This is a genomic window from Micromonospora sp. CPCC 205546, from assembly GCF_036902715.1.
Lineage (GTDB): Bacteria > Actinomycetota > Actinomycetes > Mycobacteriales > Micromonosporaceae > Micromonospora.
In genome coordinates, this window is the sequence record NZ_JBAKHL010000053.1 from 1 (window position 1) to 45088 (window position 45088).

Consider the following 45088-nt stretch of genomic DNA (forward strand, 5'->3'; position numbering starts at 1 on the left):
GCGGGCACTACATCAGCGTCGTCGGCTACCGCGACAACGGCCACACCGTCACCATCGCCGACTCCGCCGACCCCACCCAGGCCACCTACCGGATGAGCGTGGACAACCTCGCCGACTGGATCGCCACCCGCGGCTACACCTCCTGACCGGCGACAACACCCCGAACCACCAGACGAAAGGGCCGGCCCCGACAAGGGGTCGGCCCTTCGCCATGACGGGGCGGAGGGCTCAGCCGCCCGAGTCGGCCAGTTCCGCGCCCTCGGGGACGGTGTCGTCGTCGCGGCTGGCCAGCCAGCCGTCCGGCAGGAAGACCTTGCCGGGCGAGTTGGTGCGACCCCGCGGCTGGCCCAGCGTGGCGACGGGGAAGGGCTCGGCCGGGTCCAGCTTGCCGAGCAGGTCGTCGAGCTGGGCCAGGCTCTCGATCATGGCCAGCTCGCGGCGCAGCTCGCTGCCGACCGGAAAGCCCTTGAGGTACCAGGCGACGTGCTTGCGGAAGTCGGTGCAGCCGTCCCGCTCGCCCCGGGCGGGGGTGCGGGATCCCGCGGTGAACTGGTCGACCAGCAGCTCGGCGTGCCGGCGCATGGTCCGCGCCACCTCGCCGAGGGTGGGCAGGCGCCGCTCCGGGCGGCCGTCGAAGGCGGCCTCCAGATCGGCGAAGAGCCACGGGCGGCCCAGGCAGCCCCGGCCGATGACCACCCCGTCGACGCCCGTGTGCGCCACCATCCGCAGCGCGTCGTCGGCCTCCCAGATGTCGCCGTTGCCGAGCACCGGCACGTCGAGGGCCTGCTTGAGCGTGGCGATGGCGTCCCAGTCCGCCGTGCCGGAGTAACGCTGCGCGGCCGTACGCCCGTGCAGGGCGACCGCCGCCACACCGGCGTCCTGGGCGGCGAGGCCCGCCTCGACGTACGTCAGGTGGTCGTCGTCGATGCCCTTGCGCATCTTGACCGTGACCGGCACCCCAGCGGGCGAGGCGGCGTCCACCGCGGCCCTGACCAGCCGCGCGAAGAGCCGGCGCCGCCACGGCAGCGCCGAGCCGCCGCCCTTGCGGGTGACCTTGGGCACCGGGCAGCCGAAGTTGAGGTCGATGTGGTCGGCGAGGTCCTTCTCCACCACGATCCGCACGGCGGCGGCGGTGATCTCGGGATCGGTGCCGTAGAGCTGGAGGCTGCGGGGCCGCTCGTCGTCGCCGAAGGCGATCATGCGCAGCGTCTTCGGGTTCCGCTCGACCAGCGCGACGGTGGTGATCATCTCGCAGACGTAGATGCCGCCGCCCTGCTCCCGGCAGAGCCGCCGGAAGCCGACGTTGGTGATGCCAGCCATGGGCGCGAGCACCACCGGCGGCCACACCTCGTGCCGCCCGATGGTCAGCGGGCGCAGTGCGGGAACGGTCGGCGCGGTCACCGGACAAGTGTACGGGGCACCGACCGGCGCGACTTCCGCGCCGGTCGGGGCCCCGTCGCAGCTCAGCAGCCGGGGAGGCGCTCGATCAGGTAGCGCTCGACCTGGTCCAGCGCGATGCGCTCCTGGGCCATGGTGTCCCGGTTCCGGACGGTCACCGCGTCGTCGTCCAGGGTGTCGAAGTCGACCGTCACGCAGAACGGGGTGCCGATCTCGTCCTGGCGGCGGTAGCGGCGGCCGATCGCCTGCGAGTCGTCGAACTCCACCACCCAGCGCTTGCGCAGGTCGGCGGCGAGGCCCTTCGCCTTCGGCGAGAGCGCCTCGTTGCGGGACAGCGGCAGCACCGCCACCTTGACCGGGGCCAGCCGCGGGTCGAAGCGCATCACCGTGCGCTTGTCCACGCCGCCCTTGGTGTTCGGCGCCTCGTCCTCGTCGTACGCCTCCAGCAGGAACGCCAGCACCGCGCGGGTCAGGCCGGCGGCCGGCTCGATGACGTACGGCATCCAGCGCTCGCTCTTGGCCTGGTCGAAGTAGGACAGGTCGACGCCGGAGTGCTTGCTGTGCGTGGTCAGGTCGAAGTCGGTGCGGTTGGCGATGCCCTCCAGCTCCGCGAACTCGGTGCCGCCGAACTGGAAGCGGTACTCGATGTCGACCGTGCGCTTCGAGTAGTGGGAGAGCTTCTCCTTCGGGTGCTCGTAGAAGCGCAGGTTGCTCTCCGACAGGCCCAGGTCGAGGTACCAGTTCCAGCGCTCGGAGAGCCAGTACTCGTGCCACTGCTCGTCCGAGCCCGGCTCGACGAAGAACTCCATCTCCATCTGCTCGAACTCGCGGGTGCGGAAGATGAAGTTGCCCGGGGTGATCTCGTTGCGGAACGACTTGCCGGTCTGGGCGATGCCGAACGGCGGCTTCTTGCGGGCGACCGTCTCGACGTTCTTGTAGTTGACGAAGATGCCCTGCGCGGTCTCGGGCCGCAGGTAGTGCATGCCCTCCTCGCTCTCGACCGGGCCGAGGAAGGTCTTCATCAGGCCGTTGAACATCTTCGGCTCGGTGAAGGTGCCCTTGTTGCCGCAGTTCGGGCAGTTCAGCTCGGTCAGCGAGGCCGGCGGCTTGCCGTGCTTGGCCTCGTACGCCTCCTCGAGGTGGTCGGCCCGGAACCGCTTGTGGCACGACTGGCACTCGGTCAGCGGGTCGACGAAGGCGTCCAGGTGGCCGGAGGCGGCCCACACGTCGCGGGCCAGGATCACGGCGGAGTCGAGGCCGACCACGTCGTCGCGCTGCTGGACCATCGTCTTCCACCACTGCCGGCGGACGTTCTCCTTCAGCTCCACGCCGAGCGGACCGTAGTCCCACGCCGATCGGGTGCCTCCGTAGATCTCGCTGGAGGGGAAGACGAAGCCTCGGCGCTTGGCGAGGCTGACGACGGCGTCGATACGGTCGGCTGGCATGTTTCCTCCTACGCCGACTGGCGGTCGGCGGGGACGCGGCAAAGGACGGAACGAACAGTTCGGGACAACGGTACGACCCGTGCCGTCCCGGGCCCAGCAGAATACCGGGGGCGGGTCAGCTCACCCCGCACACCTCCATGCCGCCGGTCTGCTGGTCCTGGCCGAGGGTGACCTCCTGCCGGTCCTGCCGGCCGCCGGTGTAGGTCACGTCGACCGGCACGGTGAGGGAGACGGCGTCCACGTCGCCCACCCGGAAGGTCGCGATCTGCGGCTCGGCGGCCGCCCGGCGCTCGAACTCCCGGCGTGACTCGCGCCGCTGCGCGTCGTCGCAGAGCTGGTCGTACGCCGCGCCGTACTTGCGCTCGACGAGCGCCTGGTAGTAGTCCGTGGAGACCGTGCGCCCCTGCTCGCGTACGGCCTGCACCCCGGTCACGGCCAGGCCCACCACGGCCGCGCCGCCACCGCCGCAGCAGAGCAGCACGGCGAGCGCCCCGGCACCCAACCCGAGCCAGAGCCGGGTGTTGCGCCCCTCCGTGGGCGGTGCCGCGAACGGCGGGGCCACCCCCGGTCCGGCCGGTGGGGCGGGCACACCCGGCTCCGCCGGCGGACCGGGCACGGCGGGCGGCTGCGCCTCCTGCTGGCCGGGCGGCGGAGGGTACGGCGGCGGGGTCGCCGGTCCGGGAGCGGTCATGCAAGCAATGTAGTGCCCGCGGGCTCAGCGGTAAGGACCAGCGGCCCGATCGCTGGCGGTCGCGACGACGTCCCCGCCCGGCGCGGCGCTGGCCAGCGCCTCGTACGCCGACGGCTCGTCGAGCGACTCGGCGAGCAGCGGCACGGCGGTGATCTTCACGTCGAAGCCGCCCAGGGCGCGCCGGTAGGTGCCGACCGACTCCCACTCGGTGACCAGGCACCAGTGCCGCGGGTCGTCCAGCGCCCGGACGAGCTGGCCGCGCAGGTAACCGGGGCGGGCCGCGAGCGCGGCGAGGGCGGCGTGCGCCCGCTCGGTGAACTCGTCGGCGACATCGACGTCCACCACGAACCGGTTCGTCACCAGCACGGGGTTCCTCCTCGTAGAGTCTGTGGGATGCAGCGTACGCAGAGCCCCCTGCCGGCCCGGCTGGCCCGGGCGAACCCGACGACGGTGTTCCTGGTCACCCTGGTGCTGGTGCTGGTCGCGTTCTTCACCCCCGGCGTGGTGGGCGGGCTGTTCACCCTGCTGCTCGCCGCGGCGGTGGCCGCGCTGCTGGTGACCACCTGGTCGGTGCAGACGGCGCCGACCCGGGTGATCCGGCTGGTGGCGCTCACCCTGCTGGTCACTGCGGGCCTGGTGAAGCTGCTCTGACATGCAAGCATGCGTTTTTGACAATCATTATCGTTGTCGCGGACAGTTCATGGCATGAACATCCGCTCCGCCCCGCGCACCCTGGCCGTCGCCACCACCGCCCTGCTCGCCCTGGGTGGTGTCGCGGCCTGCTCCGACGACGGCACGGCCGGCGCCGACCCGCAGCGGGTCGACGTGGTGGCCGCCTTCTACCCGCTGCAGTTCCTCGCCGAGCGCGTCGGCGGCGACGCGGTGACGGTGAGCAACCTGGTCAAGCCCGGGGCCGAGCCGCACGACCTGGAGCTGAACCCGGGCCAGGTCGGCCAGGTCGTCGAGGCGGAGCTGGTCGTCCTGCTCAAGGGCTTCCAGCCGGCGCTGGACGAGGCCGTCGAGCAGAACGCCAAGGACCGCGCGTTCGACGTGTCCACCGTGCAGCCGCTGATGGACGCCGCCGCGGGTGGCCACGACCATGACCACGGGGGCGAGGACCACGCCCACCCCGAGGAGTCGGGCAAGGCCGAGAAGCCCGGCCACGAGGAGAACGGCGCCAAGGACCCGCACCTGTGGCTGGACCCGACCCGCCTGGCCACCGTCGGCGACAAGCTGGCCGAGCGGCTCGGCCAGGCCGACCCGGACCGCGCCGCCGACTACACCGCCCGCGCCAAGGCGCTGCGCGTCGAGTTGGAGAAGCTGGACGCCGAGTTCACGACCGGGCTGAAGACCTGCCAGCGGCGGGAGATCGTGGTCAGCCACACCGCCTTCGGCTACCTGACCGAGCGCTACAAGCTGGAGCAGATCGGCATCTCCGGGCTCAGCCCGGAGAACGAGCCCGCCCCGCAGCGCCTCGCCGAGGTCATCGAGGAGGCCCGGGAACACAAGGCCACCACGATCTTCTTCGAGACCCTCGTCAGCCCGAAGGTGGCCGAGACCATCGCCAAGGAGGTCGGCGCGAAGACCGCGGTGCTGGACCCCCTGGAGGGGCTGACGCCCGGCGGCGGCGACTACCTTTCGGTGATGCGTACCAACCTTGCGACCCTGAGGACGGCGTTGAGCTGCTCGTGACATCCCCAGTCATCACCGTCGCGCACGGGGTGGTCGGCTACGACGGCCGCCCCGTGCTTCGTGACGTCTCGCTGACCGTGACCGCCGGGGAGGTGGTCGCGGTGCTCGGCGCCAACGGCTCCGGCAAGTCCACGCTGATCCGCGCCGCGCTGGGCCTGGTGCCGCTCAGCTCCGGGTCGGTCACCCTCTTCGACCGTCCGCTGCGCCGCTTCCGGCAGTGGCACCGCATCGGGTACGTCCCGCAGCGCCTCGGCGCCGGCAGCGGCGTGCCGGCCACCGTCCGCGAGGTGGTGGCCTCCGGCCGGCTCGCCCGGCGCGGCGTACTGCGCCCGCCCGGCGCGGCGGACCGGGCCGCGGTGACCGCCGCGCTGGAGGCGGTCGGGCTCGCCGACCGGGCCCGCGACCCCGTCGCCACCCTCTCCGGCGGGCAGCAGCAGCGCACCCTGATCGCCCGGGCGCTGGCCGGCCAGCCGGAGCTGCTGGTCCTCGACGAGCCGACCGCCGGGGTCGACGCCGCCAGCCAGGAGGCGTTCGCCGGGGCGCTGCACACCTTCGTCGCCGGGGGCGGCACGGTGCTGCTGGTGGCCCACGAACTCGGGCCGCTGCGTCCGCTGATCACCCGGGCGGTCGTCGTACACCAGGGTGGGATCTGCCACGACGGCGCGGTGCCCGAGCCCGCCGGCCACCACGCGGAGCCCGGCCACGACCACGTGCACCCGCACGGTCCCGACGAGCCCGCCGGGCTGTGGAGCAGCTGAGATGGAACTCTTCCAGTACCCCTACATGCAGCGCGCCCTGATCGGGGCGCTGATCATCGGCCTGGCCGCCCCGGCGCTCGGCATCTACCTGGTGCAGCGGCGACTCGCCCTGATCGGCGACGGGGTGGGGCACGTGGCGCTCACCGGCGTCGGCGCGGGCCTGCTGCTCAACCGCTCCCCCGTCCTCGTCGCCGTGCTCGTGGCGACCGCCGGCGCGATCACCATCGAGCTGGTCCGCGCCCGTGGGCGCACCTCCGGCGACCTGGCGCTGGCCCTGCTCTTCTACGGCGGCATCGCCGGCGGCGTGACGCTGGTCGGGCTCTCCGACAGCACCAGCGCCAGCCTGAACGCCTACCTGTTCGGGTCGCTGAGCACCATCACGCCGGCGGACCTGACCACGATCGCGGTGCTCGGCGCGGCGATCGGGGTGGCCATGCTGGCGCTGCGCCCGGCCCTGTTCGCGGTCTGTCACGACGAGGAGTACGCCCGCGTCTCCGGCCTGCCGGTGCGCACCCTCAACCTGCTGCTCGCCGTGGCCACGGCCGTCACCGTGACGATCGCCATGCGGGCCGTCGGGGTGCTGCTGATCAGCGCCCTTATGGTGGTGCCGGTGGCCACCGCCCAGCAGGTGACACGGGGGTTCCGCAGCACGATGACGGCGGCGATGGCGCTCGGGTTCTTCGCCGCCGGCTCCGGGGTCTGGGTGGCGGCGAACGCCGACACCGCCCCCGGCGCCTCGGTGGTGCTGATGGCGATCGCCTCGTTCGGGGTGGTCGCGGTCCTCGGCGCGGCGTGGCGGGTGCTGCACCGACGACGCGCCCCGGAGGCCGCGCCCGCGCCCGAGCCGCACGAGGTGGTGCTCCACTGATCCTGGTCAGCGGCGTGTCGGTGGGATTGGTTACCGTTACGGGGTGACCGACGGATCAGGCTACGACGCCTTCGAGGGCGCGAGCGAGCTGTTGCGTGCCCTCTCGGCGCCGATCCGGTTGGCCATCGTCAGTGAGCTCGCCGAGGGCGAGCGTTGCGTGCACGAGCTGGTCGACAAGCTCGGCGCCGCGCAGCCGCTGGTCTCCCAGCACCTGCGGGTGCTGCGGGGCGCCGGCGTGGTGCGCGGCTCCCGGCGGGGTCGCGAGATCGCGTACGCGCTGGTCGACGAGCACGTCGCACACATCGTGGCCGACGCGGTGAGCCACGCCGGGGAGGGATCATGATCATGACGGGTGCCACGGTCCGCAACACCCGGCAGCGCTCGGCGGTGAGCGCGCTGCTCGGCGAGCTGGAGGGCTTCCACAGCGCGCAGGAGCTGCACGCGATGCTGCGCGAACGCGGCGAGCGGGTCGGGTTGACCACCGTCTACCGCACGCTGCAGGGCCTCGCCGACACGGGCGAGATCGACGTCATGCGCCCGCCGGGCGGCGAGCACCTCTACCGCCGGTGCAGCGAGGGCCACCACCACCACCTGGTCTGCCGGTCCTGCGGCCGCACGGTGGAGGTGGCGGGCCCGACCGTGGAGAACTGGGCCGAGCGGGTGGCCGCGAAGCACGGCTACGCCGACGTCAGCCACACGCTGGAGATCTTCGGCACCTGCCCGGCCTGCGCGGGCTGATCGACCCGGGGCGCTCGACGGCGTTCGCGGCACGGGCTGAGTCGTCCCGGGGCACGGCGGCGTTCGCGGCGCGTGCCGGGCGACGCCGGGCGTGGCACGCTGTCCGGCGTGAAGATCTACGCCGATCGTTTGCCGACCGCCGTCCGACAGTTGATCACCGACCTGCTCGTCGTCGCCTGGGTGTACGGCGCGATCCGTGGCGCGCTGTGGCTGCACGACCTGGTCCAGCAACTCGCCGTACCCGGGCAGAAGCTGGAGGGGGCCGGCAGCGGCCTCGCCGACAACCTGGCCGAGGCGGGCGGCAAGGTCGACCGGGTGCCGCTGGTCGGCGACGAGCTGACCGCGCCGTTCGAGCGGGCCGCCACCGCCGCCCGTTCACTGGCCGAGGCGGGCCGCGACCAGCAGGAGCTGGTCGGTCAGCTCGCCCTCGCGCTGTCCGTCGCCGCGCTGGTCTTCCCGCTCGGCCTGGTGTTCTTCGGTTGGCTGCCGCTGCGGGTGCGCTGGATGCGCCGGGCCGGCTCGGCGGCGAAGCTGGCCGCCGTCCCGGCCGGCCGGGACCTGCTGGCGCTACGCGCGCTGGCCACCCAGCCGCTGGGCCGGCTGACCAGCATCGCGCCCGACGTGGCAGAGGCGTGGCGGGCCGGCGACGACGCCACCATCGACGCACTGGCCACCCTGGAACTACGCCACCTGGGCCTACGCCCCACCCACTGACCCCCCGCCCCCAACCCCGGCGATCATGCAGTTGTAGTGCCCGGAGCACCCGCATTCGCCCCTTTCGCGGGGCACCACCACTGCATGATCGACTCTGGGTCGGGGGGCAGGGTCAGGAGGACGGGGTGGGTGGGATGTGGCGGCGGACGTCGTCGGTGGTGGACGGGCCGGCCGACCAGGGGGCGACCCAGGGCAGGTCGTCGGCGGGGGTGATCACGCCGTCCTCCAGTGCGGCGTAGCGCCCGGCGAGGATCCGCTTCGCGGCCACGGTGTCGACGGAGTCGGTGTTGTCCCACAGGGCGGTGAAGAGGGCGTCGACGCGGACCCGCGCCTGCCGGCAGAACAGGTCGGCCAACTCCACGTTCTCGGGCCGGGCCTCGCGCTCGGCGTGGGCGCGTACGCAGACCGCGGACATCGCGAACAACTCCGCGCCGATGTCCACCACCCGGCCGAGGAACGCCTGCTTGCGCTCCATCTTCCCCTGCCAGCGGGACATCGCGTAGAACGTCGAGCGGGCCAGCTTGCGCGAGGCGCGCTCCACCTGCCGCAGGTGGCCGGCGAGCGGGCCGAACTCGGCGTACGCCGACGGGCGCTGCCCCCGGCCGACGGCGAGGGTGGGCAGCCACCTCGCGTAGAAGGCGCCGGCCCGCGCCCCGGCCCGCGCCTTGCGGCCGAGCCCGGCGTCCGGGTCGATGATGTCGCCGGCGACCGACAGGTGCGCGTCGACCGCCTCGCGGGCGATGAGCAGGTGCATGATCTCGGTGGAGCCCTCGAAGATGCGGTTGATCCGCAGGTCGCGCAGCATCTGCTCGACGGCGGCGGGTCGCTCGCCGCGCGCGGCGAGCGAGTCGGCCGTCTCGTAGCCGCGGCCGCCCCGGATCTGCACCAGCTCGTCGGCGATCTTCCAGGCCATCTCGCTGGCGTAGAGCTTGACCAGGGCCGCCTCGATCCGGATGTCGTTGCGGTCGTCGTCGGCGAGCAGGCAGCAGAGGTCCAGCATGGTCTCCATGCCGTACGTCGTGGCGGCGATGAAGGAGAGCTTCTGGGCCACCGCCTCGTGCTCGCCCACGGGCCGCCCCCACTGCACCCGGTCGGCGGCCCACTCCCGGGCCACGTTCAACGCCCACTTGCCGGCGCCGACGCACATGGCCGGCAGCGACAGCCGTCCGGTGTTCAGGGTGGTCAGCGCGATCTTCAGGCCCTTGCCCTCGCCGCCGATGACGTTCTCCTTCGGCACGAAGACGTCGTGGAAGCGGGTCAGGCTGTTCTCCAGGCCGCGCAGTCCGATGAAGGCGTTGCGCCGTTCGACCGTGATGCCCTCGGTGTCGCCCTCGACGACGAAGGCGGTGATCCCGCCGCGCCGCCCCTCGGCGGCGGGCACCCGGGCCATCACCACGAGCAGGCTGGCGACGCTGCCGTTGGTGGCCCACAGCTTCACGCCGTTGAGCCGGTAGCCGGTGCCGTCGGGCGTGGGCTCGGCGGTGGTGCCCAGCCGAGCCGGGTCGGAGCCGACGTCCGGCTCGGTGAGCAGGAACGCGGAGACCTCACCGGCGGCGAGCCGGGGCAGGAAGCGCTGCTTCTGCTCGGCGGTGCCGAACATCTTCAGCGGCTGCGGCACCCCGATCGACTGGTGCGCCGAGAGCAGCGCGCCGATCGCCGGGCTGATCGAGCCGGCCAGCATGAGCGCCCGGCAGTAGTGCAGGTTGCTGAGCCCGAGCCCGCCGTACGACCGGTCGATCTTCATCCCGAAGGCGCCGAGCCGGGCCAGCCCCTGGAACACCTCGTCCGGGATGGACGCGTCCCGCTCGATCGCGGCACCGTCCACCTCGGTGGCCAGGAACTCGCGGAGGCGGCCGAGGAACTCGTCGGCGCGGGCTACGTCCGCCGGGTCGGAGCGCGGCCAGGGGTCGATCAGGTCGAGCCGGAACCGGCCGAGGAAGAGTTCCTTGCCGAAGCTGGGACGGTCCCAGGAGGACTCCCTGGCCGCCTCGGCGACCTGGCGGGCCTCCTTCTCGGAGACCTGACCGGCCTCCGTCGGCAGCGGTCCGGTCGCACCGGCCGTCGGCCGGTCGGCGGCGGCGGTCGTCGCCGGTGGGTCGGCGGCGGTGGCCGGCGTCGACCGGTCGGAGCCCGATCCGTCGGGCGCGGGTCGGCTGTTCTGTGTCGTGGTCACGGCGGCCCCCTCGAACCTCGGTCCGGTTTGCGTCTGCGTGCTCGACGAACAGCACGCTACCCCCGGGTGTTACCCAGGGGTAGCGTTTCGTAAATATTGAGCTGCGTCGAAGCCGGTCAGTCGCTGAGGGACCGCGGGTCGCCGTCCTCGTCGTCGTCGTCCTCGCCCCAGTTGCGCCGGGAGAACGGCAGGAACACCCAGAAGGTGAGGAACCAGAGCCCGGTGAGGCCGCTGAGCACCAGGGAGATGCTGCGGTCCAGCACGAAGTCGGTGATCAGCAGCACCGCGCTGACCATCGCGATCAGCATGAAGGCGAGGCCGCCGCTGGCCATCCGGTGGGCGAAGCGGACCAGCTCCGGCTTGCGGCCCTGCCGGAACAGCGCACGGTGGAACGCCACCGGCGAAATGATCATCGCGGTGGCGGCGGCCGCCGCCAGCAACGCGACGATGTAGACGTCCTTCTGGAAGCCGCTGGTACGGGTGAAGCCGTTGCTGAACGGGAGGGTGAGCAGGAAGGCGAAGAGGATCTGCACGCCGGTCTGGGCGACCCGAAGCTCCTGGAGCAGGTCGGCGAAGTTGCGCTGCCAGCGCTGCTTCTCGGTTTCCTTGGACACGCGCTACCTCCGGTCAGACGGTACTGCCGGCGGGGGCGGCCGGCGGCAGCATCGCTGATGCCCCACCCGTCGACGCGCGAAACCGACTCACGTCGCTGTCCGGGCGCGCCGTTTGCGTGGCGTCAGGAGCCGCGCCGGATCCGGCCTGCGTACCGGGCCTCCAGGGCGTTGTTGTGCTCGTCGCCGCCGGCGATGTTGGCCGACAGGTAGACCGGGGGACGATCCCCCGCCGCCAGCAGCCGGGCCACCGTCTCGACCGTGATCTGCTGGGCCAGCAGCGCCGCGGTGATCGACGAGACCGCGCCGACCGCGCCGCCGCCGGGCAGCGGCAGCGTCGCGTCGCCGTACGGGGCGCCGTTGTCGAGCACCACGTCGGCGAAGTCGGCGAGCTTGCGCCCCGACGGGTGGCGCGAGGTCATCTGCCCCGAGTGCTGTGCCGAGGTGATGGCGACCAGCCCGTGGCCCTTCTCCTTCACCAGCGACGCGAACTCCACCATCGCGCCGTTCACGCCCGAGTTGGAGGCGAGCACGAAGACATCCCGGGGGCTGACCGGGGCCAGCTCGTAGAGGCGGTGCGCCACCGACGGGTCGCGCTCCAGCAGCGGCCCGAGCACGTCGGCGGGGGCGCCGCCGAGGAGCACCAGGTCCCGCAGGGCGATCCGGTTGGTCGGCACCAGCCCGCCGGCCCGACCGGCGATCTCCATGGCCAGCGCCTCGGAGTGACCCGTGCCGAACGCGTGGACCACGCCGTCGGCGCGTACCGCGTCGGCGATCATGTCGGCGGCCCGCCCCACCGCCTCGCGCTGGCTCTCGGCCACCCGGTTCATCGTGTCGGTCACCACGGCCAGGAAGTCCCCGGCCGTCACCGTCGTGTCCACTCGGTCCATGTCGTACCTCCGTCAGGGGTGGGCCGGCGTCCGTCGACGCCGGCGTCGCGGGAAGGTCAGACCGGGTCGTGCACCCGGGCGAGGATCGCCTCGGCCAGCGGGGCGGGCGCCTCGTCGGGGATCCAGTGGCTCGCCCGGGGCAGCTCGACGAAGCGGTAGTCCCCGGTCACGTGCTCGGCGCACGCCTCGGCGGCGGTCCGGCCGATCGCGATGTCGCGACCGCTCCACACGAAGGTGGTCGGCACCGCCACCGGCCCGGTGGCGGCCAGGTCCCGGCGGGACATCGCGCGGTACCAGTTCAGGGCGGCGGTCAGCGCGCCCGGCTCGCGCATCGGGTCCGCGTACGCGGCCACCCGCGCGTCGTTGCCGACCCCGTGCAGCATCCGGCGCAGCCCGGTCGCGCCCAGCAGCAGCAGCGCCTTCTCCGCCTTGCCCGGCTTGCGGAACAGCGCCATGTACGCCGAGCGCGCCTTCTGCCCCGCGTCCTCGGCCAGCGCCCACGCCATGGCGCCGGGGTGCGGTACGGAGACCGCGGTCAGCGTGCGCACCCGGTCGGGGTGGTGGGCCGCGACGGCCCAGGCCACGATCGCGCCCCAGTCGTGCCCCACCAGGTGCGCCGCGTCGACGCCCAGCGCGTCGAGCAGGCCCACCGCGTCGGCGACCAGCTCCGGCAGCCGGTACGCCTCGACCGCCTCGGGCCGCGCGCCCGGCGAGTAGCCGCGCTGGTCCGGCGCGTACGTGCGCAGGCCGGCGGCGTGCAGCGCGGGCACCACGTCGTCGAACTCCCCGCCGTGCTGGGGGAAGCCGTGCAGCAGCAGGACGGGCGTGCCGCCCTCCGGTCCGCCGACGCGGACGTCGAACGTGAACCCCCGGGCCTCGATCCGCATGATCGTGAGCCTACCCAGCGTCGCACCTGTCCGCCGGGGACCCGCCCGCCCACGTCGACGGGTCCCGCCCGGACCGGCCTCGTGAGTGGCCGCGGGTCACTCGTACTGCTGCCGGGGCACGGGCACCTGCCGCCAGGACTCCACGTCCAGGTAGGGGATCTCGGCGTCGTTGACCGGGTCCCGGGCGATGCGGTCGCTGTAGCGGCCGGTCACCTCGACCCAGGTGTCGTCGGCGAGCCCGTCGGGGGCCGCGCCGGTCAGCCCCAGCTTGACCGGCCGCCCGTCGGCGGCGCAGCAGGAGAGCACCATCCGGGCCAGCAGCGGCCGGCCGTCCGGGCCGGTGGTGACGAAGCCGGTCAGCTGGACGCGGCGGTCGCCGATCGAGGTGCCCCGGTCGAACAGCGCCCGGGAGGCGTAGTCGAGCACCGCGACCCGCACCGGGTCGCCCTCGGGCAGCGGCGGGTAGTCGGACGGCTGCTGCCGCGTGGTGACGGCGGTGCCGGCCTGCCCGGCCGCGTACGAGCCCAGGGCCGGCGGGGCGACCAGCAGCAGCCCCAGCACGGGCAGGATCAGCAGCCAGCCGACCCGCGGCTCGTGGTGCCCGTGGCCGTCGTGCCCATCGTCGCCGTCGTGGCCGTCGTGGCCGTCCTGGGCCTCGTCGCCGGCGGGCGTGCGCCGCAGGAGCGGGCGCAGCTCGTAGTAGAGGGTCATGACCGCGGCGGCCACCAGCAGCAGGCCGGCGGCGACCAGGAAGGGCCGCAGCCCCTCCTTGACGTAGCGCAGGTGCAGGTCGGTGAGGCTGGCCCGGACCACCGCGCCCCCGAGCAGCAGCAGGACGACCGCCTGCGCCTGCCGGTTCACAGCAGCACCGCCCCGGTCCCGACGGCCACCGCGACGGCCACCGCGAAGGTGGTCGGGGCGAACCGCAGCGCGAAGCGCCGGCCGAAGACGCCGGCCTGCATCGAGATGAGCTTCAGGTCGACCATCGGCCCCACCACCAGGAATACCAGTCGGGAGGTCAGCGAGAACTGCGACAGCGAGGCGGCGACGAAGGCGTCCGCCTCGGAGCAGAGGGAGAGCAGCACCGCGAGCGCGGCCAGCGCGAGCACCGAGAGCACCGGCTCGTCGGCGAGGGTCTGCAACCAGCGCTCGGGCACCACGACGTTGATCGTGGCGGCGGCCGCCGCGCCGATCACCAGGAAGCCGCCGGCGTGCGTGACGTCGTGCCGGACGGCCCCCCAGAACGCCCGCCCGCGCGAGCCGTCCTCCAGCTCCGGCCGGCGCGGCAGGCGAATCCAGTCGGCCCGCCCGAGGCGCAGCCACAGCCAGCCCATGACCATCGCGACGACCAGGCTCGCGACGGCCCGGCCGAGGACCATCGCCGGGTCGTCGGGGAAGGCCACCGCGGTGGCGGTGAGCACGATCGGGTTGATCGCCGGGGCGGCGAGCAGGAACGCCAACGCGGCGGCCGGGGTGACCCCGCGCCGGATCAGCGACCCGGCGATCGGCACCGCCCCGCACTCGCAGCCGGGCAGCACCACGCCGGCCGCGCTGGCCACCGGCACCGCGAGCGCGGGATGACGCGGCAGCGCCCTGGCCCAGAACGACCGGGGCACGAAGACGGCGATGACCGCGGAGAGCAGCACCCCGAAGACCAGGAACGGCACCGCCTGCACCATGACCGAGACGAAGACGGTGGTCCAGGTCTGCAACCGGGGCGCGGCGAGGGCGCGGGCGAGCGGCTCGCGGAAGACGACCAGCAGGATCAGCAGGCCGGCGAGGACCTCCACGGACCCGACCCGCCGCTCCGGGTCGCGAGGGGCCGCCGGCTTCTCCCCGCGTACGCCGGGAGCGGCCACGCCCACCCCGCCCGGGTGCGGCCCGTCCGGCGCGCGGCGCTCAGCCTCGGATGTCACGTCCGTGTCCCTCTGCCGGATTCCCAGTGGCCGCCCGAGGGTACCGGGCCGGGATCGGGGCGTCGATCGAACGCGGGGGTGAGCTGCGCAAAGATCACTTTGCCCGATGATCTTCAAAGGTGTTAGCGTCGGGCCACAACTTCACATCCGACAGGGGAGCGCACAGCGCTGAGAGTGCGGGCACCGCCCGCAGACCCTCGAACCTGATCTGGGTAATGCCAGCGCAGGGAGTTCGGTCGACCTCCAGCCGCGTCGACGTCCGGCACATCCGGGCGCGGCGTGCGTCTTCTCCTGGTTCTCGTTCGGGACTGGGAGCAATCATGCGAGACAACAACACCGCCACCCGGTGGCGTACGGTCGACGTCGTCGTCGCCGCGGTGATCGCGGTGGCCTTCGGCGTCATCTTCTGGGCGTGGGGCCTGCTGTGGCGGGCCGTCGACCCGGCGTTCGCGTTCTTCCCCGCCGGCCAGGCGATCATGTACGGCGTGTGGCTGGTCCCGGCCGTCCTCGGCGGCCTGGTGATCCGCAAGCCCGGGGCGGCCCTCTTCTGCGAGGCGGTGGCGGCGACGGTCTCCGCGCTGCTCGGCTCGGAGTGGGGCGGCGTCACCATCGTGCAGGGCCTGATCCAGGGGCTCGGCGCCGAACTGGCCTTCGCCGCGTTCCGGTACCGCTCCTTCCGGCTGCCCACCGCGCTGATCGCCGGCGCGCTGACCGGCCTCGGCGCGGCGCTGTTCGACTTCTTCGTCTGGAACAGCGAGTACGCGCTGGGCAGCTACCGGATCCCCTACGCCCTGCTCACCGTCGTCAGCGCCACCGTGGTCGCCGGCGCCGGCGGCTGGGCCCTGACCCGTGCCCTGGCCACCACGGGCGCCCTGGACCGCTTCCCCGCCGCCCGCGACCGCACCCCCGTCTGACCCCCGCTCCCCCACCCCACCACCGAGATCGAGGTTGATCATGAGGTTGACGGCGATGTCGATCTCCGTGGCTGCCGCCAACCTCATGATCGACGCTCGCGGGCGGGCCGGGAGGGAGGGGTTGCGGTGGGGGCGGTGACGCTGCGGGGGTTCGGGTGGCGGCACGCCGGGCGGCGGGCGTGGGCCGTACGCGGGGTCGACCTGCGCGTCGACGACGGCGAGCGGGTGCTGCTGCTGGGGCCCTCCGGGGCCGGCAAGAGCACGCTGCTGGCCGCGCTGGCCGGCCTGCTGCCCGAGGACTCGGGCGATCAGGAGGGCACCGTCGAGATCGACGGGCTCGACCCCCGCAAGGGCCGGGAGCGGGTGGGCATCGTCTTCCAGGACCCGCAGACCCAGCTGGTGATGGCCCGCAGCGGCGACGACGTGGCGTTCGGGCTGGAGAACCGCGGCACTCCCGCCGGGGAGATCTGGCCCCGCGTCGACGAGGCGCTGATGCGGGTCGGCTTCCCGTACCCCCGGGACCGCCCCACCGCCGCCCTCTCCGGCGGGGAACAACAGCGGCTCGCCCTGGCCGGGGTGCTGGCCCTGCGCCCCGGGTTGCTGCTGCTCGACGAGCCCACCGCCAACCTCGACCCGACCGGCGCGGCACTGATCCGGACGGCCGTGGCCGGCGCGCTGGACGCCGACACCACGCTGGTCCTGGTGGAGCACCGGGTCGCCGAGGCGCTGCCCCTGGTCGACCGGGTGGTCGTGCTCGAAGCCGGCGGCGGCGTCCGTGCCGACGGCACGCCCGAGGCCGTCTTCGGCACGCACGGCGACGCGCTCGCCGACGAGGGCGTCTGGGTGCCCGGCCGGACCGTACCGCCCCGCCACGCGACCACGCCGCCCGGTGACGTGCTGCTCACCGCCGACCGGCTCGGCCTGCCGCCCCGGCTGGCCCCCGTCGACCTGGCCGTACGCGCCGGCGAGGCGCTGGCCGTCCTCGGGCCCAACGGGGCCGGCAAGTCGACCCTCGCCCTGCTGCTCGGTGGTCTGCTCAGGCCCGGGGCCGGCCGGGTCACGGCGACGCCGGAACTGGCCGGCGGCGACTCGCGTACTCCCCCGCACCGCTGGCGCGCTCCGGCGCTGGCCCGCCGGATCGGCTCGGTCTTCCAGGACCCGGAGCACCAGTTCGTCACGAACACCGTCTTCGACGAGCTGGCCCTCGGCCCGCGCCGCACCGGCCAGCCCGAGGCGGCGGTACGGTCCACCGTCGACGACCTGCTGTCCCGGCTGCGGTTGACGAAGCTCGCGGCAGCCAACCCGTACACCCTCTCCGGCGGGGAGGCGCGGCGGCTGAGCGTGGCGACCGCCCTGGCCACCGCGCCCCGACTGCTCGTCTGCGACGAACCGACCTTCGGCCAGGACCGGCGCACCTGGCTCGAGCTGGTGGACCTCTTCGCCGAGCTGCGCGACGCGGGGCACGGCCTGGTCGCCGTCACCCACGACCCGGAGTTCGTCGCCGCCCTGGCAGATCGTCGCGTCACCCTGGAGCGCCCGTGACCAGCCCGGACCGCGACACCGCCCGGTGGTGGGCGTGATCAGCTTCGAGGCCGTCGCCGCGCCGGAGGCGCCGCTGGCCCGGCGCAACCCGGTGGCGAAGCTCGTCGCGGCGTTGGTGTTCTCGTTCATTCTCATCGCCACCCTGGACCCGGTGGCCCCGGCCATCGCGATCGCCGTCGAACTCGCCGTGCTGCCGCTGTTCGGGGTACGCCCGCAGGTGTTGGCGCGGCGGGCCTGGCCGCTGCTCGTCGGCGCGGTCGGCGTGGTGGTGACGCTGGTGCTGTTCGCGGCCGAGCGCTCCGGCCGAATGCTGGTCGAGGCCGGCCCCGTGGTGGTCACGTCCGGGGTGCTGCTCACCGCGCTCGGCCTGGTGCTGCGCATGTTCGCGGTGGCGCTGCCCGGCGTGATCGTCTTCGCCACCACCGACCCGACCGACCTGGCGGACGCGCTCATCCAGAACGCGAAGGCGCCGGCCCGCTTCGCGATCGGGGCGCTGGCCGCGTTCCGGCTCGTGCCACTGCTCGGACAGGAGTGGCAGATGATCTCCATGGCCCGCCGCGCGCGGGGGGTCGAGGCGGGTCGCAACCCGCTGGCCAAGCTGCGGCTGTTCGTGTCGACGGCCTTCGCGCTGCTGGTCGGGGCGATCCGCCGGGGCACCCGGCTGGCCGTGGCGATGGACGCCCGGGGCTTCGACGCCGGGGTCCCGCGCACCGTCGCCCGGCGACAGCGCTTCGTCGCGGCCGACACTCTGCTGATCGTCGGCGCGGCGGTCCTCGCCGGGGCGGCGCTGACCGTCAGCGTGCTGCTCGGCACCTTCCGCCCGTTGATCGGCTGAGCCGCCCCTGACGTCGCAGGGCCCGAGGTGCCACGCCCGCCGCTCCGCCCGAGTTGACGGCCGGGCGACTGCGGTCTGCCTGCCTCGTAAGCCGTGACCGGCTGCGCCGGAGCTCGACGACGGCCCGGTCGGCGGCGGCGTCCCCGGCCGGGCGCACCGGTGTGGTCCGCTCGCCCGATACCACACAGGTATTTTTATGCCGCGCAGGTATCACCGTTCCGGCGGCGTTGTTCGTCGGCTTCACGCGCCTCCCAGGTCTTCCGCCCTGCCCGAACACCGCCGGAACGCCCTACGGCGGACGGGCCGGGTGGAGCCACTGGTCACGGCGGCTCCACCCGGCCGGCACCGTCAGCTGCGCCGGAAGGCGTACCGGCGGGCCTGCCCGGCCTTCTGGCCGCGCAGCGTGCCGGCACGGCCGGCGCCGGAGACCGGCGGACCTGCCTTCGGCGCGGCCGGCCGGGCGTCCGGCAGCGCCGGCACGATCGGCGCGACCGCCACCTCGTCGAGGTTGACGGGCGTCAGGTCCACGGCGGACGGCGTGGGAACGGTGGTACGGGACTTCTTCGGGTTGCGACTGGCGGGCATCCGGTGCCTCCTCGGTCTGCGGGCTCCTGCGCGCCGGAACGACGTCCGGTCAACGGGGCCCGCCTCGTTCGGTGACCGTCGCGCGACGGTCGGGCGGGATCGGGACTGCTGCCCGGGATCGACCACCAGGAACACCACCGCCTCGGCGGCAGGTGCGGAATGCGGACGCCCGGGAGCACGCGGACCCACGGCAGCAGCGGCGGGTCGGCTCGGAGGTGGGGCGTCAGTTGCGCATGCCCACACGCTAGCCGCTCGGCCGGTCGCGCGCAGCCGAATTACCGGCACGATCGGCGGTGGCGGAACGGCCGACCCGCCTCCGGACGGTCGCGCCCGGCGATACGGTCGCAGCGGCGGGGTGTTCGACGGCGGAGGGCGGGCGGATGACCGGGCGGGCGACGGCGCGGATCGGCGTGACGGGGCTGGCGGTGATGGGCCGGAACCTGGCCCGCAACCTGGCCCGCAACGGCTTCGCGGTGGCGGTGCACAACCGCTCGCCGGAGCGCACCCGCAGCCTGGTGGCGGAGCACGGGGACGAGGGGACGTTCCTGCCCGCCGAGTCGATGGCCGACTTCGTCGCGTCGCTGGAGCGGCCCCGGGCGGTCATCGTGATGGTCAAGGCGGGCGGGCCCACCGACGCCGTGCTCGACGAGCTGGTCGCGCTGCTCGACGCCGGCGACATCGTCGTGGACTGCGGCAACGCGCACTTCGCCGACACCCGCCGCCGCGAGGAGGCGCTGCGGGCGCACGGCCTGCACTTCGTCGGCACCGGCGTCTCCGGCGGCGAGGAGGGCGCCCTGCGCGGCCCGAGCATCATGCCGGGCGGATCCGCGGAGTCGTACCGCACGCTCGGGCCGATCTTCGAGCGGATCGCCGCCCAGGTGGACGGGGTGCCGTGCTGCCGGCACATCGGGCCGGACGGCGCCGGGCACTTCGTCAAGATGGTGCACAACGGCATCGAGTACGCCGACATGCAGCTCATCGCCGAGGCGTACGACCTGCTGCGGGCCGGCCTGGGCGCGCAGCCGGCGCAGATCGCGGAGATCTTCCGGGGCTGGAACGCCGGGGAGCTGGAGTCCTTCCTGATCGAGATCACCGCCGACGTGCTCGCGCACACCGACGCCGCCACCGGGCGGCCGTTCGTGGACGTCGTGCTGGACCGCGCCGAGCAGAAGGGCACCGGCCGCTGGACGGTGCAGAGCGCGCTCGACCTGGGCATCCCCATCACCGGCATCGCCGAGGCGACCTTCGCCCGGTCGCTGTCCGGGCACGCCGACCAGCGCGAGGCGGCCCGCCGGGCGTTCCCGGACGCGGGCACCACCTGGCGGGTCGAGGACCCCGACGCCTTCGTCGAGGACGTCCGCCGCGCGCTGCTCGCCTCGAAGATCGTGGCGTACGCGCAGGGTTTCGACCACATCCGCGCCGGCTCCCAGGAGTACGACTGGGGCATCGACCTCGGTGGCACAGCGACGATCTGGCGGGGCGGCTGCATCATCCGGGCCCGCTTCCTCGACCGCATCCGCCAGGCGTACGACGAGCGGCCGGACCTGCCGACGCTGCTGGTGGCGCCGTGGTTCGCGGACACCGTGAACGACGGCGTGCCGAGCTGGCGGCGGGTGGTGGCCGAGGCCGCCCGGGCCGGGGCGCCCGTCCCCGCGTTCGCCTCGTCGCTGGCGTACTTCGACGCGCTGCGCGCCCAGCGGCTGCCGGCCGCCCTGATCCAGGCGCTGCGGGACAACTTCGGGGCGCACACCTACCAGCGCGTGGACCGCGAGGGCACCTTCCACACCCGCTGGCCCACCGACCGCACCGAGATCGAGGCCTGACCCCGCAGACCCCCGACCCACGAGCCGATCATGCACTTTCGGTGGGCGAAACGCCCCGGTGCGGGGCTTTCGCGGGGCACCACGACTGCATGATCGGGCGAGCGGGTCGGAGGTTCGCGGGTCAGGCCTCGATGGGCGGGTGGTCAGAAGAAGCGGCGGCGCTTGGCCTTCTGCGGGCGGAGCATGTCGGCGCCCTTGGTGAGCAGGCGGCTCACCCCGGTCGGGCCGCGGCGGGCCTCCAGGGTGTGGCTGAGCCGGCGCGCGCCCGCCGCCGCCAACGGCACGGCGACGGCCATCATCGCCCACTGGGCAATACGCTTCTGGATCATGTGGGTTCACCTCCGTCGGTGGCTGCTGAGAACCGTGGTACCCCGTACGACCGGGCGGTAAGCCTCAGGCGGGCGGCGGGGCGACCGGGTTGGGCAGCGCGCCGCCGAAGCGCCGGTCCCGCTGCGCGTAGAGCTCGCAGGCGTACCAGAGGTGGCGGCGGTCGAAGTCGGGCCAGAGCGTGTCCAGGAAGATCAGCTCGGCGTACGCGGTCTGCCAGAGCAGGAAGTTCGAGATCCGCTCCTCGCCGGAGGGCCGCAGGAACAGGTCCACCTCGGGGATCTCCGGGTGGTAGAGGTACTTCGCGACGGTCTTCTCGTTGACCTTCTCCGGGTCCAGCCGGCCCGCCGCCACGTCGCGGGCGATCGCGGCGGCGGCGTCGGCGATCTCGGCCTGACCGCCGTAGTTGACGCAGAACTGGAGGGTCAGCGTCGAGTTGCCCCGGGACATCTCCTCGGCCGTCTGCAACTCGGAGATGACGCTCTTCCAGAGCCGGCCGGCGCGACCGGACCAGACCACCCGCACCCCCAGGTCGACCAGCTGGTCGCGGCGGCGGCGGATCACGTCGCGGTTGAAGCCCATCAGGAACCGGACCTCGTCCGGCGAGCGCCGCCAGTTCTCGGTGGAGAAGGCGTACGCCGACAGGTAGGGGATGCCCAGCTCGATGGCCCCCTCGACCGTGTCGAAGAGGGAGAACTCGCCCGCCTCGTGGCCCTTGGTGCGGGGCAGTCCGCGCTCCTTGGCCCACCGGCCGTTGCCGTCCATCACCACGGCGACGTGCTTCGGCACCGCGTCGGCGGGCAGCGCCGGCGGTCGGGCGCCCGACGGGTGCGGTGTCGGCGGCACCGGCTCACGACGCCCGGCCCTCAACGATCGGATCACTCGGTCTTCCCCCTGTTCACGCCGTCCGCACCGGAGCCGACGCCGGGCGGCGGCGGGACCGGGCCGGCCGCCGGGGCGCCCCGGTCGACCAGCGGCAGCGAGCGTAGCGCGCGCTCCAGGTGCCACTGCAGGTGCGCCGCGACCAGGCCGCTGCACTCCCGGCGTACGCCGCTCTCGGCGGCGTCGGCGACCCGCCAGTCACCGGTGGTGAGCGCGGACATCAGGTCGACGGTGGCCGGGGCGGGATGGGCCGCGCCGGGCGGCCGGCAGTCCGGGCAGACCGCTCCCCCGGCCGGTACGGAGAACGCCCGGTGCCGCCCGGGGGTGCCGCAGACGGCGCAGGCGGTCAGCGCCGGCGCCCACCCTGCCAGCGTCATGCCGCGCAACAGGTAGGCGTCGAGCACCAGGGTGGTGGCGTGGCTGCCCTCGGCCAGCGCCCGCAGCGCGCCCAGGGTGAGCTGGAACAGCCGCAGCGACGGCTCCCGCTCGACGGGGGTGAGCCGCTCGGCGGTCTCGGCGATCGCGCTGGCGGCCGTGTAGCGGGAGTAGTCGCCGAGGAACCGCTTGCCGTAGAGGTCGATCCCCTCGACCTGGCTGACCGTGTGCAGCGAGCTGCCCAGGTTGCCCTTCGGGTCGCCGGCGAGCTGGAGGTCGACGTGCCCGAACGGCTCCAGCCGGGCGCCGAACTTGCTGGTGGTGCGGCGGATGCCCCGGGCCACCGCGCGCAGCCGGCCGTGCCGGCGGGTGAGCAGGGTGATGATCCGGTCGGACTCGCCGAGCTTCTGCACGCGCAGGACCACCGCGTCGTCGCGGTAGAGCTGTCGGCGGTACCCGGCCATCGGACCATTCTCTCTCGGGGTGCGGAATCAGGGTCAGCTCGGGGTGTCCGCGCGCGGAACCCCGATGCGCGGGGCACGCCCCGCCTCGTAGCGTGCTCGCATGGCTCTGCACCGCACCGTCGCCGCGCTCGCTGCGGCCACCACCCTCATCGTCTCGGCCGGGTGCGACAACCTGTCCTTCCGCCGGCTCGACTACGACAACACCGAGGCGGTGCGGATCAGCAGCATCCGGGTGCTGCCGGGGGCCGGCGACGTGACCGTGCGCGCCATCGGCGCGCAGGACGAGGTGCGGATCAAGCGGGTGGTGCGCTACCAGGGGGGCCAGCCCGGCACGACGTACGAGGTCAAGGGCACCGAGCTGGTGCTCGACACCGACTGCGGCTCCCGCTGCAGCGTCTCCTACGAGGTCACCGCCCCGGACGGGGTGAGCGTGAAGGGCGAGACCGGCTCCGGTGACGTCGACCTGAGCAGGGTGGGCCCGGTCGAGATGCGGCTCGGCTCCGGCAACATCCGGGTGACCGCCTCCAGCGGCCCGGTACGCGCGCAGACCGGCTCGGGCAACATCCAGGTGTCCGGCGCCGGCGGGCCCGTACGCGCGGAGACCGGCTCCGGCAACGTCGAGGTCGACGAGGTCGCGGCCGCGGTCACGCTGCGCACCTCCTCGGGCGACATCACGGGCCACCGCCTCGACGGCGGGGTGGACGCCGAGGCCGGCTCCGGGGACATCACCGTCGACCTCACGACGCCCGCCTCGGCCCGCGTGCACTCCTCCAGCGGGAGCGTGGAGCTGGTCGTACCGGCGGGCCGGTACCGGGTCCGCTCCAGCACCGACAGCGGCGACGCCGAACTCGGCGTCACCGACGACCCGTCGGCCACGCTGGTGCTCGACCTCTCCACCGGCAGCGGCAACGTGACGCTCACCCAGCGCTGATCTCGACGGTCTCCGGCTCCCGTGCGGCCCGGGGCGCCGGCACCGACGCCCGCCCGGTGGCCGGGCCGTCGACCGTCCCGGCGGCGACCGGGTGACCGGTGGCCGGTGCGCCCGCCCTGCCGTGGGCGCCGGCACGGACGGCGGCCGGGGCGGGCCGGGCACGGCCGGGCACCAGCTCCAGCGGCCGGCGGGCCGCCACGTCCTCCACCCAGCCGACCAGGGCGGTCACCGCCGCGACCAGCGCGAACACCAGCACCACCCGGATCGCCAGGCCGAGCGGGTCCTGATGCGACCAGCCCACGACGTCGACCAGCGGGGTGAGCGCCACCACGAACGGCATGTGCCACAGGTAGACGGTGAGCGCCCGCCGGTTGAACACGGTCACCACGCGGCCGAAGGCGGCGCTGCGGTCCACCCAGGACGTGCTCGCCGGCCCCCGACCGAGCAGCACGAGGACGAAGGCGGCCGACCAGAGGGCGTTGCCGAGAGGGTTGTCGTTCAGGTCGTACCCGCGCGGCCCGGGGTGGGTCACGACCCAGGCGGCACCGACGGCGGCGAGGGTCAGCACGACCGGCACCAGCACCCGGTTGGTCAGGCGACGCAGCATGCCGGCCTGGTGGGCGAAGCCGAGCAGCCAGGCTCCGAAGTAGAGCCCGAACTGGTGCAGCGCCACCGGCAGCGCCGGGAGCAGGCCCAGTTCCGCCGCCGCGAGCAGGGCGTACGGGGCGACCAGGGTGGGCACCGGGGCGCGCCGGAACAGCCAGAGGGCCACCGGCGAGGCGAGCACGAACCAGAGGTAGTCGCGCAGGTACCAGATCACGCTGAGCGCGATCGCGCCCCAGCCGTTGGCCGGCGGGTCGGCGATGGGGAAGAGCCACAGCAGCACCTTCGGGCTGAGCGGCAACCCGGTGAGCAGCATGGCGGGCACGAAGACGGCGGCGAGGACCCAGAGCGACGGCAGCAGGCGCCGCAACCGGCGGACGACCGCCCCCGGCCCCCAGCGGTGCAGGGACGCCGCCATGAGCGAACCGGCGAGCGCGAACATCACCGACATCGCCGGGAAGACGAGGGTCAGCGTGGCCCAGCCGGTGACGTGGTAGACGACGACTCGAACGATGGCCAGGAAACGGAGCAGGTCCAGGTATCGGTTTCGCATCAGCCTGCATCTATGTCCGGGGGTACGGGGGCTGTCCTCCCCCTACCCTCCGCGCCGAGCACGCCAAACAGAAGAGACCCCACCAGAACGTGACATCTTCCATACGCACGGCCGGGAACGATCACGCGCCGGGCGGCCGGGGCACGCGCCCCGGCCCCGGCGTCAGAAGCCCAGCTTGCGCAGCTGCTTCGGATCCCGCTGCCAGTCCTTCGCCACCCGCACGTGCAGGTCGAGGTAGACCCGGGTGCCGAGCAGCTCCTCGATCTGCCGGCGGGCGGTGGTGCCGACGTGCTTGAGCCGGCTCGCCCGATGGCCGATCACGATCGCCTTCTGGCTGGGCCGCTCGACGTAGAGATCGGCGTAGATCTTCATCAGCCGGCCCTCGGGGACCATCTCCTCGACGACCACCGCGATGGAGTGCGGCAGCTCGTCGCGGACGCCCTCCAGGGCGGCCTCCCGGATCAGCTCGGCGACCAGCACCTGCTCCGGGTCGTCGGTGAGCATGTCGTCCGGGTAGAGCTGCGGTGACTCGGGCAGGTAGCCGGTCATCACGTCGACCAGGACGTCGACCTGGTGCCCGGAGACGGCGCTGACCGGCACCACCTCGGCGAACTCGCCCAGCTCGCTGACGGCGAGCAGCTGCTCGGCCAGCCGCTTGCGGTCCACCAGGTCGGTCTTCGTGACCACCGCCAGCACGGTGGCCTTCAGCTCGGCCAGCTCGCCGGTGATGAACCGGTCGCCCCGCCCGATCGGCTCGTCCGCCGGGATGCAGAGGCCGATCACGTCGACCTCGCTCCAGGTCTGCCGGACCAGGTCGTTGAGGCGCTCGCCGAGCAGCGTACGGGGGCGGTGCAGGCCCGGGGTGTCGACCAGCACGAGCTGGGACTCCGGACGGTGCAGGACGGCCCGGATGATGTGCCTGGTCGTCTGCGGCTTGTTCGAGGTGATGGCGATCTTCTGCCCGACGATCGCGTTGGTCAGCGTCGACTTGCCGGCGTTCGGCCGGCCGACGAAACAGGCGAATCCGGCCCGGTAGGGGCGCGGCTGGAGATCGCTCACTCGACCACCGTGCCCAGGACGGTCCCGTCCGGGGCGGCCACGTGGATCGGCGCGTCAGCGGCGAGGTCGCGTACCGCCGCGTGCCCGGCGCCGTCCAGCGTCGACGCCTCGGTGACCACCACGGCGGCCTCCAGCCGGGTCGCGCCGGCCGCCACCGCCGAGGCCACCGCGAGCTGGAGCGCGGTGATCGTCAACGAGGGCAACGAGACGCTTGCCGCGGCGTACGTCCGGCCGTCCTGGTCGCGGACCGCCGCGCCCTCCACGGCGCCCACCCGGCCACGCGCCCCCCGCGCCAGCACGACCAGCTTGCCGTCCTCGGCGCTCAACTCGACCGGGTCGGACGGGGTGGGCCGGGCGGCCGGTACGGCGGGTGACTCAGGCATCGGCGGGTTGCCTCTCCTCGGATCGGTTCGTGTCGTCCCGGGACTCGGCGTGCTCGCCACGGCCCGGGCCGTTCTGCGTGTCGGTCGACTCCGCCCGGCTCACCAGCACGGTGTCGATCCGGTTGCGTCGGCCGGTGGTGCCCTCGGCGATCAGGCGGAGCCCGGCGACCTCGGCCTGCGCCCCGGGGATCGGGACCCGGCCCAGGGACTGCGCGAGCAGGCCGCCGACGGTCTCCACCTCGTCGGTGGGGAGGTCGGTGTCGAACAGCTCGCCCAGGTCCTCCACCGGGAGCCGCGCGGTGACCCGCACCGCCCCGTCGTCGAGGTGCTCGACCGGCGGACGCTCGACATCGTACTCGTCGGTGATCTCTCCGACGATCTCCTCCAGGATGTCCTCGATGGTGACCAGCCCGCCGGTGCCGCCGTATTCGTCGACGACGATGACCAGGTGGTTGCGGGCGGCCTGCATCTCCGAGAGCAGGTCGTCGACCGGCTTGGACTCCGGCACGAAGGTGGCGGGGCGCATCAGCTCGGCGACCGGGAGCTGGTGGACCTCCGCGGCGCCGCCCTGGGTCCGCCGGATCAGGTCCTTGAGGTAGAGCACGCCCAGCACGTCGTCGACGCTCTCGCCGATCACCGGGATCCGGGAGAAGCCGGAGCGCAGGAAGAGCGCCAACGCCTGGGAGAGCGTCTTGCGCTCCTCGATCCACACCATCTCGGTACGCGGCACCATCACCTCCCGGGCGATGGTGTCGCCGAGCGCGAAGACCGAGTGGATCATCTGCCGCTCGCCGTGCTCCACGACACCGCGCTGCTCGGCCAGGTCGACCAGCTCACGCAGCTCCACCTGGGTGGCGAACGGCCCCTCCCGGAAGCCCCGACCCGGCGTGACCGCGTTGCCGATCAGGATCAGCAGCGAGGCGAGCGGGTTGAGCGCCCGCCCCAGCCAGCGGACCAGCGGGGCGACGGAGCGACCGACCACGTACGCGTGCTGCCGGCCGATGGTGCGGGGGCCGACGCCGACCACCACGAAGCTGATCACGGTCATCGCGCCGGCGGTCACCAGCGCCGCGCGCCAGCCCGCGCCGAAGGTGTCCACCGCCACCAGCGCCACCAGGGTGGTGGCGGTCAGCTCGGCGAGCAGCCGCAGCAGCAGGAGCAGGTTGAGGTGGCGGACCACGTCCCCGGCGACGGCCTGGAGGGTCCGCGCGCCGCGCGCGCCGTCGCGGGCCAGCTCGGCGGCGCGGGCGGGCGAGACGGCGGCGAGCGCCGCCTCGGTCATGGCGATCAGACCGGCCAGCACCACCAGGCCGGCCGCGGAGACCAGCAGTTGCAGGTCGGGCAGGCCGGCGGCGCCGGCCGCCAGTGTCGGGGTGGTCATCACCGGGACCGGGTCGACCGCCAGCTCGCCAGCAGCCGCGCCTGCAGGCCGAACATCTCCCGTTCCTCCTCCGGCTCGGCGTGGTCGTAGCCGAGCAGGTGCAGCACGCCGTGCACGGTGAGCAGGTGCAGCTCGTCGGCGGGGGCGTGACCGGCGGTGGCCGCCTGCTTGGCCGCCACCTCGGGGCAGAGCACGATGTCGCCGAGCAGCGCCGGCTCGCCACCGGCGGCGGACGTCTCGCCGGGCCCGTGGTCGACGCTGCCCTCGTCCATGGGGAAGGCGAGCACGTCGGTCGGGCCGTCGCCGCCCATCCACCGGTGGTTGAGCTCGGTCATGTAGTCGATGTCGACCAGCAGCACGGACAGCTCGGCGAGGGGGTTGACCCCCATCTCGTCGAGGGCGTGCCGGGCCACGGCGAGCACGGCGTCGGTGTCGACGTCGACACCCGACTCGTTGGCGATCTCGATGGACAACAGTCTTCCCTCGCTCTAGCGGCGCCGGCCGGCCCGGCCGCCCTGGGCGGACCGCCCCGGCACGGCGTGCACGCCCTGCGCCTGCTGGTTCTCCCGCTCGTCCCAGCGGGCGTACGCGTCGACGATCTCCCCGACCAGCCGGTGGCGGACCACGTCGGAGCTGGAGAGCTCGGCGAAGTGCACGTCCTCGACGTTCTCCAGGATCTCCCGGACCACCCGCAGGCCGCTGGTCGTGCCGCCGGGGAGGTCCACCTGGGTGACGTCACCGGTGACGACGATCTTGGAATTGAAGCCGAGCCGGGTGAGGAACATCTTCATCTGCTCGGGCGTGGTGTTCTGTGCCTCGTCGAGGATGATGAAGGCGTCGTTCAACGTACGCCCCCGCATGTACGCCAGCGGCGCGACCTCGATCGTGCCCGCCGCCATCAGCTTGGGGATGGACTCCGGGTCGAGCATGTCGTGCAGCGCGTCGTAGAGCGGGCGCAGGTAGGGGTCGATCTTCTCGTTGAGCGTGCCGGGCAGGAAGCCCAGCCGCTCCCCCGCCTCGACCGCCGGCCGGGTCAGGATGATCCGGTTGACCTGCTTGGCCTGCAACGCCTGGACGGCCTTCGCCATCGCCAGGTAGGTCTTGCCGGTGCCGGCGGGGCCGATGCCGAAGACGATGGTGTGCGCGTCGATCGCGTCGACGTAGCGCTTCTGCCCCAGCGTCTTGGGACGGATGGTGCGCCCGCGCCGGGAGAGGATGTTGAGCGTCAGGACCTCGGCGGGCCGCTCGGCGCCGCCCTGCTCGAGCATGCCGACGGTACGCCGGACGGCGTCAGTGGTCAGGGTCTCGCCTTTCTCGATGAGCTCGAGCAGCTCGCTGAAGATCCGCTCGGCGAGGGCGTTGTCGGCGGGGGCGCCGGTGATGGTGATCTCGTTGCCCCGGACGTGCACGTCGCTGTCCACGGAGCGCTCGACCAGTCGCAGGATCTCGTCGCCCGCGCCGAGCAGGTTGACCATGATCTTGGAATCCGGGACGGTGATCCTGGTCTGCACCCGGGGCGGGCCGGGAGGTGGGGTGCCGGTCATAGGTCGGGCCGAGGGGCCCTGCGCCACCTGCTCTCGATCTCGGCGCCGGGCCTGCTGGCGCGGCGCGCTGACGTTACTGCCATCTTATCTTCCCAACAGCGGTGACACCCTGCCCATTTCCGCGCGCAGGGCACGGGCGGACCGGTCACCTCGTCCCCGGCAGGGGCGGACCGGACGGGGCGGGTTCTCGGCCCCGACCGGTCGCGCCCGTCAGGAACCGGCTCGGAAGTCGTAGCGCTCGAAGGTCTCCTGGTGCCGGGTGAACCGGTAGGTCGCCCAGTGCATCAGGACCACCGTGCCGTGCTCGTCCCGGGTCAGCCGCAGCAACTCCCCCGCCTCCCGGCCGGAGACCGTGCGGAACACGTCCGGCCGGTCCGGCAGCGGGACGAAGACCGACGGCGGTTTGCCCGCCGGATCGGCGGCGCCCCGGGCCCGCAGCTCCCCGTCGTGCCAGGAGAAGACGTGCTCGAAACCCTCCCCCCACCAGCGACCGAGCAGCCCGCGTACGCCCTCCGGTGCGGGCGGGCCCGGCCGCCACGGCGTGATGTCGGCCGGGTCGTGCTCGACCGCGGCGGCCAGCAGCCGGTGCGGCAGGTCGAGGAGATCGCCGGCGGTGCCGGAGGAGCCGAGCACCGCGACCCCCATCGCGCCGGGGGTGCCCTCCCCGCCCCGCCGGCCGTAGACGCCGGCCAGGAATCCAGGCATCGCGCCGTCGTGCCCGACGTGCATGATCCGCTCGCCCTGCGGCACGAGGATCAGCCCCAGCCCGAAGCCCCCGGCCCAGAGCGTCTCGTCGGTGACCGTCACCGGCCAGCGCATCTCGTCCAGCGTGGCCGGGGCGAGCACGGCGCCGGCCGGGTCCAGCGCCGCCGGGTCGGCGAGGAAGGCCGCCCAGCGGGCCATGTCGGAGGCGGTGCTCCACAGCTGCGCCGCCGGACCGACCGCCCCGAAGTCCGTGGGCGGCTCGGGGTGCGCCTCGTCGGAGTACGCGTCGACCAGGAACCCCGTCGCGGCGTGCGGCCCGGGCGTCACCGAGGTCCCGGCCAGCCCCAGCGGGGTCAGCACCCGCTCGCCCAGCACCTCCGCCCAGGTGCCGCCCCGCAGGTGGCCGACGAGCCGGCCGAGCAGCGCCATGCCCAGGTTCGAGTAGTGGTAGCGGCGGCCCGGCGGCAGCACCCGCTCGGCCCGGGCCAGGTCGGCGACCAGCCCGTCGACGTCCGGCGCGCGCAGGGTGTCCCAGACGTCGCCGTACGGCTCGCGTTGCAGGCCGGCGGTGTGCGACAGCAGCCGGCGCACCGTCAGCTCGCCGTGCGCCGGCAGGTCCAGGTGCCGGCCCAGCGGGTCGTCGAGGTCGAGCAGGCCGTCGTCGCGGCACTGGAGCGTCAGCACGGCGGTGAACGTCTTCGTGACCGACCCGATCCGGAACCGGGTGCCCGGTCCCAGCTCGGTGTCGTTGCCGGTGCCGCCGACGGCGCACGTCCAGAGCGGGCGGTCGGCCCGGTGCAGGGCCGCCGACACCGCCGGCACCCGGGCCTGCGCCTGGACCGTCCGCACCAGCCGCGACAGGCGGTCGTCGACCGCCGTCACGCGAGGTTCCGGGCCAGCATGGGGCCCAGCGGCGCCCCGCCGAGCACGTGCGCGTGCACGTGGAAGACCTCCTGGCCCCCGTACGCGCCGGTGTTGAACATCAGCCGGAAGCCGTCGCCGAGCAGCCCCTCGTCCTCGGCCACCGCGGCGGCCGTGGCGAGCACCTCCCCGGCCAGCGCCGGGTCACCCTGGGCGAGCGTCGCCACGTCGGCGTAGTGCTCCTTCGGGATGACCAGCACGTGCACCGGGGCCTTCGGGTCGATGTCGCGGAAGGCGAGGGTGGTGGCGGTTTCCCGGACGATCGTGGCCGGGATCTCCCCGGCGACGATCCGGCAGAACAGGCAGTCGGTTCCCATCGGGGCAGTGTAAGGAAGGGCGCCGGATCGACGCCCGCGGTGACGCGAGGGTCCCTTGCCGGCGGCGGGGCCGGGGCGGTCGGGCATGATGGCCGACGTGACTTCACGGGCGGTACTGGTGACGGGGGCCTCGCGCGGCATCGGGCGGGCGGTGGCGACCGCTTTCGCGGCCGGCGGCGACCGGGTGGCGATCCACCACCGGGACTCGGCGGAGCTGGCCGAGGGGCTACGCGCCGAACTGCCCGGCGAGGGCCACGTGGTGGTGCGCGCCGACCTGACCGACCCGGACGCCGTACGGGCGATGGTCGACGAGGCGGCCGGCCTGCTCGGCGGGCTCGACGTGCTGGTCAACAACGCCGGGGTGTACGGCGAGCGGGACGCCCCGCACCCGGTCTTCGGCGCCTCCTACGAGCAGTGGCGCGCGCAGTGGCGGCAGGTGCTGGAGACCAACCTGACCGGCGCGGGCAACGTCATCTGGTGCGCCGCGCAGCACATGCGCGACCGGGGCGGCCGGATCGTCAACGTCTCCTCCCGGGGCGCCTTCCGGGGCGAGCCGGAGCAGCCGGCGTACGGGGCGAGCAAGGCGGGGCTGAACGCGCTGGGGCAGTCCCTGGCGGTGGCCCTCGCCCCGTACGGCATCACGATCGCCACGGTCGCCCCGGGCTTCGTGGAGACCGACATGACCACCGGACACCTGAGTGGGGAGCGGGGCGCCGCCATCCGGGCGCAGAGCCCGTTCAACCGGGTGGCCCGCCCCGAGGAGATCGCCGCCGCCGTGCACTGGCTCGCCTCCCCGCAGGCGGAGTGGGCCTCCGGCACCATCGTCGACCTCAACGGCGCGTCCTACCTGCGCAGCTGACCCTGCCGGACCGGCGGCACCCACCCCGGCCCCGGCCCCGCCGGGTTCTCGGCGATCATGCAGTTGTGGTGCCTGACGAAAGGCGCGAAAACGCCCGTCCTGCCCACCACAACTGCATGATCGACCCGGGGTGGCGGGGCGGGGTCGACCCGGGGTGGGTGGGTTTGGGTTTGGTCACCAGTGGCCGAGGCGGGTGGCCAGGACGCTGAGGGCGGCCACCCCGGCGGTGGACGTACGCAGCACCGAGGGCCCCAGGCGCACCGGCCGGGCGCCGGCCTCGGTGAAGGCGGTCAGCTCGGCCTCGGCGATGCCGCCCTCCGGGCCGACGACCAGCACGACCTCACCGGCGGCGGGCAGCTCGACGGTGGTCAGCCGCTCACTCGCCTCCTCGTGCAGGACGAACGCCGCGGCGGCGCCGGCGATCCGGCGGGCCACCGTCGCGGTGGACTCGTCGGGGGCGCCGGCCACCACCGGCAGCCACGACCGGCGGGCCTGCTTCGCCGCCTCCCGGGCCGTCGCCACCCACTTCTCCCGCGCCCGTACGCCCCGGTCGCCGCGCCACTGCGCCACCGAGCGGGACGCCGCCCAGGGCACGATCTCGTCCACCCCGACCTCGGTCATCGCCTGCACGGCCAACTCGCCCCGGTCGCCCTTGGCGATGCCCTGCACCACCACCAGACGTGGGACGGACGCGTCGACGTACCCCCGGGAGGTGATCTCGAGGTCGAGGGTGCCCCGGCCGACGGCCGTGACCACCGCGGACGCGGTGCCGCCCCGGCCGTCGGCGAGCAGCAACTCCTCGCCGACGCGCAGCCGTTGCACGGTGGCGGCGTGGTGCCCCTCGGGGCCGTCGAGGGTCAGTCGGTCGGCGGCGGGCAGCGGGTCGAGCAGGAACAGCGGCGCGGACACGACGATCAGGCTAGCCGCCCGGCGGGCGCCGGGGCGGTCAGGCGGCCGGGTCAGGCGTGGCCGTTGAAGGCGTCGCGCATCCGCGAGAAGAAGCCGCCCTGCTTGCTGAGCTCGGCGACCTCCTCGCCCCGGGTCTTGGCGAAGTCGCGCAGCATCTTCTCCTGGTCGGCGTCGAGCTTGGTCGGGGTGCGCACGTCGAGGTGGACGTAGAGGTCACCCCGGCCGGTGCCGCGCAGGTGCGGCACGCCCCGGGCGCGCAGCCGCAGCGTGCTGCCCGGCTGGGTGCCGGCCTTGACGTCGACCGTCTCCTCGCTGTCCAGCGTCTTGATGGTCAGCCGCGTGCCGAGGGCCGCCGCGGTCATCGGCACCGTGACCCGGCAGTGCAGGTCGTCGCCCTTGCGGGAGTAGACGTCGTGCGGCCGTTCGTGGATCTCCACGTAGAGATCGCCGGCCGTGCCGCCGCCCGGGCCGACCTCGCCCTGCTGGGCGAGCCGGATGCGCATGCCGTCCTCGACACCGGCCGGGATCTTGACCGTCAGCGAGCGCCGGGTGCGGACGCGGCCGTCGCCGGCGCAGGTCGGGCACGGGTGCGGGATGGTGGTGCCGTGCCCCTGGCAGACCGTGCACGGCCGGGCGGAGACCACCTGACCGAGGAAGGTGCGCTGCACGGACTGCACCTCGCCCCGGCCGGCGCACGCCTCGCAGGTGGCCAGGTGGGTGCCGGCCGCCGTGCCGGCGCCGGAGCAGGTGGTGCAGAGCACGGCGGTGTCGACGGTGATCGGCGCCTCGACGCCGAACGCGGTCTCGTGCAGGTCCAGCTCCAGCCGCAGGATCGCGTCGGCGCCGGGCCGGGTCCGCGGTCGCGGGCCCCGCGAACCGCCGGCCGCGCCGCCGAAGAAGGCATCCATGATGTCCTGGAAGCCGACGAACGGTCCGGCGCCGCCGGGACCGCCCGGGCCTCCCGCGCCCCCGCCGCCGGGGGCGAGCGGGTCGCCGCCCAGGTCGACGATCTGCCGTTTCCGGTCGTCCGAGAGGACCTCGTACGCGGCGTTGATGTCCTTGAACTTCTCCTGGGCCTCCGGATCCGGATTCACGTCCGGGTGGAACTGTCGCGCCAGCTTTCGGTAGGCGCGCTTGATCTCGTCGTCGGAGGCTTCCCGGCTCACCCCGAGAATGCCGTAGTAGTCCCTGGCCACTGCGTTCCGTGTCCTCATGTTCGTCTCGCGTTGCGCCGGTCGGCGGCCGGAGCCGGCCGTCGGCCCTGACTGGTCAGTTCTGGGCCAGCAGCTCGCCCACGTAGCGTGCCACGGCCCGCACCGTGGCGATGGTGCCGGGGTAGTCCATCCGGGTCGGCCCGAGCACACCGAGCCCGCCGACGCTGGTCGCGCCCGGCCCGTAGCCGGTGCTGACCACCGAGGCGGCGCGCAGGTTGTCGATCTCGTTCTCGTCGCCGATCAGCACCCGCGTCGTGCTCGGCTCCGCCTCGCCGATGAGCTTGAGCATGACGACCTCCTCCTCCAGCGCCTCCAGGATGGGGCGCAGGGAGCCCTGGAAGTCGAGCAGGCCGCCGCGGGTCAGGTTGGCCGTGCCGGCCAGCGCGATCCGCTCCTCGTGCCGCTCGATCAGCGTCTCGAGCAGCACGGTGGAGAGGGTGGTCATGGCCGGACGCAGGTGCGGCACGGCCTCCTCGACCAGCGCCTGCACCAGCGGCGGGGTCTCCGACAGCCGGGTGCCGACCAGCTTCTCGTTGACCAGCCGGCGCAGGTCCGTGACGTCGTCGGCGGGGATCGGCGCGGGCAGTTCGACCAGCCGCTGCTCGACCCGGCCGGTGTCGGCGATCATGACCAGCATCAGCCGGGTGGTGGAGATCGGCACGAGCTCCAGGTGGCGCACCGAGGATCGGGCCAGGCTCGGGTACTGCACGACGGCGACCTGCCGGGTGAGTTGCGCCAACAGCCGGACCGTGCGGTGCACCACGTCGTCGAGGTCGACGGCGCCGACCAGGAACCGCTCGATCGCCCGGCGCTCGGCCGGGCTGAGCGGCTTCACCCGGGACAGCCGGTCCACGAAGAGCCGGTAGCCCCGGTCGGTGGGCACCCGGCCGGCGCTGGTGTGCGGCTGGCGGATGTAGCCCTCCTCCTCCAGCACGGCCATGTCGTTGCGGACGGTCGCCGGCGAGACCCCCAGTTGGTGTCGCTCGACCAGCGCCTTGCTGCCGACGGGCTCCTGCGTGGCGACGTAGTCCTCGACGATCGCGCGCAGCACGGCGAGCTTGCGGTCGTCGAGACCCATCCTCCCCACCTCCTGTCGCACGTCGGCACCGGCACACGGGGCCGGAGCGGGCTGCTGGCACTCGACTGTAGCGAGTGCCAGTCTACGTCGGCGGGGCCGCCGGCGCGATGATCGACCTGGGGCGATCAGTCAGATCGGCGACCGCGCGACACCACCCGGCAGCGGTCATTTCGGACGTCCCGACCGGTGTCGCGCTGGTGCCGCCTTGCCGGCTGCCCCTACCGTGACCTTCATGACTGAACCACCTCGCCCTCCCGGAGCGGGGGACCCCGGCTTCCCGCCGGACCCCACCGCTCCGTCGGGGGTTCCCGGCCACGCCGGCAGCGGCGACCCCACCGCACCACTGTCCGGGGCGCCGGGCCCGGGCAGCCATCCTCCACCCGGTGACTATCCGCCGCCCACCGGCGACCAGCCGTCGTCGGGCGGCTACCCTCCGCCCGGCGACTACCCCCCGCCCGGTGGCTTCCCCCCGCCCGGTGGCTACGGCCCGCCCGGCGACTATCCCCCGCCCGGCGGCTACGGCCCGCCCGGGGCCGGCTATCCGGCCGGTGGCGGCTACGCACCGCCGACGGGCGGCTACGCCAGCAACGACGACAAGAACTGGGCCCTGATCGCCCACTTCGGCGGCGCGGCCGGCGTGATCGTCGGCGGCGGCCTGCTCGGCTGGTTGGCGCCGCTCATCGCGCTGATGGCCCGGGGGCAGCAGTCGCCGACCGCCCGGGCGCACGCCGTCGCGGCGCTGAACTTCCAGCTCACCTGGACGATCGTCGGGGTGCTGAGCTGGGTGGTCACGCTGATCACCTGCGGGGTGCTGTTCTTCGTCCCGATGCTCGTCTGGCTGGTGCCGCTGATCTTCGGCATCGTCGGCGGCGTCAAGGCCAACGAGGGCGTGCTCTACCGCTACCCGATGACCTACGCCTTCACCAGGTGACCCGGGTCGGCCGCTCCCCCGGCCGGCCCCGGCACGCGGTTCACGGCAGCAGGTCGCGCACGACCGCGTCGGCGAGCAGCCGGCCCCGCAGGGTCAGCACGGCCCGCCCGGCCGCGTGCCCATCGGCGGCCAGCAGCCCGGCGGCCAGGGCCCGCGCGGCGCCCGCCCGGCCGGCCTCGTCCAGGGCGTCCAGGGGCAGCCCGGAGGCGAGGCGCAGCCGGAGCATGACGTCCTCCATGTGCGCCTCGTCGGCGGTGAGCACCTCCCGGGCCAGGCCGGGCGACCCGCCGGCGGCCAGCCGCTTCGCGTACGTCGTGGGGTGCTTGACGTTCCACCAGCGCACGCCGCCCACGTGGCTGTGCGCCCCGGGGCCGAGGCCCCACCAGTCGGCGCCGGTCCAGTAGAGCAGGTTGTGCCGGCACCGGGCCGCCTCGTCGCGGGCCCAGTTCGACACCTCGTACCAGGAGAGACCGGCCGCGCCGAGGGCGGCCTCCGCGGCGAGGTAGCGGTCCGCGGCGACGTCGTCGGAGGGGTACGGCAGCTCGCCGCGCCGCATCCGCGTGGCCAGCCGGGTGCCGTCCTCCACGATCAGGGCGTACGCGCTGACGTGGTCCACCCCGGCGGCCACGACCTGGTCCAGCGAGGCGGCGAAGTCGGCCTCGCTCTCCCCCGGCGTGCCGTAGATCAGGTCCAGGTTGACGTGGTCGAAGCCGGCGTCGCGCGCCTCGCGGGCGGCGGCGACGGCCCGGCCGGCGCTGTGCGTGCGGTCGAGGATCGCCAGCACCCCCGGCGCGGCGGACTGCATGCCCAGCGAGATGCGGGTGTAGCCGGCGGCCCGCAGCGCCTTGAGCGACTGCGGCGTGACCGACTCGGGGTTGGCCTCGGTGCTCACCTCCGCGTCGGGCGCGAGCCCCCATGTGCGGTCGATGCCGTCGAGGATCCGGGCCAGGTCGTCGGCGGGGAGCAGGGTCGGGGTGCCGCCGCCGACGAAGACCGTGTCGACCCGCGGTGGCGGGGCGTCGCCCAGCACCCGGCGGGCGAGCGCCAGCTCGGCCAGCACGGTGTCGGCGTACTCCTCCCGGCTCGCCCCGCCGCCCAGCTCGGCGGAGGTGTACGTGTTGAAGTCGCAGTAGCCGCAGCGGCTGGCGCAGAACGGCACGTGCACGTACACGCCGAAACCGCGCGCGCCGACGGCACGGGTGGCGGTGGCGGGCAGCGACCCGTCGACGGGGACGGTTTCGCCTTCTGGAAGGACGCCGGGCATGGCCACTAGTGTGCCCTTCCATGACCTCTCCCGACGTGCTCGTGCGGGCCGCCACGGCCCGTGGGGTGACCACCCTCACCCTGGACAGCCCGCACAACCGCAACGCGCTCTCCACGCCGCTGATGACCCAGCTGCTGGCCGGCCTCGCCGAGGCGGTCGCCGACGACGCCGTACGCGTGATCGTGCTCGACCACGCCGGCCCGGTCTTCTGCTCCGGGGCGGACCTGAAGGAGACGGCCGCCGCGTACGCCAGCGGGACCGTGCCGGCCGGGATGCTCGGCGACGTGCTCGCGGCGGTCTGGGAGTGCCCGAAGCCGGTGGTGGCGAGGGTGGCCGGGCCCGCGCGGGCCGGCGGCCTCGGCCTGATCGCGGCGGCCGACCTGGCGGTGTGCGCGCGGGAGGCGACGTTCGCCTTCACCGAGGTGCGCATCGGTGTGGTGCCGGCGGTGATCTCCGCGACCGTGCTGCCCCGGCTGCACCCCCGCGCGGCGGCCGAGCTCTACCTGACCGGCGACACCTTCGACGGCGGGCGGGCGGCCGAGATCGGCCTGGTGACCGCCGCCGTGCCGGCGGACGGACTGGACGCGGCGGTTGCGGGGTACTGCGACTCTCTGGTGCGGGGGGCACCGGGCGCGCTGGCCGGGGCGAAGCAGTTGCTGCGCCGGCCGCCCGCCACGGACCTGCGGTCGGAGATCGCCGCGCTGTCCACCCTCTCGACCGGATACTTCCTGTCGGAGGAGGGGCGCGAGGGCGTGCTGGCGTTCCGGGAGAAGCGGCCGGCGCGCTGGGTGCCGGCCGACGGCGACGCCACGGCGGGCGACGGCCGATAGCGGGGACCGCGGGCGTGGCACCGTCCGCCCGGCGGCCGGCCGGTGCCACGCCGGGTGGTCGCGCAGAACCGGTCGGACGACCCGGAAGGCAACACGGGGGACGTACGCTTGTCGGACTGTCGATCAGGGGGTGTGGGTGCGTACTCGCGCAGTCGTGGCGGGCGGCGTCGCCCTCGTCGTCCTCGCCGCGGTCGGGATCTGGATCGTCGTCCGGCAGGTGGGCGGACAGCTGCGACTTCCCCTGGCCAGCCGGACGTGCACGGTGCAGGCGGACGGCCGGGTGTCCCTGGACGCCGACCAGATGGCAAACGCGGCGACGATCGCGGCCATCGGCATCCAGCGCAAGATGCCCGAGCGGGCCGTCGTCGTCGCGCTGGCCACGGCCTACCAGGAATCCGGCCTGCGCAACCTCACCGGCGGCGACCGCGACTCGGTCGGCCTGTTCCAGCAGCGCCCGAGCCAGGGCTGGGGCACCCCGGAGCAGATCCGCGATCCCCGCTACGCGGCCGGCAAGTTCTACGCAGGGCTCAAGAAGGTGCGCGGCTGGGAGCAGATGCGGGTCACCGACGCGGCGCAGAAGGTGCAGCGCTCGGCCTTCCCGGAGGCATACCAGAAGTGGGCGGACGAGTCCGAGGTGCTGACCCGGGCCCTGGTCGGGCACGCCACCGGGGCGGTCGCCTGCACGGTGGGCCGCGACCCGGCGATGCGCGGCGAGGCGGCGGCGAGCGCGCTGACCCGGGGCCTGACCCTGGACTGGGGCCTGGCCGGCGCGAGCACCGTGGCGGACCTGACGGGCCTGACGGTCCCGGCCGCCGACGAGCGCCGGGGCTGGCGGTACGCGCACTGGCTGGTCTCCCACGCCCAGGACCACGGCGTGAAGCGGGTGCGCTTCGGCGACCTGGAGTGGACGGCGCGCGGCGGCACCTGGAACCGCACCGACGACGCCGCAGCCGACGGCCGGGTGGTCGCCGAGGTCTTCGCCGAGGCGTAGTGGCCTCGATTTCCTTACCGGCAGTCACCGCGCAAACCGGCATTTCCGCCCACAATCCACATTCAGCTCCTCTCTCGTGACCTTTCGTCACCACCTGGCTTCCGACGGTCGGGACACGACCGCGCACGCCCCCGGGGAGTACCTGACCCCGGAACCCGCGCGTTACGATCGGCGACCTGTGCGAGCAATGGTTTCGCCTCATGGGGAGGGGTACGTCGAGGTGTTCGACTACGGCGACCGGACCGGTTACGAACCGATCAGTGACACCGACCGCAAGGAGTTCCACGAGCAGGGCTTCCTCCTGCTGCGCAACGTCCTGACGGAGGACCACCGGGCGGCGCTGGAGGCGGCGGTGGACCGCGTCTACGCCGAGGAGCAGGCGAAGGGCACCACCACCAAGGACGGCACCCTGCACCTGCTGGGCTTCCTGGAGCGCGACGAGCTCTTCGGCGACCTGCTGACCCACCCGATCGCCTTCCCGTACATGTGGGGCCTGGCCGGCTGGAACATCTACACCCACCACAACCACCTGGACGTCACCCCGCCGGCGGCGGAGCCGGAGAAGCCCTACTGGGGGTGGCACCAGGACGGCTACCGGCAGAACTCCGACCCGGAGACGATGGACCCGAACCTGCCCCGGCCGATGTTCTCGCTCAAGGTGGCGTACGTGCTCTCCGACCTGTCGGAGAAGGGCCGGGGCGCCACCAAGGTGATCCCGGGCAGCCACCTGTGGAACTCGCTGCCCCGCCCGGAGGACACCTCCGTGCACAACCCGGACCCCGAGGGCACGGTGGAGATCACCGCCAACCCGGGCGACGCCTTCATCTTCGACCGCCGCCAGTGGCACTCGCGGTCGACGAACCTGTCGACCATCACCCGCAAGATGCTCTTCGTCGGCTACACCTATCGGTGGATCCGGCCGCTGGACGAGCTGCACATCGACAAGGACGGCGAGTGGTGGGCCAACCGCACGCCGGTGCAGCGCCAGCTCTGCGGTGAGGGCACCCACACCGCCAACTACTGGGGCATCAACTGGGACGGCTACATCGACGACGAGATCCCGCTGCGCAAGGAGCTCAAGCAGCGCGGTCTGCTCGACCGCAGCGTGCCCTGGCTGCGCTGAGCAGCCGGTCGCGCCGAGCCGACGCCGGACGGGCCCCCTCCCCCACGGGACGGGGCCCGTTCCCGTTCATCCGCCGCGCCGTCAGCTCCGCGCGGCGAGCCGGCGGCGCACCTTCTCCCGGGTCGACTCGGGCAGGTCCGGTGCGTCGAGCAGCCGGGGCAGCAGCTCCGGCTCCAGGCTCAGGGCCCGGAACACCTCGCCGATCGTCACCCCGTGCGCGGGCCGGTCCACCACCTCGACCGGGTCCCCCGCGCCGACCTCTCCCTCGCGCAACACCCGCAGGTAGGCCCCGGGCGTCGCCCGCGCCGTGAACCGCCTGATCAGGTCGGGCATGCCCCAGAAGCCGGCGAACGTGGTGCACGGGGTGCGCGGCTTGGTCACCTGGAGCAGCGCCGAGCCGACCGCCCACTGCTCACCGATCACGGCGCCGGTCACGTCCACCGCGTAGGTGGTCAGGTTCTCGCCGAAGCCGCCGGGGCGGATGCTCCGGCCGATCTCCCCCGCCCACCAGGACGCGTCCTCCTCGGCGTACACGTAGACCGCCTGGTCCGGACCGCCGTGGTGGGCGCGTTCGCCGATGAAGTCGCCAGCCACCCCGTCGGCGCGCAGCAGCACCTGGCCGTCGACCGGCCGCTTGTCGATGCCGCTGCGGCCGCTCGCGTCGCCCGCCCATTCCGCCTCGGTCACCACGGCGATGTTCACCGAAGCCAGCCTGCCCGTCATGGCGGTCAGCCTAGCCCGCACCCCGGATGCCCCGGTGCCCCGAGGAAGGCCCCTCGCCGGGGCCCGGCGAGGCCCCACGGTTCGCTGGTGCCGCGCGGCGGTCAGCCCTTGACGGCTCCGGCCACCAGCCCGGAGACCATCCGCCGCTGCACGAGCAGGAAGAAGACGATCACGGGCAGGGTGAACAGCGTGGAGGCCGCCATCACCGGGCCCCAGGCGGTGTCGTCGCGGCCGAAGAAGAACGTCATCGCGACCGGCAGCGTGTAGCTCTCCTGGTCGTTGATGAAGGTCAGCGCGAAGATCAGCTCGTTCCAGGCGGTGATGAAGGAGAAGATGCTGGTGGCCACCAGTCCGGGCGCCACCAGCGGGAAGAGGACCTTGCGGAAGGTCTGCGCTCGGGTGGCCCCGTCGATGGCGGCGGCCTCCTCCAGCTCCTTGGGCACCGCGGCGACGAAGCCGCGCAGCATCCAGACCGCGAAGGGCAGCGAGAAGCCGAGGTAGGTGAGGATCAGGCTGGGCAGGGTGTTGTAGAGCCCCAGCCGCTGGATCATCAGGAACAGCGGGATGACCAGCGCCTCCAGCGGGATCATCTGCACCACCAGCAGCATGATCAGGAAGGTGGTCCGCAGCTTGAAGCGGAACCGGGCCACCGCGGTGGCGGCCAGCAGGGCCACCAGGCCGCTGAGCACCACGGTGGAGACCGCGACCAGCACGCTGTTGAGGAAGAAGTCGGCGAAGGTGACGCCCGGGATCAGGTTGCCGGTGAGGATCTGCCGGTAGTGCTCCAGGGTGGGCTCGCCGGGCACCGGCCGGGGGGTGGACGAGAAGATCTCCGAGCTCGGCTTCAGCGAGGTCGCGATCATCCAGTAGACCGGGAACGCGGCGAAGAGCGCCACCAGCAGCCCCGCGCCGTTGAGGGCGAGCCGCTTCGCGCTCCCGCCGCCTCCGCGTCGCGTCACGCGTCCTCCTCCTGCTTGAGCACCATGCGGACGTAGAGGCCGGTCACCACCAGCAGGATCAGGGTGAGGATCACCGCGATCGCGGCGCCGAGGCCGTACTTGGGCGGGGGCGAGAACGCCTCCGCGTACGAGTAGATCGACAGCATGAACGTCGGCCGGTCCTGCGTGCCGCCGGCGAGCACGAACTGCTGGGTGAAGACCTTGAAGTCCCAGATGGTGGAGAGCACGATCAGGATTCCGAAGACCGGCCGCAGCAGCGGGAAGGTGATCCTCCAGAACACCTTCCACGGTCCGGCCCCGTCGACGCGGGCCGCCTCGTGCAGCTCGCTCGGCACGCTCTTGAGGCCGGCGAGCACGCTGACCGCGATGAACGGGAACGAGTGCCAGACCACCACCAGGGTCAGGATCGTGAAGAACATCAGGGGCGAGTTGAACCAGCCGTAGCCGGTCCAGTCGCTGCGCCCGAAGAGGCTCTGCGACAGCCCGTCGGGCAGCGCGTTGAACAGCCAGGTGACCAGGCCGCTGGTGTCGTCGAAGATCCATTTCCAGACGATCGTGCCGGTCAGCGCCGGGGTGGCCCAGGCCAGCATCACGCAACTGGCCACGAAGGCGGCCATCCTCCTGCCGAGCCGGTTGAGCAGCAGGCCGACCAGGGTGCCCAGGACCATGGTGAGCACGACGTTGGCCACGGCGAAGAGGACGGTGTTGCGCAGCACCGTCAGGAAGAACGGATCGCTGAGGATCTCGGCGTAGTTGCCGAAGCCCACCCACGGCCACTCGCGGTCGCCGCGCAACTGTCGGACGTTGTTGAGCCGGTGGAAGGACATCACCACCACCTGGCCGAGCGGCCAGAGCAGCAGCACTCCGATGATCACCAGGCAGGGCAGGAGCAGCAGGTAGGGCAGGCGGTCCACCCGGCGACGCCGCCGCGCGGGGGTCTCCCGCGCGGCGGCCGTCTCCGGCGCCTCGGTCAGCGTCGTCACTTGGCGTTGAGGATGCTTTCCATCTCCGCGGCCGCGTCGGCGGTAGCCTTCTCGACCGTCTTCTGACCCTTCATGACCGAGCTGTTCATCGCCTGGGTCACCGTCTTGGTCCGGCTGACCTCCACCCACTTCGGGGTGAGCGGCGTGAGCTTGGTGTTCTGCATCGTGGTGGCGAACGCCGCCATGATCTTGTCGCTGGCGTACTTGTCGCCACCGACCAGGTCCTTGTAGACCGGGAAGAAGCCGAGGCTGTCGGCGAACGCCTGGTCGTTCTTCTTGTTCAGCAGCACGGTCAGGTAGTCCCAGGCGAGGTCCTGACGCTCGCTGTCCTTCCAGATCGCGACGTCGGAACCGCCGGCGAACCCGGGTGCCGCCTTGCCGTCGGGACCGGGGATCGGGAACGTGCCCCAGACCTTCTCGATCTCCGGGTTGTCCTTCTTGATGGCGCCCTGCTGCCAGCTGCCGCCGAAGGCCATCGCGGCCTTGCCGGTGGCGAACTGGGTGCGGGCGTCGATCTCGTTCCAGCCCGCGGCGGCCGGCGGGGCGACCTTGTGCACGGTCACCATGTCGGTCCAGAACTTGACGGCCTTCTGCGCCTCCGGCGTGTTGTAGCCGGACTTCCAGGAGTCGCCCTGCTTGGTGGCGATCTCCGCGCCGGCACCCCAGAGGAACGAGTAGAACGGCAGCTCCGAGTTGCCCGGCAGGGCGATGCCGTAGGTGCCCGGCTTCTTGGCCTGCACGGTCTTGGCGGCGGAGACCAGTTCGTCCCAGTTGGTCGGCGGCTTCACGCCCGCCTCGGCGAACCAGTCGGTGCGGTAGTACATCCCCCGCACGCCGGCGTACCACGGCACGCCGTACTGCTTGCCGTCGAGCTGGGCGTTCTTGACCAGGTCGGGCAGGATGTCCTTGCCCTCGGTCCAGCCGTTCATCCGGTCGGTCACGTCGGCCAGGGCCTCCTGCGCCGCCCAGCCCTGGGTCTCGGTGTTGCCCAGTTCCGTGACGTCCGGTCCCTCGCCGCCGGCGAGGGCGGCCTGGAACTTCTTCGGCGCCTCGAGCCAGGGGATGTACTGGACCACCACGTCCGTGTCCGGGTGCTTCTGCCGGAACTCGGTCTCGACGCCGTCGAGGAACTTGGTCTGCGCCTCGCTGCCCTCGCCCATCATCCAGACCGTGAGCTTGCTGTTGTCGGCGGCCTTGTCGTCATCGGAGCCACCACAACCGGCCAGCACCATCGCGGCCGAGGCCACGACGGCGGTGACCGGGGCCAGCCGCTTCCACCTGTTCACGCCACATCTCCCTCGCGCCGCTTGGCACTAACCTTCTCCGCCGCACCTTAGTAGGAAAAATTCCTTTACGACAGTGGGCGGTTGGCGAAAGACAGGCGACGGTACCGCAGCCGGTCGATCACGCGCCGTCGGGCGCGGAGGCGAAAACCGGGCGCACCAGGACGATCGCAGGCATACGCGAAACGGGCGCCCGACCTGTCGGTCGGACGCCCGTCGAGCGCGGTACGGGGATTACCGGTGGGTGACGCTGCGACGACGACCCACACCGGCGACCAGCGCCACGGCGATCGCAGCCAGCACGACCTGCACCAGCAGCTCGCCCCAGTCGATGCCGGAGGTCTCGGTGGCGATACCCATCGCCCGAGCCAGCACGGTGCCCAGCAACGCCGCACCCACACCGATCAGCATGTGCAGCCACATCGGCATGTTCTGGCGGCCCGGCACGAGCAGACGACCCAGAGCGCCGATGATAAGACCAACGATGAGCGCGGTGACGATGCCCCAAACGGTGAGCTCCACGTCGCCCTCCTCCTTCAAAAAGAATCAGATCCACGGTTCGTGGTGTTCCTGTCGTGACCGCTAAGTTCCCGACCCGCTCAAAACCCAAACCGACTTTTCCGGGACACGGTTCCGAGGCAGGCCCAGACCGGACTCCGACCCCGGACGCGGGACACCCACGGGCACCGCTCGACGCCGGGAGGCGCCCCACGCACCGCCCCCGGAGCCGGACCGACCCGGGGGCCGGCCGGTGGACCCGCATCCGCCACGACGGCGCCCGGGGCGCCCACACAGGCCACACCCGGAGCGGCCGAGCGCGCGCCGGCAGGGATCATGAGCTGGGCGTACGCGAAACGGGCGCCCGACCTGTCGGTCGGACGCCCGTCGAGCGCGGTACGGGGATTACCGGTGGGTGACGCTGCGGCGACGACCCACACCGGCGACCAGCGCCACGGCGATCGCAGCCAGCACGACCTGCACCAGCAGCTCGCCCCAGTCGATGCCGGAGGTCTCGG

At 73.3% G+C, this 45088-nt stretch carries 48 protein-coding genes, 2 pseudogenes and 1 riboswitch; of the genes and pseudogenes, 18 read left to right on the forward strand and 32 right to left on the reverse strand.

Annotation, left to right across the window (positions count from 1 at the left end):
• Positions 1–146: pseudogene (locus tag V6U77_RS22255) on the forward strand (C39 family peptidase); the annotation flags it as partial.
• An 82-nt stretch (positions 147–228) separates the two neighbouring features.
• Here V6U77_RS22255 and dusB read toward each other — a convergent pair.
• From dusB to V6U77_RS22275, 4 genes are all read right to left on the reverse strand, one after another.
• Entirely contained in the window at positions 229–1401 is a 1173-nt protein-coding gene (dusB, locus tag V6U77_RS22260; RefSeq protein ID WP_334608512.1) for a tRNA dihydrouridine synthase DusB, read from the reverse strand.
• 62 nt (positions 1402–1463) lie between these two features.
• Positions 1464–2843: a glycine--tRNA ligase gene (locus V6U77_RS22265; protein ID WP_334608514.1), complete on the reverse strand. Its 1380-nt coding sequence runs from the start codon at positions 2841–2843 to the stop codon at positions 1464–1466.
• 115 nt (positions 2844–2958) lie between these two features.
• Positions 2959–3432, reverse strand: a complete 474-nt coding sequence (locus V6U77_RS22270; RefSeq protein WP_334608571.1) for an Rv0361 family membrane protein — start codon at positions 3430–3432, stop codon at positions 2959–2961.
• A gap of 126 nt (positions 3433–3558) precedes the next feature.
• Positions 3559–3900 carry an antibiotic biosynthesis monooxygenase family protein gene (locus V6U77_RS22275; protein WP_334608516.1) on the reverse strand — a complete coding sequence of 114 codons (342 nt, stop codon included), beginning with the start codon at positions 3898–3900 and terminating at the stop codon, positions 3559–3561.
• A 27-nt stretch (positions 3901–3927) separates the two neighbouring features.
• Between V6U77_RS22275 and V6U77_RS22280 the strand changes: the two genes are divergently transcribed.
• The 7 genes from V6U77_RS22280 (at position 3928) to V6U77_RS22310 (ending at position 8304) form a co-directional block, all read left to right on the forward strand.
• On the forward strand, positions 3928–4185 hold the full coding sequence (locus V6U77_RS22280) for a hypothetical protein (protein ID WP_334608518.1): 258 nt from the start codon (positions 3928–3930) through the stop codon (positions 4183–4185).
• Between the two features lie 54 nt (positions 4186–4239).
• Positions 4240–5226, forward strand: coding sequence for a metal ABC transporter substrate-binding protein (locus V6U77_RS22285; RefSeq protein ID WP_334608520.1), 987 nt, complete (start codon positions 4240–4242; stop codon positions 5224–5226).
• The gene (locus V6U77_RS22290) at positions 5223–5984 is read left to right on the forward strand and encodes a metal ABC transporter ATP-binding protein (protein WP_334608522.1); all 762 of its coding nucleotides are present in this window, start codon (positions 5223–5225) and stop codon (positions 5982–5984) included. The genes V6U77_RS22285 and V6U77_RS22290 overlap by 4 nt, the downstream gene beginning before the upstream one ends.
• A gap of 1 nt (position 5985) precedes the next feature.
• Positions 5986–6852: a metal ABC transporter permease gene (locus V6U77_RS22295; RefSeq protein WP_334608523.1), complete on the forward strand. Its 867-nt coding sequence runs from the start codon at positions 5986–5988 to the stop codon at positions 6850–6852.
• A 43-nt stretch (positions 6853–6895) separates the two neighbouring features.
• Positions 6896–7195, forward strand: coding sequence for an ArsR/SmtB family transcription factor (locus V6U77_RS22300; protein ID WP_088998913.1), 300 nt, complete (start codon positions 6896–6898; stop codon positions 7193–7195).
• A 2-nt stretch (positions 7196–7197) separates the two neighbouring features.
• Positions 7198–7590: a Fur family transcriptional regulator gene (locus V6U77_RS22305; protein WP_172896644.1), complete on the forward strand. Its 393-nt coding sequence runs from the start codon at positions 7198–7200 to the stop codon at positions 7588–7590.
• A gap of 108 nt (positions 7591–7698) precedes the next feature.
• A complete protein-coding gene (locus tag V6U77_RS22310) occupies positions 7699–8304 on the forward strand; it encodes a hypothetical protein (protein ID WP_334608524.1) in 606 nt (201 codons plus the stop codon).
• Between the two features lie 112 nt (positions 8305–8416).
• Here the strand turns inward: V6U77_RS22310 and V6U77_RS22315 are convergent, their stop codons facing one another.
• The 6 genes from V6U77_RS22315 to V6U77_RS22340 all read right to left on the reverse strand — a co-directional run bounded on the left by V6U77_RS22315 (position 8417) and on the right by V6U77_RS22340 (position 14724).
• Positions 8417–10345 (reverse strand): acyl-CoA dehydrogenase family protein, encoded by a 1929-nt coding sequence (locus tag V6U77_RS22315; RefSeq protein ID WP_334608572.1) that lies wholly within the window; start codon positions 10343–10345, stop codon positions 8417–8419.
• Between the two features lie 248 nt (positions 10346–10593).
• On the reverse strand, positions 10594–11091 hold the full coding sequence (locus V6U77_RS22320) for a DUF6328 family protein (RefSeq protein WP_334608525.1): 498 nt from the start codon (positions 11089–11091) through the stop codon (positions 10594–10596).
• 122 nt (positions 11092–11213) lie between these two features.
• Entirely contained in the window at positions 11214–11978 is a 765-nt protein-coding gene (locus V6U77_RS22325; protein ID WP_334608526.1) for an SIS domain-containing protein, read from the reverse strand.
• A gap of 56 nt (positions 11979–12034) precedes the next feature.
• Complete coding sequence (locus tag V6U77_RS22330; protein ID WP_334608527.1) at positions 12035–12865, reverse strand: alpha/beta fold hydrolase; 831 nt, start codon at positions 12863–12865, stop codon at positions 12035–12037.
• Between the two features lie 96 nt (positions 12866–12961).
• Positions 12962–13726, reverse strand: coding sequence for a TIGR03943 family putative permease subunit (locus tag V6U77_RS22335; RefSeq protein ID WP_334608528.1), 765 nt, complete (start codon positions 13724–13726; stop codon positions 12962–12964).
• The gene (locus tag V6U77_RS22340; protein ID WP_334608573.1) at positions 13723–14724 is read right to left on the reverse strand and encodes a permease; all 1002 of its coding nucleotides are present in this window, start codon (positions 14722–14724) and stop codon (positions 13723–13725) included. Before V6U77_RS22340 ends, V6U77_RS22335 begins: the two co-directional genes overlap by 4 nt.
• Positions 14725–14923: 199 nt before the next feature.
• Positions 14924–15029, forward strand: a riboswitch (TPP riboswitch).
• Positions 15030–15101: 72 nt separating this feature from the next.
• Between V6U77_RS22340 and V6U77_RS22345 the strand changes: the two genes are divergently transcribed.
• From V6U77_RS22345 to V6U77_RS22355, 3 genes are all read left to right on the forward strand, one after another.
• A complete protein-coding gene (locus V6U77_RS22345; RefSeq protein WP_334608530.1) occupies positions 15102–15695 on the forward strand; it encodes an ECF transporter S component in 594 nt (197 codons plus the stop codon).
• A 126-nt stretch (positions 15696–15821) separates the two neighbouring features.
• Entirely contained in the window at positions 15822–17237 is a 1416-nt protein-coding gene (locus V6U77_RS22350; protein WP_334608532.1) for an ABC transporter ATP-binding protein, read from the forward strand.
• Positions 17238–17271: 34 nt separating this feature from the next.
• Positions 17272–18072 (forward strand): energy-coupling factor transporter transmembrane component T family protein, encoded by an 801-nt coding sequence (locus tag V6U77_RS22355; RefSeq protein WP_334608533.1) that lies wholly within the window; start codon positions 17272–17274, stop codon positions 18070–18072.
• A 348-nt stretch (positions 18073–18420) separates the two neighbouring features.
• On the opposite strand, the gene V6U77_RS22360 is transcribed toward V6U77_RS22355, so the two are convergent.
• Positions 18421–18657, reverse strand: coding sequence for a hypothetical protein (locus tag V6U77_RS22360; protein ID WP_334608535.1), 237 nt, complete (start codon positions 18655–18657; stop codon positions 18421–18423).
• Positions 18658–19037: 380 nt separating this feature from the next.
• On the opposite strand from V6U77_RS22360, the gene gndA reads away from it, so the two are divergent.
• Positions 19038–20480, forward strand: a complete 1443-nt coding sequence (gene gndA / locus V6U77_RS22365) for an NADP-dependent phosphogluconate dehydrogenase (RefSeq protein ID WP_334608537.1) — start codon at positions 19038–19040, stop codon at positions 20478–20480.
• 143 nt (positions 20481–20623) lie between these two features.
• On the opposite strand, the gene V6U77_RS22370 is transcribed toward gndA, so the two are convergent.
• The 3 genes from V6U77_RS22370 to recO form a co-directional block, all read right to left on the reverse strand.
• On the reverse strand, positions 20624–20809 hold the full coding sequence (locus V6U77_RS22370) for a hypothetical protein (protein WP_311413809.1): 186 nt from the start codon (positions 20807–20809) through the stop codon (positions 20624–20626).
• A gap of 64 nt (positions 20810–20873) precedes the next feature.
• Positions 20874–21653: an isoprenyl transferase gene (locus V6U77_RS22375; RefSeq protein WP_250102091.1), complete on the reverse strand. Its 780-nt coding sequence runs from the start codon at positions 21651–21653 to the stop codon at positions 20874–20876.
• Positions 21654–21685: 32 nt separating this feature from the next.
• The gene (gene recO / locus V6U77_RS22380) at positions 21686–22528 is read right to left on the reverse strand and encodes a DNA repair protein RecO (RefSeq protein ID WP_334608541.1); all 843 of its coding nucleotides are present in this window, start codon (positions 22526–22528) and stop codon (positions 21686–21688) included.
• 100 nt (positions 22529–22628) lie between these two features.
• Here recO and V6U77_RS22385 point away from each other — a divergent pair, with 100 nt between their 5' ends.
• Positions 22629–23459: a DUF4097 family beta strand repeat-containing protein gene (locus V6U77_RS22385; RefSeq protein WP_334608543.1), complete on the forward strand. Its 831-nt coding sequence runs from the start codon at positions 22629–22631 to the stop codon at positions 23457–23459.
• Here the strand turns inward: V6U77_RS22385 and V6U77_RS22390 are convergent.
• The 8 genes from V6U77_RS22390 to V6U77_RS22425 all read right to left on the reverse strand — a co-directional run bounded on the left by V6U77_RS22390 (position 23446) and on the right by V6U77_RS22425 (position 30925).
• Positions 23446–24615, reverse strand: coding sequence for an acyltransferase family protein (locus V6U77_RS22390; protein WP_334608544.1), 1170 nt, complete (start codon positions 24613–24615; stop codon positions 23446–23448). The genes V6U77_RS22385 and V6U77_RS22390 overlap by 14 nt on opposite strands.
• A gap of 162 nt (positions 24616–24777) precedes the next feature.
• Positions 24778–25674, reverse strand: coding sequence for a GTPase Era (gene era / locus V6U77_RS22395; RefSeq protein WP_334608545.1), 897 nt, complete (start codon positions 25672–25674; stop codon positions 24778–24780).
• On the reverse strand, positions 25671–26057 hold the full coding sequence (locus tag V6U77_RS22400) for a cytidine deaminase (RefSeq protein WP_334608546.1): 387 nt from the start codon (positions 26055–26057) through the stop codon (positions 25671–25673). The genes era and V6U77_RS22400 overlap by 4 nt, the downstream gene beginning before the upstream one ends.
• Positions 26050–27462, reverse strand: a complete 1413-nt coding sequence (locus tag V6U77_RS22405; RefSeq protein WP_334608576.1) for a hemolysin family protein — start codon at positions 27460–27462, stop codon at positions 26050–26052. Before V6U77_RS22405 ends, V6U77_RS22400 begins: the two co-directional genes overlap by 8 nt.
• Entirely contained in the window at positions 27438–27911 is a 474-nt protein-coding gene (gene ybeY / locus V6U77_RS22410) for an rRNA maturation RNase YbeY (RefSeq protein WP_334608547.1), read from the reverse strand. Before ybeY ends, V6U77_RS22405 begins: the two co-directional genes overlap by 25 nt.
• Positions 27912–27926: 15 nt before the next feature.
• Positions 27927–28982 carry a PhoH family protein gene (locus tag V6U77_RS22415; protein ID WP_334608549.1) on the reverse strand — a complete coding sequence of 352 codons (1056 nt, stop codon included), beginning with the start codon at positions 28980–28982 and terminating at the stop codon, positions 27927–27929.
• A gap of 210 nt (positions 28983–29192) precedes the next feature.
• Positions 29193–30569, reverse strand: a complete 1377-nt coding sequence (locus V6U77_RS22420) for a serine hydrolase domain-containing protein (RefSeq protein WP_334608550.1) — start codon at positions 30567–30569, stop codon at positions 29193–29195.
• The gene (locus tag V6U77_RS22425; protein WP_088998892.1) at positions 30566–30925 is read right to left on the reverse strand and encodes a histidine triad nucleotide-binding protein; all 360 of its coding nucleotides are present in this window, start codon (positions 30923–30925) and stop codon (positions 30566–30568) included. Before V6U77_RS22425 ends, V6U77_RS22420 begins: the two co-directional genes overlap by 4 nt.
• A gap of 97 nt (positions 30926–31022) precedes the next feature.
• On the opposite strand from V6U77_RS22425, the gene V6U77_RS22430 reads away from it, so the two are divergent.
• The gene (locus V6U77_RS22430) at positions 31023–31784 is read left to right on the forward strand and encodes an SDR family NAD(P)-dependent oxidoreductase (protein ID WP_151452820.1); all 762 of its coding nucleotides are present in this window, start codon (positions 31023–31025) and stop codon (positions 31782–31784) included.
• Positions 31785–31958: 174 nt separating this feature from the next.
• Here the strand turns inward: V6U77_RS22430 and V6U77_RS22435 are convergent, their stop codons facing one another.
• The 3 genes from V6U77_RS22435 to hrcA all read right to left on the reverse strand — a co-directional run bounded on the left by V6U77_RS22435 (position 31959) and on the right by hrcA (position 34985).
• Positions 31959–32693, reverse strand: a complete 735-nt coding sequence (locus tag V6U77_RS22435) for a 16S rRNA (uracil(1498)-N(3))-methyltransferase (protein ID WP_334608552.1) — start codon at positions 32691–32693, stop codon at positions 31959–31961.
• Between the two features lie 50 nt (positions 32694–32743).
• Positions 32744–33889, reverse strand: coding sequence for a molecular chaperone DnaJ (gene dnaJ, locus V6U77_RS22440; RefSeq protein WP_334608578.1), 1146 nt, complete (start codon positions 33887–33889; stop codon positions 32744–32746).
• Positions 33890–33962: 73 nt separating this feature from the next.
• Positions 33963–34985 (reverse strand): heat-inducible transcriptional repressor HrcA, encoded by a 1023-nt coding sequence (gene hrcA, locus V6U77_RS22445; RefSeq protein WP_334608553.1) that lies wholly within the window; start codon positions 34983–34985, stop codon positions 33963–33965.
• Between the two features lie 232 nt (positions 34986–35217).
• Between hrcA and V6U77_RS22450 the strand changes: the two genes are divergently transcribed.
• A complete protein-coding gene (locus V6U77_RS22450; RefSeq protein ID WP_334608554.1) occupies positions 35218–35916 on the forward strand; it encodes a DUF4870 domain-containing protein in 699 nt (232 codons plus the stop codon).
• A gap of 40 nt (positions 35917–35956) precedes the next feature.
• Here V6U77_RS22450 and hemW read toward each other — a convergent pair whose 3' ends face one another.
• Positions 35957–37180 (reverse strand): radical SAM family heme chaperone HemW, encoded by a 1224-nt coding sequence (gene hemW / locus V6U77_RS22455; RefSeq protein WP_334608555.1) that lies wholly within the window; start codon positions 37178–37180, stop codon positions 35957–35959.
• Between the two features lie 20 nt (positions 37181–37200).
• Between hemW and V6U77_RS22460 the strand changes: the two genes are divergently transcribed.
• From V6U77_RS22460 to V6U77_RS22470, 3 genes are all read left to right on the forward strand, one after another.
• Entirely contained in the window at positions 37201–38010 is an 810-nt protein-coding gene (locus tag V6U77_RS22460; RefSeq protein ID WP_334608557.1) for an enoyl-CoA hydratase-related protein, read from the forward strand.
• Positions 38011–38140: 130 nt separating this feature from the next.
• Positions 38141–39001: a hypothetical protein gene (locus V6U77_RS22465; RefSeq protein ID WP_334608559.1), complete on the forward strand. Its 861-nt coding sequence runs from the start codon at positions 38141–38143 to the stop codon at positions 38999–39001.
• A gap of 187 nt (positions 39002–39188) precedes the next feature.
• Positions 39189–40124: a phytanoyl-CoA dioxygenase family protein gene (locus V6U77_RS22470; RefSeq protein ID WP_088998884.1), complete on the forward strand. Its 936-nt coding sequence runs from the start codon at positions 39189–39191 to the stop codon at positions 40122–40124.
• A gap of 81 nt (positions 40125–40205) precedes the next feature.
• Here the strand turns inward: V6U77_RS22470 and V6U77_RS22475 are convergent, their stop codons facing one another.
• The 6 genes and pseudogenes from V6U77_RS22475 to V6U77_RS22500 all read right to left on the reverse strand — a co-directional run.
• Entirely contained in the window at positions 40206–40847 is a 642-nt protein-coding gene (locus V6U77_RS22475; RefSeq protein ID WP_334608561.1) for an MOSC domain-containing protein, read from the reverse strand.
• A 101-nt stretch (positions 40848–40948) separates the two neighbouring features.
• Entirely contained in the window at positions 40949–41806 is an 858-nt protein-coding gene (locus V6U77_RS22480; protein ID WP_334608563.1) for a carbohydrate ABC transporter permease, read from the reverse strand.
• Positions 41803–42789 carry a carbohydrate ABC transporter permease gene (locus tag V6U77_RS22485; protein WP_334608565.1) on the reverse strand — a complete coding sequence of 329 codons (987 nt, stop codon included), beginning with the start codon at positions 42787–42789 and terminating at the stop codon, positions 41803–41805. Before V6U77_RS22485 ends, V6U77_RS22480 begins: the two co-directional genes overlap by 4 nt.
• Positions 42786–44075 carry a sugar ABC transporter substrate-binding protein gene (locus V6U77_RS22490; RefSeq protein ID WP_334608567.1) on the reverse strand — a complete coding sequence of 430 codons (1290 nt, stop codon included), beginning with the start codon at positions 44073–44075 and terminating at the stop codon, positions 42786–42788. The genes V6U77_RS22485 and V6U77_RS22490 overlap by 4 nt, the downstream gene beginning before the upstream one ends.
• 231 nt (positions 44076–44306) lie before the next feature.
• Positions 44307–44594: a GlsB/YeaQ/YmgE family stress response membrane protein gene (locus V6U77_RS22495; protein WP_334608569.1), complete on the reverse strand. Its 288-nt coding sequence runs from the start codon at positions 44592–44594 to the stop codon at positions 44307–44309.
• A gap of 381 nt (positions 44595–44975) precedes the next feature.
• Positions 44976–45088: pseudogene (locus V6U77_RS22500) on the reverse strand (GlsB/YeaQ/YmgE family stress response membrane protein); the annotation flags it as partial.

What these genes read in the sequence shown, in the direction of transcription:
- V6U77_RS22370 (WP_311413809.1), bottom strand. Translation starts at nt 20,809, where the DNA reads ATGATCCAGAAGCGTATTGCCCAGTGGGCGATGATGGCCGTCGCCGTG.
- V6U77_RS22470 (WP_088998884.1), top strand. Translation starts at nt 39,189, where the DNA reads ATGGTTTCGCCTCATGGGGAGGGGTACGTCGAGGTGTTCGACTACGGC.
- V6U77_RS22475 (WP_334608561.1), bottom strand. Translation starts at nt 40,847, where the DNA reads ATGACGGGCAGGCTGGCTTCGGTGAACATCGCCGTGGTGACCGAGGCG.
- V6U77_RS22285 (WP_334608520.1), top strand. Translation starts at nt 4,240, where the DNA reads ATGAACATCCGCTCCGCCCCGCGCACCCTGGCCGTCGCCACCACCGCC.
- V6U77_RS22345 (WP_334608530.1), top strand. Translation starts at nt 15,102, where the DNA reads ATGCGAGACAACAACACCGCCACCCGGTGGCGTACGGTCGACGTCGTC.
- V6U77_RS22385 (WP_334608543.1), top strand. Translation starts at nt 22,629, where the DNA reads ATGGCTCTGCACCGCACCGTCGCCGCGCTCGCTGCGGCCACCACCCTC.
- V6U77_RS22280 (WP_334608518.1), top strand. Translation starts at nt 3,928, where the DNA reads ATGCAGCGTACGCAGAGCCCCCTGCCGGCCCGGCTGGCCCGGGCGAAC.
- V6U77_RS22330 (WP_334608527.1), bottom strand. Translation starts at nt 12,865, where the DNA reads ATGCGGATCGAGGCCCGGGGGTTCACGTTCGACGTCCGCGTCGGCGGA.
- hrcA (WP_334608553.1), bottom strand. Translation starts at nt 34,985, where the DNA reads ATGGGTCTCGACGACCGCAAGCTCGCCGTGCTGCGCGCGATCGTCGAG.
- V6U77_RS22325 (WP_334608526.1), bottom strand. Translation starts at nt 11,978, where the DNA reads ATGGACCGAGTGGACACGACGGTGACGGCCGGGGACTTCCTGGCCGTG.
- V6U77_RS22295 (WP_334608523.1), top strand. Translation starts at nt 5,986, where the DNA reads ATGGAACTCTTCCAGTACCCCTACATGCAGCGCGCCCTGATCGGGGCG.
- gndA (WP_334608537.1), top strand. Translation starts at nt 19,038, where the DNA reads ATGACCGGGCGGGCGACGGCGCGGATCGGCGTGACGGGGCTGGCGGTG.
- V6U77_RS22415 (WP_334608549.1), bottom strand. Translation starts at nt 28,982, where the DNA reads ATGACCGGCACCCCACCTCCCGGCCCGCCCCGGGTGCAGACCAGGATC.
- V6U77_RS22265 (WP_334608514.1), bottom strand. Translation starts at nt 2,843, where the DNA reads ATGCCAGCCGACCGTATCGACGCCGTCGTCAGCCTCGCCAAGCGCCGA.
- V6U77_RS22450 (WP_334608554.1), top strand. Translation starts at nt 35,218, where the DNA reads ATGACTGAACCACCTCGCCCTCCCGGAGCGGGGGACCCCGGCTTCCCG.
- V6U77_RS22360 (WP_334608535.1), bottom strand. Translation starts at nt 18,657, where the DNA reads ATGCCCGCCAGTCGCAACCCGAAGAAGTCCCGTACCACCGTTCCCACG.
- hemW (WP_334608555.1), bottom strand. Translation starts at nt 37,180, where the DNA reads ATGCCCGGCGTCCTTCCAGAAGGCGAAACCGTCCCCGTCGACGGGTCG.
- V6U77_RS22390 (WP_334608544.1), bottom strand. Translation starts at nt 24,615, where the DNA reads ATGCGAAACCGATACCTGGACCTGCTCCGTTTCCTGGCCATCGTTCGA.
- V6U77_RS22400 (WP_334608546.1), bottom strand. Translation starts at nt 26,057, where the DNA reads ATGCCTGAGTCACCCGCCGTACCGGCCGCCCGGCCCACCCCGTCCGAC.
- V6U77_RS22460 (WP_334608557.1), top strand. Translation starts at nt 37,201, where the DNA reads ATGACCTCTCCCGACGTGCTCGTGCGGGCCGCCACGGCCCGTGGGGTG.
- V6U77_RS22305 (WP_172896644.1), top strand. Translation starts at nt 7,198, where the DNA reads ATGACGGGTGCCACGGTCCGCAACACCCGGCAGCGCTCGGCGGTGAGC.
- V6U77_RS22425 (WP_088998892.1), bottom strand. Translation starts at nt 30,925, where the DNA reads ATGGGAACCGACTGCCTGTTCTGCCGGATCGTCGCCGGGGAGATCCCG.
- recO (WP_334608541.1), bottom strand. Translation starts at nt 22,528, where the DNA reads ATGGCCGGGTACCGCCGACAGCTCTACCGCGACGACGCGGTGGTCCTG.